A 57,671-nucleotide genomic window follows, 5' to 3' on the forward strand; every position below is an offset into this window, starting at 1 on the left:
GACGACGCAGGCGACACCCCGAAATCTGTTCGGGTTCAAGGACGGAACAGCCAACATCAAGGCAGAAGACCCGGACGCACTCGCCCAGCACGTCTGGGTTGATCCCACTGACGATCAGGCCTGGATGGCAGGCGGATCATTCCTCGTCGCCAGACGAATCCGCATGCTGATCGAGCAGTGGGATCGCGCAGTACTCAAGGAACAGGAAGCCGTGATCGGCCGCTCCAAACGCAGTGGAGCGCCACTCGGCGGCAAAGACGAGTTCGACGAACTCGATCTCGATTCCAAGATGGGACACGACTTCGTCATCCCGGAGGATTCACACGTGCGTCTGGCCTCTGCCGAGGAACTCGGTGGGATTCAGATCCTGCGCCGCGGATACAACTTCACCGACGGCTCCGACGGCTTCGGCCACCTGGACGCGGGACTGTTCTTCGTTGCGTACTGCCGGAATCCGGTCGAGCAGTTTGTTCCGATGCAGCAAAACCTTTCACGACACGACGCGCTGAACGAATACATCCAACACGTCGGTTCTGCCGTCTTCGCGTGCCCCGGTGGTCTTGCCGACGGCAAGGACTGGAGTTCCCAGCTGTTCACCTGATGCGCGTCACCGGTTTCAGTATCTCCACGAACGCACCAAATTGACCGGTGCCCGATTCCGCTCGGTCAGTGGATCGATTGCCTTGGTCGTGGTCGGCGGCAGCAACCCGGAGGTAGGCACCGGCGCGACAATCGCCGTTGTTTGGGTCAGCGGTGGTTCCGCCTGCGCAGGATCCGAGAACGGGCGCAGCACCGCCCACGCGAGGAAGCTGGTCAGTGCAACCAGCGAGAACCCAACGCCCACAAGGATTTGCATTCGCCCAAGCCCACCAGAAGGAAGCGAATCCGATTCCGTGTCTTCTTCGGTTTCACCGACACTGCGCACCACGGCCTGATCGGAAGACCGTTCTACCGCATCCGTTGCGATTTCAGAGTCAGAGACGCCCGAAACCGAGACTTCCGAAACCGCGACTTCCGAGCTGAGGTGCTCCTGATGTAAGACCTCGGCTATCAATGCTGCACCCTTGGCCGAGGCGAGCTCGGGCTCGGCCGGCCTGATCACCGGTACCGAAAACTCCCGCTCGAGCATCTTCTCCACCAGTGAAATTCGGGCGCCTCCTCCGACGAGAACCAAAGCGTCAGGGACACACCGGGCTCGTGCCGCAACTTCTCGGATCACCATCAGCGTGTCCTCGACTTCCCGCGTGACAACCGAATCGAAACGGATGCACATGGACTCGGGAACGGGCATCACCTGCGCACGACGGGAGCCACTGGCGAGGTATTCCTTGACTTCGCGGGCGTCGAACGCTGCATCAGCGTCGAGGGCTGCATCATCCGTGGTTGCGGAGAGTAACTCCGCGACTACCCCGTCGAGCCTGTCACCGGCGAGCGCCGTCGACCGCGTGGACGCGATCGTTGTCGCGGTTCCGATCTCGATCATCGAGACAGTCACCCCCGTTCGACCGATGTCGAGAACTGTCAGTAACCGAAAACCTTCGGCCGCACCCGAAGTCCGTACCAGCGCGACAACGGCCACCGCTTCCGACACCGTGACAACACCCTCGATACCTCGGGCACGCAGTTCCGATTCGAGCGCCACGTTCTGCCGCTCGTCAGGAACCGCGATGACCATCCGTGAAGTGTCCCCGCGAACCGCAGCAACTAGGTGAATCGCGGCTGTCCTCACCGGAGAGGCGTCGTGTGCGTCTACCGTCCGAGTCAGGAATCGACTGCTCGCGGATCCGGTTTCCGGCTGGGAGTCGGCCCGAACAATACGAACCGATGCAGCGCCCAACGACGCACCGAACACTGGATCCATCGCTGTACGCACCCCCATATCCAACTCTTGCACTGCTTATTCGTCGCAAAACATACTTGCGGTATGTTATCCGTAGCGGGAAGTTTACCGGATCCTCGGGAAACCGGAGAACTACGCGAAACTGGCAGGCTGAATCAATGTGTGGAGAGGTCCTTGAACAAGTCGATGGCCAACATGACAAGCGTGATGTCCGCACTACACGTCCCCCATCTCACCCCGCTGGAGACAACCCCTCGACACTTCCGCCACCGCCAGACACCGACCGGGATTCGCACGATTGACACTTGGATTCCAGGCCCAGGCGACAGGGCTCTGTTCGCCTCGATTCACCTGCCTTCGGATGCTGCCGTTCGCGGCGCCGTCGTCATATGTCCACCCCTTGCGAAGGAACACATCAGCGCTTACCGGGGACTGCGCCAACTCGCCCAAGAACTTGCCGAACACGGATTCCTCGCGCTTCGTTTCGACTATGCAGGACAGGGTGATTCATCCGGCTGTCAGGATGACCCGCTCGCAGTTGCGCAATGGCAAGCCAGCGTTGCGGCAGCCGTTGCGTACGCGCGGCGCGCGGGCATCGAGTCCATTGCCGTCACAGGTTTGCGCGCAGGGGCACTGATCGCGGCGGCCGCCGTCGATACGCTTGGCGACCTACGTGCGATGGTCTTGTGGGATCCGGTCATATCCGGTCGGTCCTACGTTCGCGAACTAACTTCGCTGTACCGCGTTTCGGTCGCCGACGACCCTCACCACGACGATTGCACGTCCATCGTCGGCGGCGTGCTTGATTCCGCTGCGGTGAAAGACCTTTCCGGACTCGACCTCAGCACCTTCGATCCGGATTCCTCGACGAAGGTCCTCGCCGCGATTCGCCCTGAATTCGCTGCTTCGCCCCGTACTGTTCGGATGCTCGAGCGATCCGGCGCAGAACGCATGTTCGTCGAACGCCAGAATCAGTTCGTATCCCCCAGCAGTTTCGTGCTCTCGGTGCCAACGCACGACATCAAACAGATTTCGAGTTGGGTGTCACGTCAATTCGGCGAGGACAAAACTTTCGTCGATCCAGAGATCACGTCGGCGGCGCATGTCTCGACGACTGACGACGGCGAAGAAGTCTGGGAAACCTTGGAAAGACGGTCCACCGGATCACTCTTTGCAATCTCCACCGCCTCCCGCACGACTACGAGTCACGCTGCCACTGCGGTCTTTCACAGCACCGCGAACGAACACCGGATCGGGCCGGCCAGACTGTGGGTCGAGTCCGCTCGAACTCTCGCAGCGCACGGCATCCGCTCGGTTCGCTTCGACAGGATGGGCACAGGAGACAGCGGAACTGTCCTCACCGACGAGAACACCCCCATCGTGTCTCCGGAAGCGCGCCGCAATGTGTTGGACCTGATTGACACTCTCGACGTACCGCCGTCGCGCCGGATGCACATCGGAATGTGTTCCGGCGCATGGATGGGTGCCTACGTGGCAAGCCAGCGCGGCGCACGGTCCGTGGTGCTTCTCAACATCGTGAATTGGTCGATCAACAATCGACGACCACCAGTGAAGAAAGCACATGTCGATGCAATGGAGTCTGACGTTGCAAACCGAATTTTCGTCGTGGCCAGAACAATTCGCAATGCCGGACGACGAGCCCAGCGGTACGTGCCTTACCCCGTGTGGCTCGGTCTCGGCTTCCTCGGACTGGTCAACGCCCCTGAGTCGATGCTTCGCACTTTGACCCGCCGCGGGACAAAGACCGCAGTGTCCCTCGCGCCTGAAGACGAAGCGTGGTTCGAGGCGAACAGAGGCAGACAAGGTGTCACGCGTCTTTCGAGCTCGAAGAATCCCCCGCACGTCTTGTTCTCAGGCTCCGGTGATCACAACCTGTTCCATCGCAGTTCGCGAGAACGCGTCGGCCGGTTGATAGTTGCCTCTGCACTCGATGCGTTCGGAGACCGAAGACGCGCCGTGTCGAAGCACGACAAGGAGGGAATCGGAGCATGATGCGCACGTCTACCCGGGACGGAATTCGAACGTCGTCCTACGTATTCGTAGTCGTTGCAGCGACAACCGCGGCGCTTCTGACCGGTTGCACTTCCGACACAGCGCCCGCAGAACCGGCTCCGACGTCCGCACCTCTTCCCTCGATCAGCGTCGACGCCGTCGCGGCCAGAGGCAAACTTGAAAGCACGTCCGCGTTCGACAACGTCGATCCACTGATAGTCGGCGTGGGCGCGACTGCCCACCAGATCACGTACCGATCAACTTCAGGCACGGACGGAAGCTCAACGATCGTCTCTGGAGTCGTCTTCGTTCCGGAAGGCGATCCACCACCCGGCGGGCGGTCTGTCGTCACCGTCGGTCACGGCACAACGGGAGTGACTGCGGAGTGCGGACCTTCTATGCACCCGGATCTCCTGGGCTACGCGAGTACGATCGTCCCTTTGATGAAACTGGGATTCGTCGCAGTCATGACCGACTACCAAGGGTTGGGTCCGGCAGGCGGCATCAACCCGTACCTCGATCCGAACACCAGCGCGTTCAACCTGATCGACGGAGTTCGCGCGGCGCGAGAAATGGTCCCGGACACGTCCGCGAAATGGGCAGGACTCGGCGTGTCGATCGGTGGGCAAGCTACATGGGCGGCGGCAGAGTTGTCCGGTTTCTACGCGCCCGAATTGGATTTTGTCGGATCGGTAGCGCTGGCTCCGGCCGCAGATCTTTCCAAGCTCGCCGACTTGGCCCAGTCGCAGTGGCTGACACATGAACAGCAGATCATGATGTCGTACGTCGTATCTGGGCTGACCATCGCTCGACCCGGCACAGATCCAGGCAACTACCTGCACGGCGCGCTGTCGAGTAACTCTGAGATGTGGTTGGCATGTGCGGGTCCGGCGTTGAAAGAACGCGGCGAACAAGCATCACGACTGAATCCCGCCGATACCCTGCCAAGCTCCGACGACGCCGTAGCAGTCTTGCGCAACTGGCTCACATCGATCGCACTTCCGCAGCGTCCGGCCGGAGGTCCACTCCTGGTGATCAACGGCGACGCTGATCAGACGATCCGCCCGCGGTGGGTGCAAGAGGCCGTCGACAATGCCTGCGCGTTCGGCGATTCGGTGCAGCACATCGTCAGGGCAGGCCAAACTCACAACAATCTGGATCCGGGGTCGGAGACCGCAGTTTGGCTCCAAGCGCGCTTCAGAGGCGAGCCACCTCCGTCGGACTGCTGACTATGGTCGAAAACTCGAATCGACCAGGTACTCCATGTTCTGAACCGCAGGAGTGGATGCGACGTCGGAATGTGCCTTCACCGAAGACACTTCCGTCCCGTTCCGAACCACGCTGACCGAGACGGCGCCGACTGCAGAGGGAACTGTGCAGATATCCATCCCTGAATCTGCGCTGCATGTGGTCGTCGTACCTCCGGCCGTAACTTTCACTTCGGCACCATCGACCAATAAGGTCAAAACCTCGATCGTGTCGCGAACCGGGGACGACTCCGCACGCAGAATCATCGGCGATACCGAGGGTAGTGTGGGTTGCGCAGACGACAACTGGTTCCGATAGGTGACGTACGCGACGTCACGTGTAATCGCCGGTGCCGTTCCAGTTTTGAACCAGTCGACAAAATATGCGTTCAGATCGAGCAGCGCACGACCGTGCCCCTCGCTCGGTGCAAACGCCGTACCTTCGCTGTAGTCGTTCCACGAAATTAGTTGCACCCATTCGCTATCCGATTCGCGCGCAATCTGCCAGGTATTTCGGAGATTCCCGGTGTTCTGCGCTTCGTCGAAAACCGATTGGCTGGGACGCGCATCCTGGAATGAGACCGACTGCATCCATATCTTGCCGAGAGCATGCGCTCGGTTCGCTTGATCCAGTGGCGAGCCTATCCCGGTGTCCGTCACTGGATTGAAGGAAGGGTTACGTCCACCCCACGTCGACATTCCGTAGCTTATCGACGCGAATGAATCCATATTTGTGGTGGAGTTCAGGAAGAGCGGAACGAAAGCTACCTCGATCCCGTAGCGGGCCTTCATGATTTCGAGAAACTGCGACCACCACGCCGGGTCGTGCTTCTCGGCAAGAAACGGCGAAATGACCACCCGGTTGTCCGTCAATCGAAAAACCGACGGCGCTGACGCATACTGCGACAACTCGCCTGCCAGATTCGCGGGGTCCAATGTGCCGAGTTCGCCGTTCATATCCGGCATCAGCATTATTTCGAACGCAGGATCAACCGCAGCCGAAGCGGCGAGAAGTTCGGACGGAACGGAAGAAGTCCACAACGAATTCGACGACTTCGTCAGAATGTCAACCGAGAAGCCACTGATTCCCGCGTCGATTGCCTGCCGCACTTCGTCTTCGAGATCTCGCTGCCTCCACTGTGGGTCCGCTGAAACGGGCCGTGGTTGTGGCCGGTCTCGCAGAAACCCTCCGAATGCGGCGTATGCGCCCAGTTCACCGTTCGGATTGAGATACTGAGTGGCGTAATAGTCTTCGCCCGACGGTAGGTTGTCGATCGAAAGGGGATACGGCGGGAAGTAGTGCGCAAAGACCACCTTTCCGATCGACTGTCCGTTGACCGGAAGCTCGACGGCGGGATGTGAAGACACCGCCTCGTCAACCCTCGCGTTTCGGTCCACTCCATCAGAGAGCCTGAGGCCGGCCGCTACGAGAAGCGCTGACGATACCAGCGCAATGCCGACGGCAACTGCACGAAATTTCCTGCCTCGCGAACCTTCGATACTCACCCCTGCCGCTCATCGGTCGACAACTTGTCGCTCGAGCGGTTTGCCTTCGGCACGACTTTCGTCCGGAGCATCGAGCGCGGGATTGCCACTGTGGGACTGTCAAGATCACTCCGCGTGTAGCGCTCTTCGGTCTCCGCCGGCTCCCATTCGTCGAAATCGATTCGCACATCGTCGGCAAAAGATTCACCCGAATCGGCCGAATCATGCTTGTTCACTTCATTCTTCCCCGTCGAACCCATATCAGGTTCCGTACGGACCAACTGCGCAGCGGCTCCCCGCTCGACGGGAGGCCACGCGCCGACTGGTTCATTCGACGTGTCCTTCACCGGAGGCTCGTTCACCGAAGGCTCGTCGACCACGATCACTCGGCTACGGCCCTTGACCGATCCACTACGTCCAGCACCCGCCAGCACCGCACCCAATAAGTTCGCGCCGGCAGCGCGCAGAGTCGTCACTGCCCCTTCAACCTCGTCCACCGACGAAATACTCTGTGTTGAAACAAGAACCACACCGTCGACGACTGAGCCGATCACAGCCGAATCGGAATAGAGCGACAAAGGTGGACCCACGATGATCGTGTATTCGAATTTCTCGGTGGCCTCTACCAACACCTGACGTGCTGAGGTCGACGCGATGGCGTCAGCGGAACCGGATCGTATCGAGCCGGCGGGCAGCAGAGTCAATGAGCGACCAGGTACCTGAACGAGCACGTCCACGAGCGGAATTGCGCCGGCAAGTACGTCGGAAAAGCCGGCTGCCGGCGTCATCCCCAGGTATGAATCCAAGCTCGGCGACCTCAAGTCACCGTCCACCAAAAGCACTCGACGTCCCGCTTCGGACAGGACGATCGCGAGATCGGCCGCAAGGCACCCCGCAGGCTCCGAGTACCGCGGCGAGGTGACGAGGACCGAACGGATCGCGTCGGCACTCGGGCCGGCGAACTCGATACCTGTCCTGAGCTTGCGTATCGACTCGGCATAGGCGGTCCCGCCGTCGGCGGGGAACGTCAACGCGTGAGATCCCCGCGAAGCCGATTCCGGAACTGTCGCCAAAATCGGTACGCCCGCAACGGCTGAGAGCATGGAAGCACTTCGAACGGAACGATCGAGCCGCCCAAGGAGCACCCGGACGCCGACGCCGACGACCAGGCCACCGACGAGGCCGAACAGGGACATCATCACGAGATTCGACCCCCCACTGGCATCTTCGGCGTTGGCCTCGGTGACCACCTGTACAGACGTATTCGGACGTCCACCACCGTTAGGGGTCTCCAACTGCCCGACATATTGTGCAAAATTCTTCGCATACGCATTGGCGATACCGGCCGATCCTTCGGCCGTCGAATCCGTGACAGAGACTTGCAAGAGCACGGTTTTCTCCACTGCTGCCGCCGAAACCTGCGAGGCCAACTCGTGTCCGCTCATTGGAAGACCCAGGTCGTCGATCACCTTGACTGCGAGATCGTCGCTCGAAAACAATTGGGCATAGGTCGCCGCTCGTTGTTGAGAAAACAGATCGCCCTGATAGGCGCCGGCCGAGTCGGCACTGATCGGCGAGCCAATGAAGAGCACAGTTGTCGACGTGTACGAAGACGGACTCGACATGGCCATGAATGCACCGAGGATCAAGCCGAACACCGCGAAAACAGGTATTGCCCACCCCCGCCTCAGGATTCGCGCGGCAGAGCTGAGTGCATTCATGTGTTCGCCTTTCTTGGAGACCGCTGTGTGCGTGTGTCTCCGTCGCGCCGGGGCGTGTGACTTGCCACCGAGTCAGTTGTGTCGGGCCGACCGCCGGGCAACACTGCCCCTCTCTGCCCTCGGCGTGTGGTGGCCAAGAGGACCGAACCTTCGATTTTCGCGCCTGCGATCTCCAGATCGTGAATCTTCGTCATCAACGCCTGCCTGCTCGTCGAATGAGATTGAACGACAAGGATTATCGAACGGCATACCTTGGCCAATCGGCTCGAATCAGCGTACTGCGTCCCGCCGGAGTCGAAGACAACCACAACATCGAACCTGGCACTCAGATCTCGCAACATGCGTCCGAACGACTCCGACTCGAAGACTCGCTCGGGACTTTCGGTCGGCGAACCGCTCCGGAGGAGAGTCGGCTGCAGTGGTGTCGAGATCAGAACATCGTCGAGGACGCTGTCCGACATGACGATGTCGGTGACCCCCAACTCGATATGTGCACGCGAGGATCGGAAGTTGCAGTCGACGAGAACCACCGAATACCCGAGAGCGCAAGCAGCATCGGCGATACCGCCACCTGCGAACCCACTGATCTCCCCCTTGTCGGCAGCGGTCACGAGCACAGGTGATGCAGGCGTGCCTGCCCCGATGAGATCTCGGTTGAACTGCAGTCGCTCGAAAGAACTCCTCACTGCCGACTGAGCACCTTCCTCGGCGGCAAATCCCCTGTCACCGACGTACGGGATGGACTCGAGCACGGGTAGACCCGTCCAGGCCGCCAATTGGTCGATACCTTGAACTGCTTTCGACCTTGCAGCAGCCAAGATCACACCAGTCATTCCAACCATCGATCCGACGACCAACCCCAGAAGAACGTTCGGAATCGTCTGCGGGCCAGACGGGCTCGTGGGTGCTGACGCCGTGACGACAGTCAGCGGCTGAACCGTCGGGATCAAAGTCCCACTCGGCGTCTCGAGCCGCCGGATCGTTTCGTTCATCTCATCCGAAGCCGCATTCGTCAGTTGCAGCGCCCGATCTGCACTGTCGGCGGTCCCGGAGATTTCGAGCAACACGGTGTCGGGCACAACGCGAACCGAAATGACTTCGATGTCACGAAGACCATTCTCGCCCAGGCGACTTGCGACACGGGCAGAGAAGTCGGCACCTTCCGCCAGACGCGTATATGTACCGGCTCGTTGCTGCGAGAACTCGTCACCTTGGAACGGGCTCGAATCGGCATTGCCCAGAGTGGTCGGTGTTCCCCAACCTGGTGTGGTGAGGAAGAGTTCGGTCGAGGACTTGAAAGTGGTCGGCGTGAGCAATGTCAACAGAACGCCTGCCAGCAGGCCGAGCACTGTCGAGATGCCCACGACAATCCACCTGTCACGAAGGACTTCGAAGAAGCCGGACGGGTTCATCGGAGAATTCCCCCATCGGGCGCGCCCTCGCGAATCACACCGGAGGTAGTCAGCGATTCCACCAGTTTCTGAGCAATCACAGCATTCCCCACTGCATTCGGGTGCACACCATCCTCGAATTTCAATGACGCGAGGTCGACGTCGGCGTACCAACCGTCGGCGACAGGATCGATCACGGTCGCCGCTACCGATTCCCCGTAACTTCGCAGCGCTGACACGAATTGCTCGTATCCTTCGTACGGCACTGGTGTGACGTAGGTCGGCACGATGATCACCAGACGCGCATCCGGCCATGCGTCCCGGACGGCATCGATGTACGACGTCATGACGGGAAACAAATCCATCGGAGTCATGTGCAGATCGTTTCGCCCACCGTCCACGAAGATGATGTCCGCTCGATACCGCTCGATCGACACTGGTAGGCGATTCGCGAATCGTGTTGTAGTTCCCTGATACTCCGGGGCGCCGTCGTTGGTGAAACCGGTGCTTCCCTGTGCATCGACATTGCAGTTCCACCCCATCCGGACGCAGATGATTCTCGGGTACGCCCCGAGCCCGATTCCGTTGATACCCGCAGTGAAGCTGTCGCCGAACCACATCGATGCCGGCGCCGTGTCCGGCTGCAACTGAGGAACCGTTGTCGCTGTAGTGAGGGCGGAACGGCCGTTTTCGGCAGCAGAATTCTGACGCACGGCCAGCGCTGTCGCACAGACGACCAATACCACCAGCAAAGCAAGACCCGTGATTTCCAGCGGGCGGCGACGGGCAGAGATTCTCGACGAGAATCGGCTCGTCCGAGTCATCGAGTCGCCTCCCGTCGTGAGACGAAGAATGCACAGCCGATGATGACGAGGAAGTACGACATCGCTTGCAGCAGTGACCCTCTGAGAAGAATGATCAGGTAGAAGGGCAGTATGCAGGCAAGAATCGTCGGCGCCCTGGACTGGTGCAGCGACATTTCGATTCTTCTGTCCTGAATCCCTGCGATCAAGCCCAGCGCGACCATTCCGGCAATCAACGCGATCCACCCACCGTTGACGAACAGCTCGGACCACAACGGCGCAGAAAGGTTCTTGACCGTGTAGTTGCGGCTCTCTGCGAGCAGGATGCCCGTGTCCGTAGCTTTGCCGGGCCAGATGGTCCGCGGAATCCAGAAAAGAACAACTCCGAGTGCCTGCTTGCCATCGGTAACCCCGTGCGTATTCACAAAGTTGACGGTGTTGTTGACCTGCGCAAATGCGTCGTAGTCCGGAGACGTGAGCGATTCGAGAGGCGAGCTTGTCTTGAACTGTGCCGACGTGCTGTATCTGAACGCATCGGCGAGCGGAAAGACCAGGACAAGTGCCGCCACGGCAAGCAGGGCAACCACACGGAATCGAACGCGGGTCGCGAAGAGTCCGAAAAGTGCCGCCACGGCGAGTGCTGCAGTACCGAACAGATACCTCGCACTCGAGATCGGATTGAACGTCAACAACAGCACGGCTCCGAGCACGATGGCGCAGAGAAGAAACAGACGATCCGATCCGGGATTCTGATCACGGTATTTGACCACCGCGATGAATGCGACGAGCAACGACATCATCGCGACGGCGCCGATGATGCTGGCGACCGTGGATTGCCCCAGCGACGCACTCGCCTGCTCCACCACCGCACTTCGGCTCGACAGAAGCGTCCCTACACCGAGTTTCTTGATGTAGTACGCGTTGGCGACCAGGGCGCAACCGGCAAGAATCAAAACCCGAACGGGATCCACACGCACACTTGTGGCGTTTCCCCATCGCGTGTCTCTGATTCGACGCCAGACCGCACCGGAGAACACCAATCCCACCAGGAAGCCGACGATCCCCAGAAGGACGATCGAGACCGCTGTCGAGTTGAGGGAGGGATCCACTCGCGGCGTCGTAGGAGGAATCTCCCGCAGGCGGAGCTGAGCAAGTGGGGCAAGACCCATGAAGACATAGGTGAAGACCCAGAACGACATCTCGACGAGCCGACGAAAGCCCTCGCCGACAATCCACGCGTAGCGCAATCCCGAAATCGTTGTGATGGCAAGTACCGCCATCCACACGCGCCCTGGCGGTGTCGGAGTGAACTCGACGACTGCGAAAGGCACGATGATCACCATGATCACCGCGGTCCAGGTCGCAATCAGCGGTGGCATCAACGAGTCTTTCCGACTGACGTCGAATTCCGCGAACTCGTGAGGCTTTGACCGCCCGCTGAAAAGTGTTTTCACGTGGTCGTCCCGGCCAGTGTGCCTGTACGTGCTCGGCGCATGTCGCCGGGTTCGGAACGATCGACAGTGGACGGCACGATCGCAGGGCCTTCACGGCCAGAGTGCTTCCGCTGGGCAGCAACCACCAGGCAGACTGCAACCAGGATGGACGAGAGCGCCAGTCCGATCGCGACTCCGACCGCGGTTCCAGTGAGGGCTGCAGCCGCACTGCAGATGACAATTGCCGTGAGACTCTGGACGATTCGCAGTTTGAGCAGTCGGCCACTGGCTCCTTGAGTGCGGTATAGATTGTAAACGCCCGCTATCCAGCAGATCGCCGCGTACTCGAGTCCGAGAAACGGCAGAACATGGCGGGCCTCGGCCCAGGAGTCTCCGAGAACGACCCGGCCGAGTGCATCCGGAAGGAAGGGAGCGGCGAATCCGATCGTTGCCGCCATCGCGGACGTGAGCCACGCTGCATAACGCAGTGTGCTCCACACCTGGCGCGCGGTATGGCCGGCCCGAACGGATTCGGGAATGACGATCAGTGGAAGCGAACTGATCAGCACGGCGAACGGACCAAGGACGGTCACTGCTCCGCGCAAAGACGCCGCAGCCACTGTTCCGATGAAGGCTGTGGACACCGCGACGATCACGATTGCCGCCAATTGGTCGATACCGCTCTCGAATCCGAACCGGACTCGATGAGTCCAGAACGACGCCCACCAGCGATACAGACCAGTCAGTCGCGGTAGCGTCTGTACGCGAATCATCAAGTAAACGAGTGCCAGCGCTCCGGAGAGGGACCACAGCCAGATCATCTCGGCGATCGAAAGTGCCTCTGGTCTAATCCAAGTCACGACAAGCACACCGAAGGCCGCACTCGCCCACAACGCGTCGCTGAAGAACGCGTGTTCCGGTTCTCCCATCGACATCGAGGTGAACCGCAACGCATCCTGCGTGAGAACAACCGGCGCGGCGACGGCGTATGCAATCCCCACCTGCGGTTCGTGTAGGAAAACAGAAACTCCGAGGGCAACGATCCCGACTACGACTCCGAAGAAGGCCGCACCCAAGATCGCGTGTCTGCTCTCGGTGCGAATCCTGTTGCGGCTGTATGCACTCATCAACAGCAGCGGAGTGCCAACTGCGCCTCGAACGAATCCGAGCGCAGCCGTGAGGATGGAGAAAACGAGGATCGCCAGGCCGAACTCACTCACCGACGACGGGCCGGCCATTGCGAACAGTATCAGCGCATTGCTGACGCTGGACAGTACCTGATCACCCGCGCTGAACAGCACGCGCAGTTTGAGACCCGCCACGTCTCTCACCTCCCCCTTGCGCTCGCTGCATTCCAAGACCTCGATGTTCCGCGACCGAGATTTCAAGACCGAGATCAATTTGAAACCATCGGTCGGCTCAGTTCACTCAAAACAGTCTATAGGATTGTTTACTGCGAAGTAGCCGAGGAGTACGAAGTGCCTGCAGACGCACCGTGGGACGCAGGTTTCCGCTATCGCTCGCCGAAGTGAAATCCTGTTTCCATCGTCACGTCGGCACCCGACAGGCCAGCGGCAGTTTTCACCGCCGCAATCAGTGAGGCCTTCGCGACATGTCCACCGGAATGACTGAACGTGCAATCGGAGACGTTTCCAGTCGCCCGAATGTTGATCGACATCGCGTTTGCGGCGTAGGTCTGCATGCCACCGGAGTACACGAGCCGACCATCACGCTTCGCATACGGCCGGTCGGCCGGGAGACGAAAACACGACATACTGGTGGTCAGAGGCTGTTCCGCGATCTCGCCACCTTCGCCGAATCCACCACCGGATCCGTGCCTGTAGTCAGCTGCGCGCGTGACCACCTCACCTACTGATCGACGGATCAGCGCCTCGCCCGACCGAATTCGCGACGACAGTTCGTGCGCCACGTCAGCAGGGTCGTCGACCGACCAGTCGGCTCGAAATGGTATGTGACTGAATGCATTCCCATCGGTGAGCCCGAGAACTGGGGAGTACGACCGAAGGTCCGCCACCACGTGATGACTCTCGTGCGCCCCACGTTCCAACGCGGCAAGTAGTGCGCAGTAGAAGTAGACCGACGGCAATTTGCGATCAGTCCTGCCTTCGAGCCGAGCGAAATACCACCACGCGCGTGAGTCCAATGCATGCATCCCCGACTCGTCCGGGCAAGCCACCGGGCGCGGAACCTCCTTCCGCATACCGACAATCTGACGTATCGCTCCGAAAGATGCTTTGGGGTGAGCGACGGACATCCGAAGTCCGCCCTCGACGATCCTCCGCGCAGTCAACGGCCGCCGGTCCTGCCGAACTGGCGCACAGTCAGGACTCAACCCACTCAATGCCAGAAAGAGTCGTTCCGACTTCGGCATGAACACCGTCTCGTCACCGAATCGGTGCGAGTAGATCAGTCCGAGCATTCCGGCACTTACGACCAACACGATTGTCGACGGGTCGACGAGGCGGCTGTTATGGAAGAAACTCACGAAGACCTTGTCGAATTCGTCGACATCGACTGTGTCGAACTCGTCGGGGAGATCGCCAGCCGCGTCGTCGAGCACCAGGTGCTCGGATTCGATTTCGGATTCATCGACTCGGCGCACCAACACGACGCGCACACGGACCTCGTCCTCGGGATCGAAAACACTGCTGATCCACACCGAAATCGCGTCGTCGACCACTGACGGTACAACTGTCGCAAACGCCTGCTGAGTATTGCAGCAGTAGATGTTCCCCCACGGATCAGACCTCATCATTTCCCCTCTGCCGCCGAATACACAACAAACCGCAAGACGGTCAAGGTGTGATCGAACATTCACGCAGACCATTGCGTGAGCACAGAATTGCACACGGTGCGAGAGCGCAGAATCCGGACCCGCCCGGACGCACACCACCCACCTCGACCCAACTATCACCAGAATCACATCCATCCAGTTATTTTTTGGCTAAATCGGTCGTTCAGGCGGTCGAATGCCGGGCATTCATCTGAGCGATTCGCCCATTTTGTCGAGTTTGGCCAGCCGACCGGGTTGATAAACCGCCCTACTGGGGCTTAAATAGCTTGAATAAAACCGTTTGACTGTTTCGCGCGCCATTTCCCAACCGGAGGTTCGTCATCAGTACACAGACCGACCAGATGCACGACTACCCTGGCGGCGCTTCGGCGATTCCCGAGTTACCGACAAGTGCCACCGTCGGCTCGCTGAACATCACAATCCTCGGAATCAACTACGCGCCGGAAACCACGGGGATAGCTCCGTACATGACGGACCTTGCCGAATCGCTCGGTGAGCGCGGGCACGAGGTGCACGTCGTCACCGGTTACCCGCACTATCCGGCATGGGAAATCGACACTTCGTATCAGGGGCGGTCGATAGACGAGATCGTGAACGGCGTTCACGTTCACCGACGCCGCCACTTCGTCCCGAACCCACCGAACGCGTTGGGACGAATCAAAATGGAGCTGAGTTTCGGCGCACGCGCAGCCAGTTCCGGGTGGAACACACCTGATGTGATCGTGTGTACCAGTCCGGCATTGCTGGCCACTGCGATGGTCCTCGGACGTGCTCGGCTGACGCCCAATCGCCCGGCAATCGGGGTCTGGGTCCACGACTTGTACGGACAAGGTGTCGTGGAGACCGGCGCGATGACAGGCCGCAGTGCCCGCGCAACGTCTCGGCTAGAGGCGGCTGTCGTGAAGTCCGCCGATGGAATCGCTGTCGTCCATGACCGTTTCGTCGACCACGTCGTCAACGAACTTCACGTCCCACGCGAACGAGTCACCGTCGTTCGGAACTGGACGCACGTAGCACCGATCGATGTCGAGGATCTTACCGCCGCACGCACCAGATTCGGGTGGTCGCCCGATGAAACCATAGTTCTGCACACCGGAAACATGGGTGTAAAGCAAGGTTTGGAGAATGTGGTCGAGGCGGCTCGACTCGCCGACGAGCAGAATCTACCGATCCGATTCGTTCTGGTCGGTGACGGCAATCAGCGACCGAACCTCGAAGCTGCGGCAATGGGAGTCAATCGAATCGACTTCGTGCGGCCACTCGACGACCAGGACTTCCGCACTGCCATGGCCGCCGCTGACGTTCTACTGGTCAACGAGGCACCCGGAATCGTCGGAATGGCAGTGCCGAGCAAGTTGACGTCGTACTTCAGCAGCGGTACCCCGATTGTCGCTGCGACCGACGTGGCATCCACGACTGCTGACGAAATCCGTGCTTCCGGTGCCGGCGTCGTCACTCGGAACGGTGATCCCGCCGGCCTGCTCACCGCAGCCCTGCAACTCGCGGGCGACGCAGAGACCTCCGCCAGACTTGGCGCAGCCGGGGTCCGTTACTGCGCTACCGCGGTCGGCAAAACCGCGTCCATCGACAAATGTGAACAGTGGATCCGCGAGCTGGTGGCCGGCCGCAATTAGTACGCGAGCCACTCGGAACAACACCTCACACATCTCGACACACACCTGGACTCGGATCCGAAGACGACGAACACAGACAAGGCAGCTGACGCTCGATGACCAAACGCGCACTCATCACAGGGATCACCGGACAGGACGGCTCCTACCTGGCAGAACTGTTGTTGGCCAAAGGCTACGAAGTACACGGATTGATCAGACGCGCATCAACTTTCAACACGTCGCGCATCGATCACCTCTATCAGGACCCTCATGAACAGGGCGCACGGCTGTTCTTGCACTACGGTGACCTGTCCGACGGCGCACGACTCGTCACGCTTCTGTCGAAGATCGCACCAGACGAGGTGTACAACCTCGCTGCGCAGTCGCACGTGCGGGTCAGCTTCGACGAGCCCGAACACACCGGCAACACAACCGGAATCGGGTCTATTCGTTTGCTCGAAGCAGTCCGCATGACGGGAGTGCAGTGCCGCTTCTACCAGGCTTCGAGTTCGGAAATGTTCGGAGCCAGTCCGCCTCCACAGAACGAGGACACCCCGTTCTATCCGCGGTCGCCGTACGGTGCTGCGAAGGTGTACTCGTACTGGGTCACCAGGAACTATCGCGAAGCGTACGGAATTCACGCGGTGAACGGGATCCTCTTCAATCACGAGTCACCCCGCCGCGGTGAAACATTCGTCACCAGAAAAATTACGCGTGCAGTCGCGCGGATTCAGGCCGGGATCGAAGATTCCCTGTACCTGGGCAATTTGGACGCGGTCAGAGACTGGGGCTACGCACCCGAGTATGTCGAGGGTATGTGGCGGATGCTTCAAGTCGACGAACCAGATGACTACGTGTTGGCCACCGGAGGGAACTTCACGGTCCAGGATTTTGTCGTGGCCTCCTTCGAACATGTTGGTCTCGACTGGCAGAAGTACGTCAAATTCGATCCTCGTTACCTTCGCCCGACAGAGGTGGACGCTCTGGTCGGCGACGCAGGCAAGGCCGAAGACGAACTGGGCTGGAAAGCAACAGTACAGACCCCAGAATTGGCTCGAATCATGATGGACGCCGACATCGCAGCATTGGCGAATGCCGGCACACCGTGGATCGACACGCCACATCTCCCTGATTGGAAGATCTCGCTCTCATGATCACAACGAAATCGATTGCACCTCTTGATCGCAGCGCCCCGACATACATCGCGGGCCACAAGGGACTAGTGGGTTCCGCGCTCTGGCGCAAGCTCGAACAGAGTGGCTTCACCGAGCTGATCGGCCGCACATCTGCCGAACTCGATCTGCGAAACCGTGCGGACGTGTTCGCCTTCTTCGAAGCAACCAAACCGTCGTGCGTTGTCTTGGCTGCCGCGAAGGTCGGGGGAATCGTCGCGAACAACACATATCCGGTCGACTTCATCTCCGACAATCTCCAGATCCAGACCAATGTGCTCGACGCAGCGTTGCGGCACGGCGTGCGTCGATTGCTGTTCCTCGGGTCCTCGTGCATCTACCCGCGCCTGGCACCACAGCCGATCACCGAAGATCAGTTACTGAACGGCCATCTCGAACCGACCAACGACGCGTATGCGATCGCCAAGATTGCGGGAATCATCCAAGTCCAGGCTGTTCGTCGGCAGTTCGGGTTGCCTTGGATCTCGGCGATGCCGACAAGCCTGTACGGCCCCGGCGACAACTTCACGGAGAATGTCTCGCACGTACTTCCTGCGATGATTCGCCGTCTCGACCAAGCCCAGAAGGATGGAATTGAATCCGTCACGAACTGGGGTTCGGGGAGCCCCCGTCGAGAATTCCTCCACGTGGACGACTTGGCCGACGCACTCCTTCACCTACTCGACACCTTCGACGAGTCCGGACATATCAACGTCGGTACCGGTCACGACGAAACCATCAAAGATCTCGCAAACATCGTGGCCGAAGCAGTGGGATATGAAGGCCGAATGGACTGGGACACAAGCAAGCCCGATGGTGCACCGCGCAAACTACTCGACGTGTCCACATTGATGGCCACCGGTTGGAAACCACAGATCTCAACACGCGAGGGCATCGAGTCGACCGTTGCATGGTATCGCGAGCACGTACGGGACTCGTCTGCAGCGGTCCGACTGTGAGCACAACACGCACTCTGTCCGGGTTCACCGGGGCAGGCTACGACAAGGGACGCGGCCTACTGGTTCAAATCTCCTGGCTTGTGATTTCCGGTGTGCTGCTTTCTCATTGGTGGTGCCCCAACGGAATACGCGTTGCAGTTCTCCGGCAGTTCGGCGCAGACATCGCCGACGGGGTCCTGATTCGACACCGTGTCCGTATCCACTGGCCGTGGAAGCTGACGGTCGGAGCAGACTCGTGGATCGGGGAGGGAACCTGGATACTCAATCTCGAACCCGTCACGATAGGGGCGAACACGGCTATCTCGCAGGATGTCCTCCTGTGTACGGGCAGTCATGATCACCGAAGTCCCACATTCGAGTTCGACAATGCCCCCATCGTTATCGGTGACCAGGCGTGGATCGCCGCCCGCGCGACGATACTCCGAGGTGTGACGATCGGGGACAACGCAATCGTCGGCGCGACGGCTTTGGTGACGTCCGATGTTTCCGCCGGAACCACAATGTTGGCGCCACGGGCCGGCGCCGCACGATGAAGATACTGCAAATCGTCACTCTCTTCTCACCGGACGCCGCATACGGAGGGCCTATCAGGGTCGCCCTCAATCAGTCGAAAGCATTGCAAGACAATGGTCATGACGTAACTATCGCCGCGGGTGAGCGTGGATACGCGGTGCCCCCGACACACGAGCAAGGTATCGCTCTGAAATTGTTTTCGGCGCGAACCGTGATCCCCAAGATCGGGTACGCGGGAATCGGCGCGCCGTCGATGCTTGTGTGGCTTCACAAGCACATCCGAGAATTCGATGTCGTGCACATTCATCTCGCTCGCGACCTGGTGACTCTTCCTGCCGCGAAGCTGGCTCTTGCATACGGCATTCCAGTTTTCGCTCAGACTCACGGGATGATCGACGAAACAGACAAGCTGCTGGCAAAACCGTTGGACGCTGCTCTCACGATCCCGGTCCTCAAACGAGCACGGACAGTGTTCTATCTGACCGAACGCGAACACGCAGACCTGCAGTCCGTTGTCGGAGACGGTCACCTAAACTTGGTGGAACTCAACAACGGGATTCCGGAGGCAGAAGACCTCGAGTCGCGGCCTTGCAACAGTTACGACCCGCCCGAGGTCCTCTACCTCGCACGCCTACAGGCAAGAAAGCGACCCCAGGTGTTCGTTGAAGCCGCAAAAGAGTTGTTGGACAGCGGACACACGGCGCGATTTTCGATAGTCGGGCCGGATGAGGGTGAAGCAGAAGCCGTCAACGGACTGATCGAACGCTCAGGGCATAGCACTTTCATCCGGTACGAAGGCCCACTTCCGTTCGACAAGTCTGCCGCGCGATTTCGTCAAGCGTCGGTATATGTCTTGCCCTCCGTGAACGAGCCGTTCCCAATGTCCGTACTCGAAGCGATGGCCGCTGGACTGCCCGTAGTCGTCACCGACACGTGTGGCCTCGCACCACTGATTCGAGACGGTCGGTGTGGCCTCGTGATCGACGACGCCACCGAGTCACTGACTGCGGCGATCTCGTCGCTCTTGAAGGACCCCGTCGCCGCAGCAGAGATGGGCGCCCGCGCTCGAAGTGTTGCTCGCGAACGCCTAGGAATGCCTGCCGTTCGTGCAGCGCTCGAGACCCAATACAGGCTCTGAGCGGCTCCCACATCTGCACTACAGGAAGTAATTGTGAAATCCACTCGCCCCAAGGTTCGTCGACGCATACTCGTTCTCAGTGGCATTGTCGGCGGACTTACTGCAATCACTGCTGCCGGCTGGCCGGTCTACGTCGATCCGGTGATCGACACACCCGAAATGGCCGACGCGATAGTCGTTCTGGGCGGTGATCACGACGGCAGAGAAGGGTACGGACTGTCCCTGGCTGAGCAGGGCTACGCGCCCCAGATCATCTTTTCGAATCCGTATCGCAGCAATGATCCGAAGATCAACGCAATATGCGAAGGAACCTACGACTTCGAGGTCAGCTGTTTCAAGCCAGATCCGTCGACCACGCGTGGCGAAGGACAGGAGATTCGGCGTCGCGCAGAGGCAGAGGGATGGAAGCGCGTCATCGTAGTGACCTTCGTTCCCCACGTCTCTCGCAGTCGTTACATCATCAACCGCTGCTGGGACGGTGACATCGACGTAGTCGCGGACCGCCGACCACTGCCCTTCTGGGTTTGGGCCGCAAACTACGTGTGGCAAACCGCGGGGTATGTTCGCGCCCAGTTCCAGGAATGCTGACCGGCTCTGGCCGATCAGTACGCTCCGTCGCTCCTGAGCACTGCAGATACGGTCTTGGTGATGATCGAGATGTTCTGCGCCGCAGACCAATTCTCCACATATGACGAGTCGAGACGAACAGATTCCTCCCAGGAGAGATCACTGCGACCACTTACCTGCCAGAGACCGGTGATGCCAGGTTTGACCAGCAAGCGCCGGGCAACCTCGTCGTCGTACATCTCGACCTCGCGACGCAACGGCGGCCGGGGGCCGACGACGCTCATCTCCCCGCGAATGACGTTGAAGAACTGTGGGAGCTCGTCGACGCTCAATCGACGAAGGATCTTGCCGACGGACGTGATTCGTGGATCCTCACGCATCTTGAACAACACGCCCCCAGCGCCTTCGTTGTCGCCCATCAGATCGACAACCTGTTGATCGGCACCTTCCACCATGGTACGAAACTTGAACATGGGGAACGGTTTCCCGTTGAGGCCGATGCGTTCCGCCTTGTAGAACACCGGGCCTTTCGACGTGAACTTGACTGCAGCGGCAGCGGCGACCATGACCGGCGCCAGGAGGAGGATCATCAGCATCGAAAACACCGCGTCGAAAACAGCGGGCGCAAGCCGGTTCGCCCCCTGATAGCGCGGCCGCGCAACGTGAATCAACGGGAGTCCCGCCGCAGGCCGAAACATCAAGCGAGCCTTCGACACATCGGCCACGACCGGTGAAACCACCATGTCTACGCCCTCTGCTTCGAGGTCCCACATCAGTTTGCGAATGCCCACCTGCCCGAGGTCTTCGGTCCCGGTGACGATGACGGTGTCTGCGCCACTTGCGCGCATCGCCTCGACCACCTCGAATTCATTGCCCAATACCGGGACTGCTGCGCCGTCGACAACGATGTGATCGTCCAACGCGGTCGCCCGACGCGGAATGCACGCTCCCACGACGTCGTAGCCGGCCGAGGAATCGCGCACGAAGGCACGCGTGGTGGCAACGACGGACGCGTGTCCACCGACCAACAGCACCGAGTTGCGGCAATCCCCGATCGCACGCTTCTTTCGAATGTCGCGTCGCCAGAGGTAGCGCCCGAGAAGCAGCGCAGCGAGTCCGACGGGCAGGGCGATCATGAGATAGCTTCGCGCAATTCCCACGCCGAGAATGATCCCGGCCAATGCACCTACCCCGAACACCTGGCCGGTAGCGAGCAGCACCTTCTCGTACTCGTCACTGCCTTCACCCAACATCGCCTGATGACGACTACGCCCCCGTGCGAGCGCGATCATCCACAACCCGCCCAGCGCTGCAGACGCGATCACCTTGAGTGGTGTCAGCCACTCGATGGGATGCGGCCACATGCTGCCGATCTGAGCGAGTGCGATCACGAACAGGACCGTGATCGAATCGCTCACGGCGATCCGCTTCCGGTATGCCCGACGCCAGTCGGTGCCGACATGAGCGGAATCTTGTAATGCTGCCGACCGGCTCTCCACCTCAGCATGAACGCTCATTTGCCATCAGTCCTTCTAGTCATTCGAACGGCTTCAGCGGATCGAACGACTTCGGCGGATCGCTGATCGGTAACCACTCCGAGCCTCCAGGTACGGCAACACCCCGCCGGTTGCCGTACCTCGCCGCTCGCAGTGCAGAAACGAACCGTCATCGGACCCCCCTACATAACTGCCGATCAAAGGCCACTTCGTGCGAGAAAACGACCCAGTGTTGCTCATTTCGTACGTAAACATACCTTAGGTTTGTTTCAACTGCACTCACCGAGCCCAAGCTATTTTCCGGTTGCCAGATGATTACCGGGCAATTACGTCAAAGTGGGCTAATCCTCCACGTTTTCGAGGCCACTAGCCTCACGTGTCCTTATGTCGGTCATCAGTCTGTCCAGAGCGCCGAGCAGTGCCGTGTCGGCGCGTCGGCATTGTTCGATCACGGCTTCGAGATCAGCCTCATCAGCGCTTTCGATCACACCGGCCTTGGCAGCCCGACTCAACACTTTTTCAGCCAGGAGCAACGGCGGCTGCGACCGTGCGATTCCGTCCATGGACGACGCGCGCGCCTTCTCGGCAGCCTTCAAAGCGTCCCACGCCCGCTCCTGCTCAGCGATGTCGACCACTCCGGAACTGACCAGGTGCGGGCTGCGGTGCACAAGTTTCGCGATCAATGCGCCGGCCACATCGTCTAATTCGAAAACGCCGTGAGATTGAGCGATCCGCGAGTGGAACAACACCTGGAGCAACAGATCGCCGAGTTCCTCACGGAGGTCGCTCTCGTCGTCGCTTCGAATCGCGTCGAGTACCTCGTAGGTCTCCTCGACGAGGTAAACCGAGAGGCTCTCGTGCGTCTGGGTCGACTCCCAACCACCACGATTCCACAACCGGTCCATGATCGACGCCGCTTCCACCAGTCGATCGCCGTGAATGGGTTCGGCGCGAATCACCTTTACCCCAGCGGCAGAAATCGCCTCGATCTTCGGCTCGTCGGTGTCCATCATCAGAGTGACCGAGGCGCCGGGTGTCGTCGCCGGCAGCGCGCCGCGTACCGAGTCGGGAACGTCCGGGTCGATATCGATCGCGCCGGACAAGAACGGGAGCGCCTCTATCGGAAAGACATGCGGCCGCAAAGGATCGAGCAGTACGACGACGGGCGATTCGTTCACTGTGCGCTCACGCCTCGACCAGGACGGCACCGGCGGCGCGCCCGTCTATCGCCAGGATGAAGTCCGCGATGTACTGGAGTAGTTCGACGTCCCGCAGACGATCCGAGCCGACTCCGCCGGTGCGAGGCAGCGGGAGTTGCACGAGCCCGGTCGTTGCCCGGTACTGCGCGCTCGGATAGATCCTCTTGAGCCTGATCTGTTTGGAATCGGGCAGTGACATAGGCGAGATCTTGAGCTGAGTTCCGGTGACGGCAACTTCCTCCAGTTGGTACTCGCGGCAGAGGAGTCGAAGCTTGGCCACCGAGATCAGCCGTCGAACCTCTTCGGGCAGTGGGCCGTAGCGATCGACCAGTTCTTCGACTACGGCAGCGATGCCGTCGGAATCGGTTGCCGCAGCGAGCTTGCGGTACCCCTCCAACCTGAGCCTGTCACTGGTGACGTAGTCGGGCGGGATGTGCGCGTCCACCGGTAGGTCGATCCGGACTTCCTTCGTGCCCTCGTCCATTGTGATCGGCTTGCCGTCGGCTGCAGCCCGGAAGGCTTCGACCGCCTCACCGACCAGCCTGACGTACAGATCGAACCCGACCCCCGCGACGTGGCCGGACTGCTCTGCGCCCAGAACGTTTCCGGCTCCACGGATTTCGAGGTCCTTCATCGCGACGGCCATACCCGCGCCGAGGTCCGAATTCTGCGAAATCGTTGCCAGCCGGTCGTATGCCGTTTCCGTCAAAGGCTTTTCGGCCGGATACAGGAAATAGGCGTATCCACGTTCGCGACTACGCCCGACGCGTCCGCGAAGCTGATGCAACTGAGAGAGGCCCAGCGAATCCGCACGTTCGACGATCAGCGTGTTGGCGTTCGAGATGTCCAGACCGGTTTCGATGATCGTGGTACACACCAACACGTCGAAGTCTCGTTCCCAGAATCCCTGCACGGTCTTTTCGAGAGTGTCCTCGTTCATCTGACCGTGCGCGACGACGACGCGAGCCTCCGGGACGAGTTCGCGGATCTTCTTGGCTGCCTTGTCGATCGAGCTGACGCGGTTGTGTACGTAGAAGACCTGGCCGTCGCGCAACAGTTCGCGCCGGATGGCCGCGGCGACCTGCTTGTCCGCATACGCGCCGACGTAGGTGAGGATCGGATGACGTTCTTCCGGCGGCGTGAGGATCGTGGACATCTCACGGATCCCGGCCATACTCATCTCGAGAGTACGAGGAATCGGGGTAGCCGACATCGTCAGGACATCCACATGGGTGCGCAGTGCCTTGATGTGTTCCTTGTGCTCGACTCCGAATCGCTGTTCCTCGTCGACGATCACAAGCCCGAGGTCCTTCCAGCGGATACCGGTCTGCAGCAACCGGTGAGTACCGACGACGATGTCGATCTCACCTTCCGCCATGCCTGCGATGATTTCCTTCGAGTCCTTGGCGTCGGTGAAACGGGACAGCCCTCGCACCTTCACCGGGAACGACGCCATTCGTTCGGTGAACGTCTGAAGATGTTGCTGTGCAAGCAGAGTCGTCGGAACCAGCACCGCTACCTGCTTGCCGTCCTGCACTGCCTTGAACGCGGCACGAACGGCGATCTCCGTCTTGCCGTACCCGACGTCACCGATCACCACCCGGTCCATCGGAACCGGCTTCTCCATGTCGGCCTTGACCTCACTGATGACGGTCAACTGGTCGATGGTCTCGGTGAACGCAAATGCGTCTTCGAGTTCCTTCTGCCACGGCGTGTCCGGGCCGAACGCATGCCCGGGAGCTGCCTGACGCGCAGCGTAGAGCTGAACCAACTCACCCGCGATCTCACGAACCGCCTTGCGGGCCTTACGCTTGGTGTTTGCCCAGTCGGATCCACCGAGCTTGCTCAGCGCAGGCAACTCTCCACCGACGTACCGGGAAAGTTGATCGAGCGATTCCATCGGGACGAACAGACGATCGCCCGGATGGCCACGCTTGCTCGGCGCGTACTCGATGACCAGGTATTCACGACGCGCCCCGCCGATGGTGCGTTCGACCATTTCGACGAACCGGCCGATACCGTGCTGATCGTGCACGACCATGTCCCCTGCCGACAGCGCGAGGGGATCAACCTGATTGCGGCGCTTGGCCGGCAAACGCTTTCCGTCGCCGACCGCCGCAACACGGTTGCCGGTCAGATCGGACTCGGTGACGATCACCATCCCTGGTGTCGAGTCATCGCCGGCGAGTACAAGTCCGTCGTGCAGAGAACCGCGGAGCACCGCGACCTGTCCACGGGCAGGGGTCGCTCCGGCATCGAGCATCTTGGCAGGCACTTCGGCTTCACCGAGTCGCTCCACGACGCGGCTTGCCGTTCCGGCACCTGCCACCACGATCGCCGCGCGACCGCCCGTGCTCACGTGTGCCCGCAGGCTGACGAACAGTTCGGCCAACAAGTCGTCGGAACCACGAACCTGCGGTGCTGCCTGAACCGGGAGTTCGAGTTCTTCACCATTCCCGGACGCCAGCGGGCTGACCGTCCACCACGGACGGCCGGCAGCTTCGGCAGATTCGCGAACATGACGGAGCGACCGATATGCGGAGGCGCCGAGATCGACTCCCCCGCCGTTGAGGATCGACGTGTCCAGCGGTGCAGCGCCGCCGATCGACGCCGCGGTCCACGACGCTTCCAAGAATTCCTGGCCGGTGCGCACCAGGTCGGTGGCGCGGGTGCGCACCTTCTCCGGATCACACAGAAGGATGTGCGCCCCCACGGGAAGGACATCGGAAAGTAGTTGCAGTTCACCCGGTTTGAGGACCGGGAGTAGAGCTTCCATCCCCTCGACGGGGATGCCTGCCGAGATCTTGTCCAGCATCTCGACCAACGACGCGTCGGCCTGATTCTCAGCAGCAAGTGCTGCAGCTCGGTCGCGAACATCAGCTGTCAGAATCAACTCACGACACGGCGGCGCGATCACGGAATCGACGTCGACGTCCGGTAGCGAGCGCTGATCGGCAACAGAGAAATACCGAAGTTCCGATACCTCGTCACCCCAGAATTCGATACGGACCGGATGATCCGCCGTCGGCGAGAACAGATCGAGAATGCCACCGCGGACCGCGAACTCACCGCGCTTTCCCACCATGTCGACGCGGCTGTACGCCATCTCCACCAGACGAACCAGAACGGAATCGAAATCGATCTCGGTGCCGACGCGCAACGTGATCGGCTCGATCTCGCCGAGCCCCGGCGCCATCGGCTGTACGAGAGAGCGCACCGTCGTGACGATCACCCGAAGAGGCGAGCCGTACGAGGCGTCGTCTGGTCTGGCGAGTCGGCGCAGTACCTCCACTCGCCGCCCGACGGTGTCCGCGCTCGGCGACAGTCGCTCGTGCGGCAATGTTTCCCACGACGGGAACTGCGCGACGCCTCCACCGAGCATCTCGGTGAGTTCTGACGTCAGATCGTCGGCTTCGCGACCGGTTGCCGTCACCAGCAGCACCGGCGTGCGGGCGGCAAGGGCAGCGGCGATGAATGGTCGAGCCGGCTTCGGCGCCACGATGTCCAGGGCGGCCGCACCGATGGAGTCGATCACTGGAGTGAACGCGGCGTCTGCGAGGGCGACCTCGGCGAGTCCAGCGAGCGCAGTCTGGGCAGAGGACAAGGAAGTCAACGAACGCGCTCCTGAACAGTGATGACGGGTTGCGGACGCACAGCCCGAGCGCAAGATCCCCACCGAGGCAGAGTTGTGCGCCGGTTCGATTCTATCGGTGCGCGATCTCGCAGCGCAGTCCGATCCGTTCAGTTTCCCGCAACGCTCGTCTTCTTCGTCGTCCGTTTGGTCGGTGAAGATCGGGTGGCCGGGACGCTCGGCGGTGTCACGGCCACGCTGGTGTGAGAGTTGAGCGCCCGAACCCGGCCGATTACCTTCGTTGCCTGGCCGGTTCTCCGCAGATGCACGGTCCTGCGACCGTTCGGCGCGAGGTGGAACCAGGAGTCTTCGGGCTCGAAGCCCTGCAGTTCGAGGGCAACGTATTGGGCGGCAGCATCGGTCGTGACGTCGACGACCCACTCGTCGTCACCGACAGTGCGCGCAGTAGCGACAAGTCCGACCGACCGCTCGAGGGGCCGTGCCGGACTCCCCAGGAGGTGCACCACTTCGTCCACCATCTCGCCGTCTTCGCCTTCGAGTGTGACGGTGACGGCGTCGTATGTCCGCGCCCCGAACCGAAAGACGTGAGTGAGGTCGGTGAAACGGCCGACAAGACTGTCCACCGACCAGGTCAGACTCGAATGCGCCTCCACCTTGACCGGTAACGCGACGTCGACCGGGACGACACCTGACCGACTGTGCGCTCGAAACCTGATCTCGCCGACGACAGGTTCGGCGGTCTCGTTGATCGCGTCGAGCCTCAATCCGTCCATACCGTCGTCCGTGACGAGGAGCGCGATCGGTTTGGCGCTCCTGCGGAGCACGAACCACGGAGCTTTGGGGTCGCCGTTCCAATCGAGGACCCCCCACCCCGGTCCGGGCTCCAGATCCCGCAGCGCAAGCGTCAAGGCGCCGTCGCACCGAGAGTCCGGTCGACGCCAGTAACCGAGAGTGGATGCGAACGCCTCACAGACAGCTGCGCGTCCGAGGTCGAGATAGCGTTCCGGGTCGGACCACCGGACTTCACGAGCATCTTCGCCGAAGAGCGCGTGGACGTAGTGGTCCCGTACATCCTCGAAATCCCACGACGATCCGTTGTCCCGCGGCACCGCGGCTTTCCACGCCGGATGGTGCCCCGCGACGGTGAGTGAACCGAATTCGTTCTCGATCACGGCATTCGACGGTGGAATCGAAAACGCCAGTGATTCGGTCGCAAAACGTACTCGCGCGCTGAGCACGTCGGCCAGTGGACGACGATAGGCACCCACCCCGAAGTAGTGAGCGACCCCGCTTCCGACATGCGTTGCCAATTGCTCTCCCCCGCGAGGCGCCGAGGGCGACGACGTCACGTATTCGAGTTCAGGTGCCACCGCCGAGATCAGCTCCGGCAGTCTCGAATGAATGAGCGGGATGTGTTGATCGACCAAGCCCAGCATGGTCGGCTGCTGTTCGGTCTCGCTGCCGCCGCAGAAGACTGCCAATGCGGGATTTCCACGCACTCTGGCTAAGAACGCGGTGACCTCGGTGGCGACGAGTTCGAAGAATTCGTCGGTGTCGGGCGGATCTAGCGTCGCCAACATCATGTCCTGCCACACGAGAATTCCCAGACGCGCGCATTCGACCCAGAAGTGGTCGCTCTCGTAGAACATCGTCCCCGGGATTCGAACCATGTTCAGGCCCGCCTCGGCCAGTTTCTCCAGCACACGGGTGGTGCCGGCGTCGCCTTTGAGCGAGATCGGGTCGGTCGGCACCCACACCGAACCACGGCAGTACACACCGATACCGTTGACACTCAACCGGAATCCACCATCGGATCTGTCAACTTCCACCGTCCGGAATCCAACGGAACCAAGATGCTCGGAGACTCCGTCCGTTTCCAACGTCACAGGATAGGTACACGGGGCGCCGTGCGTATGCGGCCACCACAATTGCGCGTCCGCCACTTCGACGACGCCGGACACGTCGTGGAATCCGTCGGGTCCGGCAATCGCAGCCAATCGTTGCGAGTGCTCGCCGACTCGCACGGTGACGTAGTCCAGCGAGGCCGGCAACCCGGTGAGCCGAGCGCTGATCGCAACGCGACCGGTTGTGCCGTGGACACTCGCCTGAGTGGACACCGAGGTTACGGCGGCAACCCTTTTGTCCAACAACCGGATACCTCGCCACGGACCCACCGGCACCGGCACGCCACTGAATACAGGGGCCATACCGAGCATCGTGGTTCGGATCCACCGAAGGCCCTGCTCGCGTACCATCGACGAGCGCCAACGTCCGCGTGGGCGGCGTGCCTTCAAAGTCGCGGCGAGCGAATGAAAATGAAGAGCCACCCGGACACGTTCACCCACTCCGACTCCGGCCGGAATGCTCACTTCCCCAGGTGCGAACATGGATTCACTGGACGCTACGAGGACGCCGTCGATCCAGACGTCCGCAAACGCCGTCAGACCGTCGAACTGGAGCAGCCACGACCCCTCACCGGTCGTAGCCACTGTGGTTACGAACCACCAATCCGACGATTCAACAGACGGCGATGCAAACGGTTTCGCGCGTCCGGCGTCCGATTGCGACTCACGCAACGCACCGACGACTGTTCCCGGCACGGACGCCGTCACCCAGTCGGTCACGGTGTCGAGAGCATCCGGATGAGTCACGGATCCGGGTTCGGTTGCAGCGCATCGCCATCTCGCGCCGGCCAACACGTCTGCCGACGATCTGGTCACGGCTAGACCAACCTCAGATGTCGATGCGAGTCGACGCCGACCGTGTCGGCCACGACTTCCATCGCCCTCTTCCACGACACCGCCATCTCGTCGAGTTGCTCACGTGGGTCCACGGCGCGGCCCCGGGCGGCGCGCGCCATCTGAAACTGCACGCTCTTGGCCCCGGACGCCACTTTGCGGAAATCCGCCGCAGCTTCGACCATCCCGGAAAAACCTGAGGTGTCCAGGAACTCACTGGCGTCGGCCGCGAGCTCCGCGCTGGCACCGCACTGACGAAGAAGCCCGAAGGACCAGAGGTGAAAGGCATCCATGCCTGCCCCCTGCACCCATTCGAGGTCGGCGATCACCTTGCGCCCCAGCTCGCGCACGGGATTACCCGCTGCTCGAACCGCGACGTTCCGCCGAGCCACTTCGGCGATGTTTCCGGCGTTGGTGGCATGGACCGGATTCAACCGAATCTGTTCGACGTAAGGAACAAACGACGGAAGTGAGGAACGATCGAGATCGAAGACACCGGAGAAGTCTTCCCCTCGCAACATGTAATACCCGCTGTTGTGGAAGTATTCGAGCTCGCCGGCAACCCTGTCGATCCGATTGGGCACGATCGTGGTCTTGGTGTGCCCCTCGTGATAATTCGTTCCGAGGGTGTCGGGAAGCCAATATCCGTCCACCTCGACCGTCGACAACATCCCAACCGCGAGATTGTCCTCGACATGTATCAGTGGCGCCCGCCAGACGTTCATCTCGGCGACTTCGATTCCGTACAGCGCGTAGATGTCTTCTGCCTTGAGTTTGAGAAACGTCCACTGATTTCCGTCGAAACGCGACGAGAAGGCACAGGCCAACGCCGGGACGGGATCCAATCCGAGCGAATGCAACACTTCGATCCACAGATCCGTGTAGCAGTTGGTCTGCGCCCATACCCGGTCGTCCTCGTGCAACGAGTGGGGCCGGTAGCGATCAGGTGAAATGTCGATGAGCCGGGACATCAGATGCCCATTCGTTCACGAACGGTAGTCGGCCACGCAGTCACATCGAGACCATGAGTCCGCAACAAGGACAAGGCAATTCGCTCCATCCCGAAGCCGACGCACGAGCTGTGTGCTACTTCGCCCGCTGCCGTTCGGATGTCGAAGTTGACACCGAAATGGTCGAGATGGTTGTTCGAGGACACGATTGCCGTGCCCTCGTCGAGATCTCCGTAGAGCCGAACCGTCAGTTCCGTCTTGAGATTCTCTTCACGCTGGTTGGCTGCAAGCATCTTTCCAGCGCGTCCGAAGAAAGGGTCATTGGCGATCACCGGGGTGGCGTCGAGTTGGAGCTGACCGAGCACCTCGAGTCCCCGCTCGATCCAGTGCTCGCGATGCGCTCGTGCTGCGGCGGCATCACCGATAGTCACGAACTCGTGCATCCGAAACGCTTGCATGCGAGCCGGATCGATCGCCGGTTCGTGCCGGAAGCAAAAACCGTAGATGTCCAGCAGCACCCCACCTTCGGGGAGCACTCCGGTGTATCGCGCATAGGCGGGATGGCACGCAGCGGACACGAGCATGGTCTCGGTCGGCTCGAGGTGGCGATCCCACGATTGCCCCTCGGCGCGATCGGCGAGCAGTCGTGCGTGATCTCGATTGGAACCGGCGAAGGTATTGATGGCGCCGGTCAGGTTGGGGAACGAAGCGATGTAGTCGGTGCGCTCGAAACTGCTGCGCGGGAACACCGGCGGAAACCGCAACCGCGTCGCGGCAGCGCCTGGTCCTGCCGCAACCACTACTCGGTCGATACCGTCGACGATGTCCTCGAACACGCCGGAACGCCCGTAGAGTCCCGGCACCTCCGTCTCGACGAGAAGTCCCTCGACGAGCAGTTCGCGCTGAAATGCGGCCCGCGCCAGATCCAGGTCGGTCTCGCCGGTCACAGTTTCGGTTGTCACAGTCTCGCTTGTCATATCGTTCCCCGGTATCCGATTGCCATGTGCGCTGAACCCGCCATGATTCGATCGTTGTTCACCATCACAGCTGCGCCGTGCGCGTCACGAAGGTGCCGGCCGAGCGAAAACTCGGTGTCCTCGCGATATCCGGAGATGCCGCAAATCAACATTGTCTGCCCGACGATTTCCACCACCGCAGTGGAGGTTGTGACTTTCAAGTTGTTCATCGCGAGCGAAAAGCCCACCGCGCCGGTCGCCTCGAAATCGGCGCTACCCTCTTCGGCCCGAACCGCCCGGTCGTACCTGCGTGCAGAAGCATCAACGAGATCGGCGAATTGTTGTGCGGAAGCAGCAACTTCGGCGAGACGCAGCGCCCCCGGCGAAGTGACTCCCGGCTGCTTACGGGCGGCGGCACGCACGTACTTGCGCGCCTTCTCGACCGCAGCGTCGGCGATTCCCAGCCACACCGAACTCCAGACGACGTGCGAGACCGGAAGCATCGTGTGGGTGGAGATATCGGAGTACGGAACGTCGGCGACCATCTCAGGCGTCGAGGTGGCCCGAAGAATGTAACCGAGACTACAAGTTCCCCTCAGTCCCAGCGTGTTCCATTCGGTGGTGCGTTCGAGCGTCAGGTCTGGGGTACGACACACCACGAGAACCTGGTCGTTCGGCTGACTCTCCGGTGTTCGCCGGGCCGTGACGACTATCGCGTCGGAATGCTCACCGTACGAAATGACGGGCGCATTCTTGATCAGTAGTAGATGCCCACCCAAATCTTCCACCGCACAGTAACTCCGGCTGACATCTCCGCCGATTCCCAGCTCGGTGGTTGCCGACGCCAACAGCAGTTGCTTGTCCGCCGTTTCTTCGATAAACCCACGTAGCGCTTCGGTGTTGCCATGCTTGACCAACGAGTAGATCTGTGTCTGATGCATGGCAAAAATCATTCCGCTTGCTGCACAGCGCGTTCCGATCACGCGAGCGATCTGCGACACCTCCCGCAGCGAGAGCCCTTCGCCCCCGAGTTCCCTCGGTACAGCCACGGACAGCAGCCGTTCGCTCCGCATGGCATCGACAGCTTCACGAGGAAACCTTGCCTCGGTATCGACTTCGTCGGCCCACACCGCTGCAACGTCGTCGGCCAACCGTGCGGCGCGCTCGAGGGCCGTCCCGGTGGAGCACTGCGATTGCGGAGCGTTCATGCAGCACCCAACTCCGCCAGCGCACCCTCGATCGCCTTGACGCTCGAGAAAGTACTCTTCCGCAACAACTCGTCAGGAAACTCGATGTCGAACGAATCCTCCAGCGCCAACATGACATTCACGCTCGCATGCGAAGTCAAACCCAACTCGTAAAGATCGGCCTCTCCGTCGATCGTGCTCACGTCGACTGCCAGCCGACCGTGCTCGACGAGCACTTTCCGAATTGCCTGATCAATCATCAGCGATGTCGTCCTTCTTTTCGATGCGAGTGCCCGAGCGAGTTGCGATCACCATTGCGATGGCAACGTCCGCTTCGTGCGAGATAGATACTTGAAAGTCGTGCAGATCCTGGGCCCGAGCCAGTTCCGCGGCATTACCGGACAGCGTCACCCCACAACCACCCCAGTCGGCCCGAGTGATTTCGATGGAATTCCACGGAACGGGAACGTCACCCGGTCGCAGCACCTTCACAACAGCCTCTTTGGCGGCGAAACGTGCAGCCAATCGCTGATCCCGCGCCGGACCGGCGCACGTCTGCAATTCGTGTGAAGTGAAGGTTCGATCGAGATACCTCCGCCCGAAGAGGTCGATACTTCGAGTGACATCCACGACGTTCACCACGTCACAGCCGATACGCGGGCCGATGTCGAGCATCGGCGTCGGTGCAGTGTCACCCATCTGTTGACTCCCCATCTGGGGTCGTACACGCCGGGCAGCCCCCTATGCTGCCCGGTGCGCCGACGCCGTCACCCTGCCCTGACAAACCCTCGTTATCAGCAATTATTCAGCTACCGGAAGAACATACCGCAATCCGTCGATAGTCGGCAAGATCAGACTTCCGGAATCCCATCGACACTGTAAACATACTCTCAGTTTGTTTCGAATGCAGAACAAAGAGAACAAGCTCCCTACCAGGACATTTCAAACAAACAAATCAAACGAGTCGCAAGGCGGGCTGCGATTTCAGTGGTCGCTGGCTAGACGCCGTGCCGCGAATTGTCTGAAGTACTCAACTTTCGATTCCGGGACCACGATCGGAAGTATCAGGTTCCACGATGCCTTCATGGAGTCCGAAAGCTCACGAACGGTCCCGGTCGCGGCTGCCATCAGCCGAACTCCGGACGCCACTTCCAACAAGAAACGAGCGATATCGGCAGAGTCCGCGTCCGAACGAAGATCACCTTCGTCGGCCGCGCGGCTGGCAAGTTCGCGGTAAATGTCGAGCCAGACGTCCAGAGTCGCCGGCCCGGAGCCCCGATAGTCGCCGATCTCGACCAACAAGCGGAACGTCGCTCTGACCATGGCGTCGTGCGCACCGATGTCGACGATGACCGACGAGATACCGATCAGCGACTCGAGCGCCGGAGTGCGACGGTCCAACCAGAGCTCACATTTTGCGTCGAACCGTGCCGAACCCTCGTCGATCACCGCCCGCGCGAGTTCTTCCTTCGACCCGAAATGGAAGTACAGGGCGCCTTTGGTCACCTGCGACTCGGCGATGATCTCACTCAAGCTGGCATTGGCATAGCCCAGGCGCAAGAACACACCCGCTGCTCCGCGCAGCACCGAATCACGGGTGGCTTCTGCCCGCTCTTGCCTCACCATCGATCCGGCCTCCAATCACCACACATCGAACGAATCCTTGGTCTTACCCGTTCACAGCGTCAAAATGGAAGGCACGGTTCGGCATTCAACCCACCCTGCAAACAAATGAGACATTTGCCCATCAAACGATCGTGATACAGCGAACACAGCTTAGACCGCGATCCATCTCTGCGTGGCAGGCGCGCCTGGTTAACCCTCCAATTGTGGGTCGGCTTCCAGATTCGTGAGGCCGTTCCAACACAAATTCACGAGGTGGGCGGCGACAACTTCCTTGGACGGAGTTCGTTCGTCGAGCCACCACGTAGCCGTCGTTGACACCATTCCGACAAGCGCCTGCGCGTACATCGTTGCTAGTCCGGGGTCGAAACCGCGTCTGGAGAAGTCTCCCGCCAGCAGGTAGCCCACCTGGCTGATCGCGTCGTTGAGGAGGCTCGAGTAGGTTCCGCTTGGCGCGACAACAGACGAATCGCGCACGAGGATCCGGAATCCGTCAGTGTGCTCTTCCACGTAGGTGAGCAAAGCCAACGCAACCCGCTCGACTCGAACTCTCGAGCGATTTTGCGAGAGGGAAGAAGTGATCATCTCGAGAAGGCGCGACATCTCCCGGTCCACTACGACGGCGTACAGCCCCTCCTTGCCACCGAAGTGCTCGTACACGACCGGCTTGGACACGTTCGCTCGCTGGGCGATCTCCTCGATCGAGGTCGCTTCGTATCCCCGTTCGGCGAAGAGTGCCCGCCCGATCTCGATCAGTTGTTGACGCCGTTGGGTACCGGTCATCCGGATTCGTGTCGCTCGTTCGGGAACTGGATCCCCGCCACCCGAACCGGACACCGTCGCCATTGTCTTCCTCTCGCCGACTCACAAATTGTTGCTGTGGACACTCAGCCTATCGGGACTTCGGGGGCCCAATCGGAGGAGCGGTTCGACCTACGGCGGGTCGGCGTGCGATTATTCTTTCGCGCGTTCGGCCGCAAGGCTCGGCAATGCGTGGCAATCCGCCGTGGTGTAATGGCAGCACCTCTGATTTTGGTTCAGATAGTTCAGGTTCGAGTCCTGGCGGCGGAGCTGGTGAACAACATGCATTTCCCGAGCGGAAATTCATGTCTTGATCGACAGCTTGATCGACAGAGGGAGCTCAAACCAGTGCAGACCGCCGTGATCGTTCTCGCAGCGGGTGCCGGTACACGAATGAAGTCGAAGACTCCCAAGGTCCTCCACACTCTCGCCGGACGCAGCATGCTGGCACATTCGCTTCACGCGGCAACCTCACTGAATCCCACGCACCTCGTGACCGTCGTCGGCCACGATCGTGAGCGTGTCACCGAGGCCGTCAACACAGTCGCCGGCGAGCTGGGTCGTCCCGTCACCGTCGCCGTTCAGGACGAACAGAAGGGCACCGGGCACGCCGTCAGCTGCGGGCTCGAGGGGCTGCCGGCCGACTTCGCCGGGACCGTACTCGTCACAGCCGCCGACGTGCCCCTGCTCGACGGCAAGACCATCGCGGATCTCCTCGCCCAGCACACGGCTGCTCCCGCTGCCGCGGTCACGGTGTTGACGTCGACGGCCGTCGACCCCACCGGCTACGGACGAATCCTTCGCACGACGGACGGCGAGGTCAACGCCATCGTCGAGGAGAAGGAAGCCACTGATTCGCAGCGCTCGATCACCGAGGTCAATTCAGGGGTGTACGCCTTCGACTTCGAAACTCTGCGCGACGCCCTGGCATCCCTCGACTCCAACAACGCACAGCACGAGTTCTATCTCACCGATGTGATCATGATCGCTCGACGCGCAGGAAAGCGTGTTCGTGCGCAACACATCGCGGATTCGGTTCTCGTCGCGGGCGCCAACGACCGAGTGCAGCTCTCGACGCTCGCCCGCGAGATGAATCGTCGAATCCTGGAGTCGTGGATGCGCGCCGGCGTCACCGTCGTCGACCCCGCGAGCACCTGGATAGATTGCGACGTGCACATCTCGCAGGACGTGACGCTCCTGCCCGGAGTTCAGCTGACCGGCACGACGTCGGTGGGCGAAGACGCCGTGATCGGCCCGGACACCACCTTGGACAACGTGACAGTCGGCGAGCGCGCAGTGGTCGTCCGCTCGCACGGGACCGACTCCGTTGTCGGCGCTGACGCAACTGTCGGCCCCTTCGCCTATCTCCGGCCGGGTACCCGCCTGGGTGCACACGGCAAGATCGGCGCTTACGTGGAAACCAAGAACGCGGATATCGGCGAGCATTCGAAGATTCCGCATCTTACCTACGTCGGCGACGCCACCATCGGCCATCACAGCAATATCGGAGCTTCGAGCGTCTTCGTCAATTACGACGGGGTGAACAAGAGCCGTACTGTGGTGGGGTCGCACGTCCGAACCGGCTCCGACACCATGTTCGTCGCCCCACTCACTGTTGGTGACGGCGCATACACCGGTGCGGGCACGGTCTTGAAGAACGACGTACCGCCTGGGGCGCTTGCCGTCTCGGGTGGGGCGCAGCGCAACATCGAGGGTTGGGTGCAGAAGAATCGACCCGGCACTCCTGCGGCCGACGCCGCTGCAGCGGCTGCACAACCTGACAGCCCTGCAACAACCTGACAGCACAGATCACCACCAGATCGACCGGCAAGTACAAAAGGATGGCATGAACCAGTGACTGCGAATTGGATCGACAACCAGAAGAACCTGATGTTGTTCTCGGGTCGCGCACATCCCGAGTTGGCGGAGCAGGTGGCGAAGGAACTCGACATCCGCGTCACCCCGCAGACCGCGCGCGACTTCGCGAACGGCGAGATCTTCGTTCGATTCGAAGAGTCCGTTCGCGGCTCCGACGCGTTTGTCCTGCAGAGTCATCCGGCACCGCTGAACACGTGGGTGATGGAGCAGCTCATCATGATCGACGCTCTCAAGCGTGGATCGGCAAAGCGCATCACTGCAGTGCTCCCGTTCTACCCGTACGCCCGCCAGGACAAGAAGCACCGCGGACGCGAGCCGATCTCCGCTCGCCTGATCGCGGACCTGCTCAAGACCGCCGGCGCCGATCGCATCATCACGGTCGACCTGCATACCGATCAGATCCAGGGCTTCTTCGACGGGCCCGTCGATCACATGCACGCACACAGCCAGTTGGCCAACCACATTCGCGCGGGCTACAACCTCGAGAACATCACGGTGGTCTCCCCCGACTCGGGCCGCGTTCGTGTCGCCGAGAAGTGGGCCGACTCGCTCGGCGGAGCACCGCTGGCATTCATTCACAAGACGCGCGATCCGTTGGTACCCAACCAGGTCAAGTCCAACCGCGTCGTCGGTGAGGTCGAAGGTCGCACCTGCATCCTGATCGACGACATGATCGACACCGGTGGAACCATCGCCGGTGCGGTCAAGGTCCTCAAGGAGGCCGGTGCGGGTGACGTCGTCATCGCCGCAACCCACGGCGTCTTGTCCGACCCTGCGGCCGAGCGTCTGTCGACGTGTGGCGCAAAGGAAGTTGTTGTCACCAATACACTTCCGATCGACGAGTCGAAGAAGTTCCCGACGCTGACGGTGCTGTCCATCGCACCGCTGCTGGCACGCACCATCAAGGAAGTTTTCGAGAACGGTTCTGTGACTTCGCTGTTCAACGGCAGCGCCTAGTCTCCCGCCGCACTACGGGCGCGTACCTGTGACTTCACGGTCACCGGTACGCGCCCGTAGTCATCTTCGCGAACCTCACAGAAACAGACCACCTGGTCATCATGAAACCACCTGTGGGACACACGAATACCACCAAAAGCGGCAATCAGCATGATCTTGATCACGCCCGCGTCGAGAAACCCAGGTCGATGTTGGGGCGGTGTTCACCGCGCCGCAATCTTCGCCTAGTGTGGCTCGTCGTGATCGACGCGCAAACCCTGGAATCCCGGCCCGAATCTCATTCCCTGAATTCATCAGTTCCGACGATCCGGCGGTGGCGCCCAGGATCTTGTGTCTGGTGCGGAGACGACAACTCCGTGGACATGTTTCGCAACGAACCCCGCTGCGGAAAATGCCGTGAAAACGAAGGCATCATCGACGACGCGAAGCGTTTCCTCGGCATGTACGGTCTGCGCCCGCTCGGCGGCACGCTGCAGTCCGACGACGACGAAGAGCGCGAGTACCGCGTCAACGCTCGCGAGGCACGCCGAGTCCTGAACGAGATCCGCATGGACGTCCTTCCCGATGCGGCCGCGGTTCGCAAGGCAATCCGGCCCCGCGCCGCAACGGTTGTCGCCGACACGTCGCCCGCACGCGCTTCCCGCCCCGCCAGCACGGGCACCGCGACGCGCGTTGCCGCTCCGGTCAAGACGGACACCGTGGACATCGACACGCTCCAGACGCGCGTCCTAGGGCTTCTCGATCAGCTCGGTTCGATCGACGAGCAGATCAAGGTCGCCGAACTCGCACAAGGGTTGCCGGCGCGCGCTCGACTGAGCGATCTCAACAAGCAGAAAGCCACGGTTCTTCGCACGCTGGCTGCTCTCGAGAAGGCCCGAATCGCCGCCTCCAACTAATTCCTTCGCGTCCGTCCCACGGCCCCGTCTCCTTGCGAGACGGGGCCGTTCTGTATGAGCAGGTACCTTTACGAATCGTGAATGACATCACCATCACCTTCGTCGTGCTTGCACTGGTAGTGGCGCTGTTCGTGATCGGCCGAATCCCGGTCGGCATCATCGCGATCGGCACTGCCCTGGCGCTGTACGCCACCGGTGTGATCACGATGGAGCAGGCGCTCGCCGGATTCGGCGATCCCACTGTGGTGTTCATCGCCGCGCTCTTCGTCGTCAGCGAAGCCCTCGACGCCACCGGCGTCACCACGTGGGCGGGCGAGAAACTGCTGGCGAAAGTCGGCGAATCCCGAGTCCGTCTCGTGAGTGCGATCATGTTGCTGGTTGCCGCGTTGACCGCACTGATCAGCGTCAACGGAGCCGTAGCCGCGTTGGTGCCGATGGTGGTGGTCTTGGCGGTGCGTCTCGGTAAGTCGACATCACAACTGCTTCTGCCGTTGGCATTTGCCGCCCATGCCGGGTCGATGCTCACCTTGACCGGAACGCCGGTCAACATCATCGTTTCCGAAGCCGCCGAGGAATCCGGGGCCGGTGCTTTCGGGTTCTTCAGTTTCACCTTGGTCGGTGCGCCCCTGGTGTTGGGAACGATCGCGATCGCCGTACTTCTCGGCCCTCGCGTCCTCCCCCATCGTGCGGGGACGTCCATGTCGCCTGATCTGAGCCGACACGCCAAGACCCTCGCGAAGCAGTATCAGCTGATGGGCAAGGATGCGCCGTCCGCAGAGCCCTTGATCACCAAGCACGACGGTGTGGTCGAGGTGATAATCCCGCCGCGCTCGGAAATGATCGGCGACAGGGCTTTTCCGGGCATGGTGACCGACAGCGGCGATCTGGTGATACTCGCAGTCCAGCGTGCCGGTGAGGACTGCGGCCCGAAGGGCGTCAAGTTGGCGGCAGGTGACACGCTCCTCCTGCAAGGCAGCTGGGACGATCTCGACACGCACACCGCGGTCGATCCGAATGTCCTCGTGGTGGACGCACCTGCCCAGATCCGTAAGCAGGCAGCGCCGTTGGGCACCCGCGCGGTCATCGCTCTCGTCGTCGTCGCAGCGATGGTCGTGTTGCTGACGTTCGGATTGGTGCCGTCGGCGATAGCCGGACTCCTCGCGGCGTGTGCGATGGTGCTGCTACGAGTCATCAGTGTCGAGCAGGCGCATCGGTCCATCTCGTGGACGACGTTGATTCTCGTCGGCGGAATGATCCCGCTGTCGACCGCGATCCAGCAGACCGGCGCAGCCGAGAAACTCGCGCATGCCTTCGTCGACGTCGTCGGTGGTGCAAGCCCGTATGTCGTCGTCGCCGGGCTCTTTGTCGTGACGGCGACTCTGGGCCAGCTGATCAGCAACACCGCGACCGCGTTGATCATCACGCCGATCGCCATCTCGGTCGCCATCGAACTCGACATCTCGGTGCTGCCCCTACTGATGACGGTCACCGTCGCTGCGGCGGCATCGTTCCTGACGCCCGTAGCCACGCCGGCGAACATGATGGTGATGGGGCCTGGCGGGTACAAGTTCGGTGATTACTGGAAGCTCGGACTCCCGATGTTGTTGTGGTTCCTGATAGTTGCAACCGTATTGATCCCAGTGATCTGGAGTTTCTGATGTGCTCACCGAAGGTTTTGTCGGAGGTCTACGAATCGATCGGACGCGAGAGCAGGAAGGTCAGCCGACGATCGATGTTCGCGGCGCTCGGCACTACTGCGCTCGGCGCGACCGTCGTGGCCGGCGCGGTGCAGCCCATAGCGTCGGCAGCGCCATCGGGTCGGACCATTGTCGATCTGACACACGTACTGACGCCGGATTTCCCGGTGTGGCCGGGCGCGCGCTCGTTCGAGATGAGGAACCTGGCGAAGATCGCCGACGCCGGCGGGTCTCTGGGCTCGCTCGGTTCCGCCGGGTCAGGTGGAAAGTTCTACCTCAACGAACTCCGCCTCGAGGAACACACGGGTACTCACATCGACGCGCCCGCACACGCCAGTGCGGACGGAATCACCGTCGAGAAGATTCCGGTTGCCGACCTCGTCGTACCGATTGCGATCGTCGACATCAGCGCCCGCACCGCCGCCGACCCTGACACATTGCTCACCCGCCAGGACATCCTCGATTGGGAAGCCGACCACGGGACGATCTCTCCCCGCAGCCTGGTGGCGATGAGCTCGGGTTGGGATACCCGGGCCGGTGCCGGTGGTGCCTTCACGAATCGAGATGCACTCGGCGTGCAGCACACACCCGGATTCGCCCCCGAGGCGATCGACTTTCTCGTCCGCGAGCGCGACATAGTCGCCGTGGGTTCGGACACCCTCAGCATCGACGCGGGCCGAAGCACGACCCACGGGGCTCACCGAAGCGCTTTGGGCTCAGGAAAGTACGCAGTCGAAGCCCTTGCAAACCTGTCCGCACTGCCAGCCGCCGGCGCCACGGTGATGGTGGGCGCGCCGACGCACGCGGGTGGTTCCGGTGGTCCGTGCCGGGTTATCGCCTGGTACTGAACGCTGACGTGTTGAGAGATCAGGGCGTGGGTGTCACCCGAAGCACCTTGTCCCCTGTTCCGTTGTCCGTGGTCACCAGAAGCGAACCGTCTGGCGTCGGAGTCACCGACCGCAAGCGACCGAACTGGTTCTCCAACCCGAAGGTCTGCGCGTCGACCGAGCGTCCGTCGGCACTCAGGCGGAGGAAGATCAGTTCCTTGCTCTTGAGACCACCCATTACGAGCGCACCGTCCCAGGCACCCCACGCAGCCCCACCGGTGAAGGCAGCGCTGGCAGTAGCCAACGTCGAGCTACCCGAACGCCACACCGCCGCAATCGCTCCCGGCACTCGCACGGGGTCGGTCATCGGCACGGATTCGTCGTACGTTCCGGGAAGTCGATCCGGGCGGTAGCCGTAATTTCCGCCGGGGGTAAGCAGGTTGACTTCGTCGTCGACGCTTGTGCCCTGCTCCACCGAGTAGACCCGGCCGGTTCCCGGTTGCACGGCCAAGCCTTGGACGTTGCGGTGCCCGAGCGTGTAGACCGGGCTGGAAGCATTCGGATTCCCCGCCGCCGGAGTTCCGTCGGCATTGATGTGCAAGACCTTGCCACCCAGCGAATTCGGATCCTGCGGCACGCTCGGTGTCGCGGTGTCACCCGTTCCGACGAACAGCGTTCCGTCCTGGGCCGCAAGAATTCGGCACCCACCATGACGCCCTGACGAGACCGGGATCCCGGGCAGTACGGTTCCGGTTCGCGTGAGTGCGGTCCATCCGGCGTCGACGGTCCACGAGATCACTCGAACGTCCGTGACTCCCCCGGCACTGAATCCCTGGCAGGTGTACAGGGTGCGCGACTGAGCGAAGTCGCGAGCAAGCGCGATGCCCATGAGTCCGGTTTCGGACTGCGCGTAGAGATCCGAAAGGTCAGCAGAGACTGGACCTGTCGTGTTGTCGCTTCGGCGAACGAAGAATCCGCCGGACCGTTGTCCGGTCAGGATCGCGCCGTCCGGGGCCGCCGCGACGTCCCAGGGGTGATCGAGTCCGTCGACCAGTGTGGTGACCGACAGCTGTGGGAGGGTGTTCTCGATGGGTATGTCCGGGTCGTCGCTCCCCAACGATCCGGTGCTTCCGTTGCCGAAACTGCCGGGGTCGAAGGGGAATGGTTGAGCCACACACTGCGCCACCGGCATCACCAGTACTGCAGTAAGGGCCACGGTCAATGCGGCGAGCTTCGGATGACGCACGCGTTCTCCTCGGGTCGGAAACCGTTCTGCGCCTCACTATAAACAGACAAACACCATTTTTCGGGCCGTCGCGCTATACCCGCAGGCCACAGGAGAAACGAAACCCCTTCAGAAGTCTGCAAACTCCGACAAAGCGTTCGCCAGCGGGGACGCGGTCCGTCTTGATGCAGATCGTGCCTTCCGCCAGGCAGGCACACTCCAGTCCAGAAGGTATTCAAGATCCGCTTCCACTCCCCTGTCTCGAAGCCCGAAACGTCGTTCCAGCGCATCGTCGCCCGTCAAATGCGGTCTCGCCGCGTCGGGCACTTTCACTTCGGGGTCACAAAACAGACCTACGGGCGCGGTAACCGTTCGTCGTCCTGAGGGATCTTTCCACTCCAGATGACCACCTCCGATTTGCTGCACTGTCCACCTGCCAAACGTCTTCAGTCGGTGATGTTTTCGACACAGACAGGCCAAGTTCCGTTCTGCAGTAGGTCCTCCCTGGGCCGGGTTGCCGTGATCGAATGGCACCGTGTGATCGATATCGCAACTATCGGAACGCACAACACAATTCGGAAAGCGGCACGTACCGTCTCGCGTCCTTACAATCTTCGCCAACGCCGCGGACGACTGGTACGTGCATTCACTGCGCCGCGAACCACTGTTCCTTCTCGAGCGATTGCCCCTTGTCGAGCGATTACCCCTTGTCACAGCGGGCAGTATCTCCGGTGAGCGCATCGACCGACCCACGCCGAGCACCGGTCCGACTGCCCCCGCAGTCGAACAATGTTGCACCTCGGACGGTGAAAGGGTGAGGACTCTCTGCCACGTGGCATCCGCGGCGATCGCGCGCGCAAGGTCGGCATCGATATGGCCGTGCCCCTGCAAATAGCCTGGCAGGTCGTCGAATCCGAGCAGGGTGGAAGCGTTGACACCCACAAGAATTGTCGAAATCGGGAGCGCGGAGGTCTTCGAATCGTCCCTGCTGGTGCAATCACCGTCGCACTGACAATCCAACAACGTCTTTCCTTCCGCCAATGCGATCAGTGCATCGGCACGACGTTGCCCGAAAGTTCTCGGATCTGAACCACACACCTGCATCGACATCGCACGGAGTCTGGTCGCCAAAGTCTGAGCGCCGACCGCTGGAAGCATTCCGTCCAGAGTCGACATGCCGTCGTGAGACGCGCACGTCCGAACGTCCCGATCCGCCTCCGCACGAACCCGCCTGGCACGCACCCCATCAGGGTCGTGCCGAGCAATGAGACCTCGTGCGCGCGCCTTCAACTTGTTACCGGTTGCACGGCAGGCACCGTCCACGAGGAGTCGCTCGATCTCATCGAGCGCGTGCTCGGAAACATTGGCGAGAGCTTCGGACAGTGCCGTCGCTTTGGCCAGATCGATGTCACCACAAGCAAAAGCGGCCGCCACCCGCGGGAGCCGCCAGCGCAGGTCACATCCCAGTGCAATCATTTTCTGCGCGGCATACTCCGTAATACTCAGTATCGACGCGATCTCCACGTGCGCGAATTGACCCTGAAAAGCCTCGTTGACTCCAACCGCGGCGTCCTCCTCACAACGGTCCAGGTACAGCGCAGTGACTGCGTCGATCTCGAGGAAGTGGGCGCGCGCGATTTCCGCATGCTGCCGAAACAGCGCATCCGCGGAAATCATTGATTCGAACATATGATCGATACTACGGGCACCTACCGACAAGTTTGCGGAATCCCGGGGAGTTCACCGATACCCAAGGCGGAGACAGCATCCTCTGACGTGCGCCCACTTCACGCCCGCTGCGCACACAACAGCGCAAAGCGCTGATCCTGATCCGTCCACACCTTCCGTACCCCGAAGCCTGCGGACGCGAGTTCCGCGGCAATCCCGTCCTCGGTGAACTTCGCCGAGATCTCGGTTCGCAGTTGCTCGCCCGCTGCGAAGGTGATTTCCAGATCCAGGTCGTCGATACGCACCGAGAGTTCTCGAATCGCTTCCAGTCGCATCTCGATCCACTCGTTCTCGGCGTCCCAGAGCGCGACGTGGCGGAAGTCCTCCAAGGGAAAGTTCGCTCCCAGTTGCTTGTTCAGGACCGCGAGAACATTGAGGTTGAACTGCGCCGTCACACCGGCAGCGTCGTCGTAGGCGGGTACGAGAACAGCCGGATCGATCACCAATCCGACGCCCAGGATCAGGTTTTCCCCCGGATAGAGCACCGCCGCGATCCCCGAGAGGAACTCGGCGCGCTCAGCCGGAACGAGATTTCCGAGAGTTCCGCCGAGAAACGCGACCGCCCGCCGTCCGCCACCGGGCAGATGATGCAGCGAGCCGGTGAAGTCGCTGACCACTCCGACCACGTCGATTCCGGGAAACTCGGCACCGACCTGCTGCGCAGCGCCTTCCAGTGCCGTCACCGAAACATCCTGCGGTACATACGTTCGCAGAGTTCCACGAGCGGTCATCGCGTCGAGGAGTATCCGCGTCTTCTCCGAGGAACCGGAACCCAGTTCGATCAAGATCTCGGGTTCGGTCAACGCCGCGATCTCGTCGGCGTACTGCGCGAGCAGGCCGCGCTCGGTACGGGTGGGGTAATACTCGGGTAAGGCCGTGATCTCCTCGAACAATTCACTTCCACGCGCGTCGTAGAACCATTTGGGCGAGAGCCATTTCGGCGTAGCGGTCAAGCCCTCCCTGGCCTCGGCTCGCAGTGCGTCGACCGATTCGGCCGGTGTCAGATAAACCTCGAGTGTAGGGGTTTTCATTGTTCTCCCATCGGAATCGGGGTGATGATCAAATGACCGGGACGCGCGCAGACGATGTGCCGGTCGGGCACCTGCTGCCAGTCCGGGAGTTGATCGAACGGTTCGGAAACGATCAGGGCCCGCGACTCGTCGACTCGCGTGTACAGCGTGTGGCCCCACGCTGTGGCCCACAGTTCCTGCCCGTCGCCGAACAGGAGGTTCAATCGTGAATCCGGTGCCACCGCAGCCACATCGTGAACGAGGCTCGTCACGGCGGCCTCCGCGGGCTTCGACTTCAACCGATGCCGTAGCACCGTCCACAACAAGGCAGCATCCGTCGGGGCGGGCATCTTCAGCAGTTCGACGGCGGGTACCTCCGCCGCCAAGTCGGCAAGTGAACCAGGCCAACCGGATACCGCTCCGTTGTGGCTGAAAGCGTAGGTTCCGTCGACGAACGGTGCACAGGCCCCGATCTCGACGGCCATCCCCTCCGTCGCGGAACGTACGGCAGCGAGAACGGATCCGGAATCGATGTGGGACAACGTCTCGTCGACAGTCGGGTCCGACCAGATCGGCCAGACACTGCGGTACCGTCCCTGCCTTCCACCGTTCCACCACGCCGCACCGAATCCGTCGGCATTGATGGTCCCGCCGCCACGCATCTCGCGAGGTGCCCACGACTGTCGCATCAGCGAGTTCTCGCCGTCGTGGAGGAGTTCACGAACCGAACGCGGCGGCCCGAGATACCCGAGGTGTCGACACATGTCAGGGTCTACCCGAAATCGTTCTGGCGCACCGAAAACCCGAGAAGATCTGGCGCCTGATCGGGTGGTCCCAGTTGCGGAACGTCCCGCGACAGGCAACGCTGTCGGTCCCGAACGATCCCCCTCGCAACACCTTGTAGTCGCCGCCGAAGAACACCTCCGAATACTCCCGATACGGGAAGGCCCGGAACCCCGGATACGGATGGAAACCCGAAGACGTCCACTCCCACACGTCGCCGATCAACTGCTCGACACCCGCTGCCGACGCCCCGGCCGGGTAGGAGCCGACGCCGGCGGGACCAAGATGGCGTTGACCGAGATTAGCGAGATTCTCGTCTGCGGGGACGTCCCCCCAGGGGAACCGTCGTGATCTTCCGGATTCCGGATCCCACCGCGCCGCCTTCTCCCATTCCGCCTCGGTGGGAAGCCGTTTGCCTGCCCAGTTGGCGTAGGCCTCGGCCTCGTAGAAGCTCACGTGCACTACCGGCTTGTCCGGTGGAACCGGAGCTTCGACGCCGAAAGTCTCGTGCCACCAACCCGAACTGTCGCGTTCCCAGAACAGGGGTGCACGAAGTTTCGCATCGACACGATGCCGCCAACCGTCGCGAGACCACAGTTCCGGGCGGGAATACCCACCGTCCTCTATGAATTCGACGAACTGCCCGTTGGTGACCGGAAATCTGTCGATCGCGAAGTCGGTGAGATATACCTGATGTGCGGTGCGCTCGTTGTCGAGTGCCCACGGTTCGTCGTCGGTTCCCATGATGAAGGGGCCGGCGGGAATCGTGATCTCGTCGAGTTCCGGCATGCGAGCCGCTTGCGGAGCGGGTGTCGCAACGAGTGCCGTTGGCCCCGAACGTAATTGGTGTGTCGCAAGCATGGTCTCGGCGTGTTGCTGTTCGTGCTGCGCGATCATCCCGAAGGCAAAACCGTCCATGTCGAGTTCTGTGCGCCCGAACGTGCTGGCTTCGAGCACATCCCAGACCTTCCCGCGAACAGTACGTACGTATTCGCGCGCCTCGGCCGGGTTGAGCAGGGGAAGTGTGGGTCTCGACGATCTCGAATGCTTGAAAGCGTCGTACAACTCGTCTATGTCGCTACGCACCGGATCGCGGCCACCGACGTCGCGCACCAGCCAGAGTTCCTCTTGATTGCCGATATGCGCCAGGTCCCACACGAGTGGACTCATCAACGGGGAATGCTGAGCGATCAATTCGGTATCGTCAACGCAGTCGGTGAGCAGCGTCGACCGCTCACGCGCCCGCAGAAGCACGGCCTCGACCGCTTCCTTGGTGACCTCCTCCGTCATGTGGTGCTCTCACCGGGCACGATGGCGCGACAACACCGTTCGGCAGCGGCATCGAGAAGGCGGACGAACTGCGGCTCCGGCGCATACGAGGCGGCAAGCGACATCAGAGATGTTGCCGCCGAACGTAGTTCGACGTCATCCAAGCCGTACTCCGCCGCGTCTCGCCACCGCCCGGCCGTTGACGCTGCAGCATCGCTCGCCTCACGCATCACAGCGGGCCCGGACAGTAACGCGTCGACCGCTGCTATCGGCACTCGCCACAGATCTCCCGGTTGTGCGTCGATGTAGCGAACCTCCAGGTGGCCGACAGCGCGAACCGGCGGGAACAGCGTGGACAGGTGATAGTCCAAGTCCGCCCAGACCGGGCGACGTCCGATCTCGGCATCCAATGCGCCGTCGATCCAGTCTCCGAAGGTGGCACCCCGCGGAGCCGTCCAATCGTCGCCCTCGTTCCTCACGCACATCAGCGGAACGTCGAGCGCCCAGCCTGCGTAGTCCTGCGCTTCCGGGACTGCACTTGTTCGCCATGAATCGAGTTCGAGCCACGTCCGCATGCGTTGGGAGGCCCAATCTCCTCTCGGAACCCCTTGCAGGCGCGGAGAACACGCAAACGCAGCGATGAGGGCCGGGCCCATGTCCCCGAGAAGTCGCCAACGCTGGGCGATGGACTCAGGACTGCTGCCGGCATCGACACTGACCTGTACTGCTGCGGTATTGCACATCATCAACGTGCCGTACGGGCCTATCCCGGCGAAGCGGGATTCCATTGCGCAGTAACGCGGCAGCCGGAGAATGCGGGAGGGTGGGCGGGCGACGTCGGCCGCGGCCGCATTGATTTCTATGGAGTACGACGCGAGGAGCGTTTCGAGAGTCCGACGGTCTTCGTCGAGACAGTCACACAGTTCGCGGGCGGACGTGCGCGGAGCTGAGGAGAGTTCGATCTGTCCGCCAGGTTCTACGGTGACGAGGCTGCCGCGTGGAAGCGGCGCCGCCGGTGAATCCGGGTCGATACTGGTGGGTGCGTGTCGCCCGAGTGCCTTTGCCAGAGTCGCGGCTGACGGCCGCTCTCCGCCGGGAACCTGGCTGGTCAGCCACTCGAGCTCAGCTCCGACCAAACGGGGTGGCCCCTGTTTGAAGCACACACCACCGACGTAGGCCTCGGCCGCAGGACGTGAATCCACCTGCGTGGTCTGTGCTGCTGTCAACGCTGCTGTCACCATTCGACTTCCCCTTCGGGCGGTCTTCGCGGTCGTTACCGACGATAGAACGCCAACGTCCGAGATGCACCCTTTGTGGTGTTACGTGTCGTTGAATTTCTTCAGTCGTATCCACCGGTACCCACAACCGGCGAGAACCACACCTGCCCCGGAAACAACCGCGATCCACGGAAGTGTGACCACCAGAACGACACAACCAGCCGCGCCGACGGCCTGCAACCACTTCGGATACAACCGGTCCACACCGCGTTGGCTGTACGCACTCACGTTCGCGACGAAGTAGTAGAGCAGCACTCCGAACGCCGAAAAGCCGATCACCCCACGAAGATCGGTTGTCGAGACCAAGACGATCACAACGGCACCGACCACAAGTTCAGCATGGTGGGGGACCCCGAACCGCGGATGGACGGCAGCGAGCGAAACGGGCAGATCGCGCTCGCGGGCCATGGCCATCGCCGTGCGGCTCACTCCGGCTATCAAAGCCAGCAGCGCCCCCGCCGACGCCGCCGCGGCACCGATCACCACTACGGGAACGGCCCAGTTCCACCCGGCTGCGCCCACTGCATCGGCGAGGGGCCGCGCCGAATTCGCCAGCCGATCAGGTCCCAGTGTCACCAGCAGTACCACCGCTACCAGTGCATAGAGGACAACCGCGACGGTGAGTGCAATCAGAATCGCCCGCGGAATCGTGCGGCGTGGATCGCGCACTTCCTCCCCCAGCGTCGCGATCCTGGCGTAACCGGCGAAGGCGAAGAACAGCAGTCCCGCCGATTGCAGAATCCCGTACCACGACCCGAACGCGAGATCCGGGAGCTCGCGCACCGCACCAGGGCCGACGACGGCAACCACCAGCGCTACACACAGTGCTGCCGTCGACACGGCGACGATCACCCTGGCCATGTGCGCCGTCCGTGTCACCCCGCGGTAGTTGACCGCAACCAGCGCCGCTACTACCAGCACCGCAACGGGAACACGCCAGGACGCCGGAACAACGTACGTCGCGAAGGTGAGAGCCATTGCCGCGCAACTCGCGGTCTTCCCGATCACGAACGACCAGCCGGCGGCAAACCCCCACCAGGGTCCAAGCCGCTCACGTCCGTAGACGTAGGTCCCACCTGACGTGGGGTATCTGGCTGCAAGCTGGGCCGACGACGTCGCGTTGCAGTAGGCGATGAACGCTGCGATCGCCAAGCCCACAAGCAAACCGGTACCGGCTACTGCGGCAGCAGGCGCGAACACCACGAAGACTCCGGCGCCGATCATCGCGCCGAGGCCGATAACTACGGCATCGGCCGTGCCCAGCCTTCGCTCCATCGGGACAGCTTCGTTCACAGGTAGTTTGAACCACACCGACATGAACGGAAGGTGCCATGTTCGATCTCGACACGATCCGCCGCGACACTCCTGGATGCCTGGACAAGGTGTTCCTCGACAGTGCAGGGTCCTCGCTCCCGCCCGAGCCGGTGCTGACCACGATGATCGAGCACCTGCGACGTGAAGCCGACGTCGGCGGATACGTCGCAGCTGCTCGTCAGAGCGGCGCCCTGGCCGCTGTTCCGCATTCGCTGGCCCGGGTCATCGGCGCTCAGGCAACCGATATCGCGTTGACGGACAGCGCAACCCGCGCGTGGAACGACTTCTTCGCCGCCGTTCCGCTCGGACCTGGCGATCGAATCCTCATCAGCGGAGTCGAATACGCGAGCAACGCCATCGCCGCTCTGGGTCGGGCGCGCTCCACCGGCGCCGGAGTCGAGATCATCCCGAGCGATCAAGACGGACGCATCGACCTCGACGCACTCGAGGCCATGCTCGACGATCGGGTTCGTCTCGTCTCCGTCGTACACGTCCCCACCAACGGCGGCCTGATCAACCCGGTCCGTGAGGTCGTCGAACTCGCCAGGGCCCACGGCTCTCTCGTTCTGCTCGACGCGTGCCAGTCCGTCGGCCAATTGCCCATCGACGTCGGCGAACTCGGCGTCGACGCACTCAGTGCCACCGGGCGCAAATGGCTTCGCGGGCCACGCGGGACCGGATTCCTGTACGTCCGCCCCGGACTCGTCGACGCGCTCGAACCCGCTGCGATGGACCTGCACGGAGCTGAATGGACCGGCGGGGACAGCTACGTCCCTGCGCCGGACGCAACACGATTCGAGCTCTGGGAAACGAGTGTCGCTGCGCGCCTGGGTCTCGGCGTCGCCGCCGATTATCTGCTCTCGATCGGCACCGACACGGCGTGGGCGCAGATCGAATCCCGAGCCGGCGCACTGAGGCAAGGTCTGGCCGCGATTCCCGGAGTCGAAGTCCGCGATCGAGGAACTCAGCTGAGCGGCATCGTCTCCTTCACCGTCGACGGCGTTTCCGAGCACCTCGTGCGGGATCAGCTTGCAGCACAGAACATCACCGTCACCGTCAGCGGTCGCGGCTCCACGCTCCTCGACATGGATGCCCGCGGGCTCGACGCCGTGGTTCGCGCATCGCCGCACTACTTCGTCGACGAATCGGACCTGGACGCATTTCTGGGAGCAGTCAGGAGACTGCAAACCTCCCGTTGACCGGGACCATGCCTGATCTGCGGAAGTCGAAACTGCAACTGTGGGGTGATCAGCAGTTTCGCCTTCCGAGAGGACTATTCGCATGGCCGACCCCACCGTCAGACCGATCTCCGCTGCCGACATCACCACCTGGGACTACGAGGCCGACGTCGTCGTCGCGGGATACGGCATCGCCGGCGTCACTGCTGCGATCGAAGCAGCGCGAGCCGGCGCCGAGGTTCTCGTCCTGGAGCGAACGGGCGGTTGGGGCGGAGCCGCGTCACTGGCGGGTGGATTCATCTACCTGGGCGGTGGAACGCCGCTACAGAAGGCGTGTGGGTTCGAGGATTCGGTCCAGAACATGAAGACGTTCATGAAGGCAGCGCTCGGACCCGGAACCGACGACGCAAAGATCGATGCCTACTGCGAGGGCAGCGTCGATCATTACAACTGGCTCGTCGACGCCGGCGTCCCGTTCAAGGAATCGTTCTGGGGTCAGCCCGGCTGGGAACCACCGTACGACGACGGCCTCATGTACTCGGGCGGTGAGAACGCTGCGCCGTTCAACGCGCTCGTCGATCCCGCGCCCCGCGGACACGTCCCGCAGATGACCGAGAAGAAGACCGGCGAGCAGGGCGGCGGCTACATGCTGATGAAGCCACTCGTCGAGACGGCCGAAAAGCTCGGTGTCCGAGCAGAATACGACCTGCGCGTCCAGACTCTGGTGGTCGACGGTGATCGGGTTGTCGGAGTACTCGCCAAGCGTTACGGCAAAGACGTCGCGATTCGTGCCCGCAAGGGTGTCGTGCTGGCGATGGGCAGCTTCGCGTACAACAACGAGATGGTGCGCTCGAACGCACCGCGCATCTTCGGCCACCCGGCGGCTTCCATCGAGGCTCACGACGGCCGCGCAATCCAGATCGGTCAGGCTCTCGGCGCCGACACCGCACACATGGACGCCACGGAGGTCGCGTTCTTCTGCGACCCACAATTGATGGTGCGCGGCATTCTTGTCAACGGCCGCGGTCAGCGATACATCCCCGAGGACACCTACCCGGGCCGCATCGGACAGGCAACACTGTTCCAGCAGGACAACCAGGCATTCCTCGTGATCGACGAAGCTGCGTACGAGGAAGGCATGAATGCCGAATCGTCCAGTGCGCAGTTGCGGGCGCAACCGACCTGGGTAGCGGAAACCGTCGAGGAACTCGAAGCCGAAATGGGGCTTCCCGCCGGATCGCTGCAATCGACCGTCGACCTCTACAACCGGCACGCGACTGAAGGGTCGGACCCAGTGCTGGGGAAGAAGCCGGAGTGGGTCAAGCCGATCGTCGGACCGTTCGCAGCGATCGATCTACGCGGCCGCACAGGCGGATTCACGCTCGGCGGGTTGAAGACCACCGTCGACTCCGAGGTTCTGCACGTCTCGGGTGCGCAGATCCCCGGGCTCTTCGCGGCAGGCCGTTGCACGTCTGGTGTCTGCGCAGGTGGCTACGCCAGCGGAACCAGCCTCGGCGACGGCAGCTTCTTCGGACGTCGTGCCGGAATCAGCGCGGCGCGTTAGGTCACCACAACCCGCACGCCGTCGGCAAAGCGGTACGGCTGAGTCTGCAGGACTGCGCCGAGGTGTTTCCTCAGTCTGGACACCTCGGCGCGCACTGCCACGACGTGCTCGCGATCGCCGAAGAGCACTTCGCTGAGGCCTGCGGCATCCACGCCCGCCGAACCGACGGCTGCCAGGGCCCGCAAGATCTGAGCGTGACGCGGCGAAAGCGCGCGCGTCCAGTTGGCATCACCACGCACCGTCACCTGCGGCGATGCACCGAGGGACAGCTCCAGTTCGATCACCGGTCCGCCGACGCCGGTGCGCAACAGCCAGCCGTCCCCGAGCGGCTCAGGCAGACACATCCCCAGACCGGGCACGATGACGGGCTTGCCCGCACTCGGTGCCGCCACGCGGTCTGGTGCGGCAATTCCGCTGGCGCCTGCCACCCAGCCGAACTCGTCCACCACCAGCGCCGGACCCGTCCCGGCCGCGAACAGCGGCGCCGCCCGCGAGCGCAGGCGCTCGAGCGTAGCCGCGTGCTCGCGCCACAGCGTCGCCTCCGCGAGGCGAACCGCGGTTCGGACCAACGCGACAGTGGTGGGATGCACCGAGGCTGCGGACCCACTGATGTCCACCACTCCCAGAATCTCGCCGGTCCGCGGATCATGAACCGGTGAGCCGGTGCACGACCAATTGTGATGCGTCGGCGCATAGTGCTCGGCCGAGAAGAGTTGCACCGCAGAATCTTCGATCAGCGCGGTGCCTATTGCATTGGTACCCACCGATTGCTCCGACCAGCGCGCGCCTTCGGCGAACCCGAGAGCGTCCGCCGCACGTTTGACGGTCTTCGCCCCTTCGCGCCAGAGCAGCACACCGTCGGCGTCGGCAACGACCACGATGAAGCCCGCGTCCTCGGCGACCTCGGTGAGCGTGGTTCGCAGTTCCGGCAGAACGCTGCGCAGCGCGGTACGCGCACGCCTCGACTCCAACTCGGAGAAGTCGGCGACAGCAGACGCACCGCAGTGATCCGGCGTGAGCCCGCCCGCGGCCACTCTCGACCACGATCGCGCCACGACGGTCCGCGGCTGCGCCGGTGGTTCCTGCCCGGAGAGAACTGCGTCGTGCACCCGACTGAGTAGGCGGGCATGCTGCGACAGGTCGGTACCCGGCACGACGGCACCGAGCCGACTGCCTTCGGGAGCGTTCCCCACGGTGGTCACTCCGTCAGGCTACCGCTTTCGATGTGACGCGAACCACGTCCACACGGCCAGGTCCCCACCACCTGCGATTAGCGGCGGGGAGCAAACTCCGGTAACGTATCCAAAGTTGTCTCGGCGAGGGTGAATCGCAGCAGTTCCACACGTTGCAGGTTTACCGTGATCGACGCGGCTACGGCTCAGCTCGAGCGTTTCGCTCCTGGCCGTGTGCGCGCCTGTCTCACTTGTCGCAGGCAAAACCACACGTCAGTAACCGAGCACGAACCCCGTGAGTTGTAGGAGCCGTTTCATCATGTCTGAAGAAAACAACCTCGTCGCCGTCGTCCGCACCGAATTCGGCAAGGGCGCAGCTCGCCGCGCACGTCGCGACGGCCAGGTCCCCACGGTTCTCTACGGCCACGGCGAAGATCCCCGCCACCTCAACGTGCCGGCACGCGACTTCGCCGCCATCCTCCGCGCACACGGCACCAACGCCATCCTCACCCTCGACATCGAGGGCACGGAGCAGGTTGCACTGACCAAGTCGGTCGTCGTGCACCCCATCCGCAACTACATCGAGCACGCTGACCTCCTCGTCATCAAGAAGGGCGAGAAGGTCACGATCGACGTGAACGTCATCGTCGTCGGTGACGCTGCTGCTGGCACCATGGTCGCGCAGGACGCATCCACGATCTCCATCGAGGCCGACGCGCTTCACATCCCCGAGCAGATCGAGGTTTCGGTCGAGGGTCTCGAGATCGGTACCCAGATCCTGGCAAGCCAGCTCGAACTGCCCAAGGGTTCGACCCTGCAGGCTGACGCCGACACCCTGATCGTCAACGTCGTTGCTGCACCCACCGAGGCAGACCTCGAAGAGGGCGCAGAAGCTCCCGCCGCCGACGAGGCTGCAGAAGAGGCCTGATCCTCTCGGTTCCTACAGAACTCACTGCGCGCGGCGCGTCATTCCGATTCGGAGTGACGCGCCGTTCGCGCGTAGCAGGAAAAAAGAACAAGCCAGAAAGTAGCGACCGTTGAGCACAGATACCGCACTCGTCATCGGCTTGGGTAATCCCGGCCCGCAGTACGAGAAGACTCGGCACAACGTCGGCTTCATGGTCGCCGGCACCCTTGCCGGGCGCATGGGCGGAAAGTTCAACGTACACAAGAAGAGTGGCGCCGAAATCGTCGAAGGTCGTCTCGCCGGCCGACGCGTGATTCTCGGAAAACCACGCTCGTACATGAATCTCTCGGGTGGCGCTGTCGCCGGTCTCGCGCGGTTCTTCTCGGTCGACGCGGCGAACATCATCGTCGTCCATGACGAACTGGATCTCGATTTCGGGACAATCCGACTCAAACTCGGCGGCGGCGAAGGCGGCCACAACGGCCTGCGGTCCATTTCGAGTTCGTTGACCACCAAGGACTACCTGCGCACGCGCGTCGGGATCGGTCGCCCGCCGGGCCGTATGGACCCGGCGGACTACGTTCTCAAGCCGTTCTCGTCCACGGAGCGAAAAGAACTCGATCTCGTGTGCGAAGAGGCCGCGGATGCCGTGGAACTACTGCTCGAACTCGGCCTGGAAGCCGCACAGAACCGCCTGCACTGACGGTCAGTTACCCAGCAGGGCAGCCGAATTGGCGCGTCGAAGCTTTCCCGACGACGTCTTCGGGATACTGCCGGGCCCCAGGACCGCAACGGCGCGAGGTCGGACACCGACGTCGGCAACCACGGCGTGGACCACTTCACGCTCGATACGCTTGACCTCTTCCGGATCCTCGAAAGCGTTGGTCTCGACGGCGACCGCAAAGCTCTCACGCTTCTGGCCGGCATCGAGACGGATTGCGACGGCATTTCCGGGACGCACACCGGCAACACTTCCGGCCGCTCGCTCGATGTCGGTCGGATACACGTTCCGGCCGCCCATGATGATGACGTCCTTGACTCGCCCGCACACCACGACCAGGCCTTCTTCGGTGAAATAGCCGACGTCACCGGTATCGAGCCAACCGTCGGCGTCCTGCGCCGGCTTGTGTCCGTCGACTGTGACATACCCCGGAGTGACTGCCTTGCCGCGAACCTCGATGATTCCGACGCCTCGGGCCGGGAGCACCTGGCCGTCACGATCGACGATGCGACCCTCGAGGTCAGGCACCATCTTTCCGAGTGTGGCGAGGGCACGAGCGTTGGGACGATTGGACGGCACCGCCCGAGACATCGACTCGAGAAAGTCTGGATCGACGTAGTCGAGAACCTGGCCTTGATCGGGATCCGGAATCGACACGGCCAGGGTGGTTTCCGCCATTCCGTACACGGGGGCCAGAGCAGTCGGGTTCAACCCGAAACGCGCGCCCGCCTCGGCGAGGGCATCCATCGTGTCAGGATCCACCGGCTCGGCACCGTTCCACATGTATCGGACGCTGGACAGATCGACTGCCCCGTCCTCTGCCTGTGCGAGTCGACGAGCCAAGAGGGAGTATGCGAAGTTCGGTGCGGCAGTGACAGTTCCGCCGTACTTGCCCATCAGTTCCGCCCACAGCACCGGGGTGCGGAGGAAGTCCATCGGCGTGATGCTGATGACCTCCGCGCCCACCTGCATCGGAACCGTCAAGAACCCGACCATGCCCATGTCGTGGAACAACGGAAGCCAGCTCACCATCACGTCGTCCTCGATGGAGAACTTGATGCGGTTGATCATCGCGTACGCATTTGTGTAGAAGTTCTCGTGCGTGATCTGGACGGCCTTGGGTGATCCGGTGGAACCGGACGTCAGCTGCTGGAGAGCGATATCCGATTCGGCCGTCTCCACAGGATCGATCGATGTTCCGCCACGAAGCTCGTCCACTGTCACGACGGTGATGCCACGCTCTTCGAGGAGCGGTTTGGCCGCGTCGAAGGGCGCACCCAGGATGACGGCTTTTGCCGAGATCATGTCGATCACCGTCTCGGTGTCCTGAGCCCAGACACCCAGATCCGTTCGGGGGGTCGGCTGATGCAGCATCGTCACCGACGCACCGCGCATCCACGTCGCCTGGCAGGCAGGTGCGATGTCGACGGGCTGTCCGGCGAGAATGCCGATCGCGACGCCGCGATCGATGCCGACGTCGGCCAGGCCGCCGGCCATGCGCCGAGCTTCCTGGTGGATGTCGCCCCAGGTCTGACGGAAAGCGTTGTCCGGCTCTCCCGTCACCAGGCCGCGGTCGGTGACTGCGGCGGTCGCATACATCTCTTCGGTGAACTTGCTCAACGCAACTCCTCGGTCAGTGCCACTCTTCGATCAGTGCAACTTTTCGCAGGACACAAATGGCTGTGTGTTCGAACACACACATACATGGATAATCAGCGATCGTTCGCCGAGTGTTACGCCGCAGTGGCTATTGCATTGTGGTCTGCGAGTATCCTTTCTCTGTTGTGCTGCCGCACTCTCCACCTGTCCGCGCACCGGCACGTCGCCGGCACCGACGCCCACTTCGAGAGGTTCTTCGTTGACTACCCCGTCCGACTCGACCGTCCCTACCGACTCGACTGTCCAGTCCGACATCGAAGGCCCCGAGTCCACCGAGAGCGGGTCGGTCGCGGTCACGACGACCACCAAGGGCTTGTCCGCAGAGGCGGAGCGTCGCCGCACCTTCGCCGTCATCTC

At 61.9% G+C, this 57,671-nt stretch carries 47 protein-coding genes and 1 tRNA gene (2 of these 48 cut by a window edge); 20 read left to right on the plus strand and 28 right to left on the minus strand.

What is annotated here, in order from left to right:
• Positions 1-601, plus strand: partial view of an iron uptake transporter deferrochelatase/peroxidase subunit gene (gene efeB, locus DBV08_RS08235; protein ID WP_095972161.1) — the 3' portion only. It extends 680 nt beyond the left edge of the window; the window shows 601 of its 1,281 coding nt (coding positions 681-1,281); the start codon falls outside the window, past its left edge; the stop codon is at positions 599-601.
• 15 nt (positions 602-616) lie between these two features.
• Here efeB and DBV08_RS08240 read toward each other — a convergent pair whose 3' ends face one another.
• Positions 617-1,879, minus strand: coding sequence for a hypothetical protein (locus DBV08_RS08240; protein ID WP_124567094.1), 1,263 nt, complete (start codon positions 1,877-1,879; stop codon positions 617-619).
• A 135-nt stretch (positions 1,880-2,014) separates the two neighbouring features.
• Between DBV08_RS08240 and DBV08_RS08245 the strand changes: the two genes are divergently transcribed.
• Positions 2,015-3,853, plus strand: coding sequence for a serine aminopeptidase domain-containing protein (locus tag DBV08_RS08245; RefSeq protein ID WP_185564520.1), 1,839 nt, complete (start codon positions 2,015-2,017; stop codon positions 3,851-3,853).
• Positions 3,850-5,082 (plus strand): lipase family protein, encoded by a 1,233-nt coding sequence (locus DBV08_RS08250; protein WP_095972158.1) that lies wholly within the window; start codon positions 3,850-3,852, stop codon positions 5,080-5,082. The genes DBV08_RS08245 and DBV08_RS08250 overlap by 4 nt, the downstream gene beginning before the upstream one ends.
• Here DBV08_RS08250 and DBV08_RS08255 read toward each other — a convergent pair whose 3' ends face one another.
• The 7 genes from DBV08_RS08255 to DBV08_RS08285 all read right to left on the minus strand — a co-directional run bounded on the left by DBV08_RS08255 (position 5,083) and on the right by DBV08_RS08285 (position 14,706).
• Positions 5,083-6,468: a glycoside hydrolase family 71 protein gene (locus tag DBV08_RS08255; RefSeq protein WP_260395385.1), complete on the minus strand. Its 1,386-nt coding sequence runs from the start codon at positions 6,466-6,468 to the stop codon at positions 5,083-5,085.
• A gap of 134 nt (positions 6,469-6,602) precedes the next feature.
• Positions 6,603-8,306: a polysaccharide biosynthesis tyrosine autokinase gene (locus DBV08_RS08260; protein ID WP_124567097.1), complete on the minus strand. Its 1,704-nt coding sequence runs from the start codon at positions 8,304-8,306 to the stop codon at positions 6,603-6,605.
• Complete coding sequence (locus tag DBV08_RS08265) at positions 8,303-9,718, minus strand: hypothetical protein (RefSeq protein ID WP_124567098.1); 1,416 nt, start codon at positions 9,716-9,718, stop codon at positions 8,303-8,305. Before DBV08_RS08265 ends, DBV08_RS08260 begins: the two co-directional genes overlap by 4 nt.
• Complete coding sequence (locus DBV08_RS08270) at positions 9,715-10,521, minus strand: SGNH/GDSL hydrolase family protein (RefSeq protein ID WP_095972154.1); 807 nt, start codon at positions 10,519-10,521, stop codon at positions 9,715-9,717. Before DBV08_RS08270 ends, DBV08_RS08265 begins: the two co-directional genes overlap by 4 nt.
• A complete protein-coding gene (locus DBV08_RS08275; RefSeq protein WP_206029762.1) occupies positions 10,518-11,879 on the minus strand; it encodes an oligosaccharide repeat unit polymerase in 1,362 nt (453 codons plus the stop codon). Before DBV08_RS08275 ends, DBV08_RS08270 begins: the two co-directional genes overlap by 4 nt.
• A 71-nt stretch (positions 11,880-11,950) precedes the next feature.
• Entirely contained in the window at positions 11,951-13,255 is a 1,305-nt protein-coding gene (locus DBV08_RS08280) for a hypothetical protein (RefSeq protein WP_124567100.1), read from the minus strand.
• Positions 13,256-13,446: 191 nt separating this feature from the next.
• The gene (locus tag DBV08_RS08285; protein ID WP_124567101.1) at positions 13,447-14,706 is read right to left on the minus strand and encodes a hypothetical protein; all 1,260 of its coding nucleotides are present in this window, start codon (positions 14,704-14,706) and stop codon (positions 13,447-13,449) included.
• 383 nt (positions 14,707-15,089) lie between these two features.
• On the opposite strand from DBV08_RS08285, the gene DBV08_RS08290 reads away from it, so the two are divergent.
• The 6 genes from DBV08_RS08290 to DBV08_RS08315 all read left to right on the plus strand — a co-directional run bounded on the left by DBV08_RS08290 (position 15,090) and on the right by DBV08_RS08315 (position 20,731).
• On the plus strand, positions 15,090-16,382 hold the full coding sequence (locus DBV08_RS08290) for a glycosyltransferase family 4 protein (RefSeq protein WP_124567102.1): 1,293 nt from the start codon (positions 15,090-15,092) through the stop codon (positions 16,380-16,382).
• 95 nt (positions 16,383-16,477) lie between these two features.
• Entirely contained in the window at positions 16,478-17,515 is a 1,038-nt protein-coding gene (gene gmd, locus DBV08_RS08295) for a GDP-mannose 4,6-dehydratase (protein WP_124567103.1), read from the plus strand.
• Positions 17,512-18,492: a GDP-L-fucose synthase gene (locus tag DBV08_RS08300; protein ID WP_095972242.1), complete on the plus strand. Its 981-nt coding sequence runs from the start codon at positions 17,512-17,514 to the stop codon at positions 18,490-18,492. The genes gmd and DBV08_RS08300 overlap by 4 nt, the downstream gene beginning before the upstream one ends.
• Complete coding sequence (locus tag DBV08_RS08305; RefSeq protein WP_095972148.1) at positions 18,489-19,025, plus strand: DapH/DapD/GlmU-related protein; 537 nt, start codon at positions 18,489-18,491, stop codon at positions 19,023-19,025. The genes DBV08_RS08300 and DBV08_RS08305 overlap by 4 nt, the downstream gene beginning before the upstream one ends.
• Positions 19,022-20,143: a glycosyltransferase gene (locus DBV08_RS08310; protein WP_124567104.1), complete on the plus strand. Its 1,122-nt coding sequence runs from the start codon at positions 19,022-19,024 to the stop codon at positions 20,141-20,143. Before DBV08_RS08305 ends, DBV08_RS08310 begins: the two co-directional genes overlap by 4 nt.
• A gap of 33 nt (positions 20,144-20,176) precedes the next feature.
• A complete protein-coding gene (locus DBV08_RS08315; RefSeq protein WP_124567105.1) occupies positions 20,177-20,731 on the plus strand; it encodes a YdcF family protein in 555 nt (184 codons plus the stop codon).
• 14 nt (positions 20,732-20,745) lie between these two features.
• Here DBV08_RS08315 and DBV08_RS08320 read toward each other — a convergent pair whose 3' ends face one another.
• From DBV08_RS08320 to DBV08_RS08370, 11 genes are all read right to left on the minus strand, one after another.
• The gene (locus DBV08_RS08320) at positions 20,746-22,227 is read right to left on the minus strand and encodes a sugar transferase (RefSeq protein WP_124567106.1); all 1,482 of its coding nucleotides are present in this window, start codon (positions 22,225-22,227) and stop codon (positions 20,746-20,748) included.
• A 320-nt stretch (positions 22,228-22,547) separates the two neighbouring features.
• Positions 22,548-23,384, minus strand: a complete 837-nt coding sequence (locus DBV08_RS08325; protein ID WP_124567107.1) for a MazG family protein — start codon at positions 23,382-23,384, stop codon at positions 22,548-22,550.
• 7 nt (positions 23,385-23,391) lie between these two features.
• Complete coding sequence (gene mfd, locus DBV08_RS08330) at positions 23,392-27,018, minus strand: transcription-repair coupling factor (protein WP_124567108.1); 3,627 nt, start codon at positions 27,016-27,018, stop codon at positions 23,392-23,394.
• Positions 27,019-27,146: 128 nt separating this feature from the next.
• Positions 27,147-29,717, minus strand: coding sequence for a glycosyl hydrolase 2 galactose-binding domain-containing protein (locus DBV08_RS08335; protein ID WP_124567109.1), 2,571 nt, complete (start codon positions 29,715-29,717; stop codon positions 27,147-27,149).
• Positions 29,718-29,719: 2 nt separating this feature from the next.
• A complete protein-coding gene (locus DBV08_RS08340; protein ID WP_124567110.1) occupies positions 29,720-30,706 on the minus strand; it encodes a DUF1839 family protein in 987 nt (328 codons plus the stop codon).
• A complete protein-coding gene (locus tag DBV08_RS08345; RefSeq protein WP_095972141.1) occupies positions 30,706-31,662 on the minus strand; it encodes an amino acid--[acyl-carrier-protein] ligase in 957 nt (318 codons plus the stop codon). Before DBV08_RS08345 ends, DBV08_RS08340 begins: the two co-directional genes overlap by 1 nt.
• On the minus strand, positions 31,659-32,849 hold the full coding sequence (locus DBV08_RS08350; protein ID WP_124567111.1) for an acyl-CoA dehydrogenase family protein: 1,191 nt from the start codon (positions 32,847-32,849) through the stop codon (positions 31,659-31,661). The genes DBV08_RS08345 and DBV08_RS08350 overlap by 4 nt, the downstream gene beginning before the upstream one ends.
• The gene (locus DBV08_RS08355) at positions 32,846-33,088 is read right to left on the minus strand and encodes an acyl carrier protein (RefSeq protein ID WP_095972139.1); all 243 of its coding nucleotides are present in this window, start codon (positions 33,086-33,088) and stop codon (positions 32,846-32,848) included. Before DBV08_RS08355 ends, DBV08_RS08350 begins: the two co-directional genes overlap by 4 nt.
• Entirely contained in the window at positions 33,081-33,527 is a 447-nt protein-coding gene (locus DBV08_RS08360; RefSeq protein ID WP_095972138.1) for a holo-ACP synthase, read from the minus strand. The genes DBV08_RS08355 and DBV08_RS08360 overlap by 8 nt, the downstream gene beginning before the upstream one ends.
• 285 nt (positions 33,528-33,812) lie before the next feature.
• Entirely contained in the window at positions 33,813-34,454 is a 642-nt protein-coding gene (locus DBV08_RS08365) for a ScbR family autoregulator-binding transcription factor (RefSeq protein ID WP_003946317.1), read from the minus strand.
• A gap of 189 nt (positions 34,455-34,643) precedes the next feature.
• Positions 34,644-35,297 (minus strand): TetR/AcrR family transcriptional regulator, encoded by a 654-nt coding sequence (locus DBV08_RS08370; RefSeq protein WP_095972137.1) that lies wholly within the window; start codon positions 35,295-35,297, stop codon positions 34,644-34,646.
• Between the two features lie 154 nt (positions 35,298-35,451).
• Here DBV08_RS08370 and DBV08_RS08375 point away from each other — a divergent pair.
• From DBV08_RS08375 to DBV08_RS08400, 6 genes are all read left to right on the plus strand, one after another.
• Positions 35,452-35,522: transfer RNA gene (locus DBV08_RS08375), tRNA-Gln, on the plus strand.
• A 78-nt stretch (positions 35,523-35,600) separates the two neighbouring features.
• A complete protein-coding gene (gene glmU / locus DBV08_RS08380) occupies positions 35,601-37,052 on the plus strand; it encodes a bifunctional UDP-N-acetylglucosamine diphosphorylase/glucosamine-1-phosphate N-acetyltransferase GlmU (RefSeq protein ID WP_124567112.1) in 1,452 nt (483 codons plus the stop codon).
• Between the two features lie 54 nt (positions 37,053-37,106).
• Positions 37,107-38,087 carry a ribose-phosphate diphosphokinase gene (locus DBV08_RS08385; protein ID WP_003946284.1) on the plus strand — a complete coding sequence of 327 codons (981 nt, stop codon included), beginning with the start codon at positions 37,107-37,109 and terminating at the stop codon, positions 38,085-38,087.
• A gap of 239 nt (positions 38,088-38,326) precedes the next feature.
• Positions 38,327-38,983 (plus strand): hypothetical protein, encoded by a 657-nt coding sequence (locus DBV08_RS08390; RefSeq protein ID WP_030536285.1) that lies wholly within the window; start codon positions 38,327-38,329, stop codon positions 38,981-38,983.
• Between the two features lie 77 nt (positions 38,984-39,060).
• Entirely contained in the window at positions 39,061-40,641 is a 1,581-nt protein-coding gene (locus DBV08_RS08395) for an SLC13 family permease (RefSeq protein ID WP_095972135.1), read from the plus strand.
• Complete coding sequence (locus DBV08_RS08400; protein WP_124567113.1) at positions 40,641-41,528, plus strand: cyclase family protein; 888 nt, start codon at positions 40,641-40,643, stop codon at positions 41,526-41,528. Before DBV08_RS08395 ends, DBV08_RS08400 begins: the two co-directional genes overlap by 1 nt.
• Positions 41,529-41,547: 19 nt before the next feature.
• Here DBV08_RS08400 and DBV08_RS08405 read toward each other — a convergent pair whose 3' ends face one another.
• From DBV08_RS08405 to DBV08_RS08435, 7 genes are all read right to left on the minus strand, one after another.
• Positions 41,548-42,753, minus strand: a complete 1,206-nt coding sequence (locus DBV08_RS08405) for a sorbosone dehydrogenase family protein (RefSeq protein ID WP_124567114.1) — start codon at positions 42,751-42,753, stop codon at positions 41,548-41,550.
• 108 nt (positions 42,754-42,861) lie between these two features.
• A complete protein-coding gene (locus DBV08_RS33235; protein ID WP_124567115.1) occupies positions 42,862-44,421 on the minus strand; it encodes an HNH endonuclease signature motif containing protein in 1,560 nt (519 codons plus the stop codon).
• A 98-nt stretch (positions 44,422-44,519) separates the two neighbouring features.
• Positions 44,520-45,491 (minus strand): L-histidine N(alpha)-methyltransferase, encoded by a 972-nt coding sequence (gene egtD / locus DBV08_RS08415; RefSeq protein ID WP_124567116.1) that lies wholly within the window; start codon positions 45,489-45,491, stop codon positions 44,520-44,522.
• Positions 45,488-46,234, minus strand: a complete 747-nt coding sequence (gene egtC / locus DBV08_RS08420; RefSeq protein WP_124567117.1) for an ergothioneine biosynthesis protein EgtC — start codon at positions 46,232-46,234, stop codon at positions 45,488-45,490. Before egtC ends, egtD begins: the two co-directional genes overlap by 4 nt.
• Position 46,235: 1 nt before the next feature.
• A complete protein-coding gene (gene egtB / locus DBV08_RS08425; RefSeq protein ID WP_124567118.1) occupies positions 46,236-47,543 on the minus strand; it encodes an ergothioneine biosynthesis protein EgtB in 1,308 nt (435 codons plus the stop codon).
• Positions 47,540-48,763: an ergothioneine biosynthesis glutamate--cysteine ligase EgtA gene (gene egtA / locus DBV08_RS08430; RefSeq protein WP_124567119.1), complete on the minus strand. Its 1,224-nt coding sequence runs from the start codon at positions 48,761-48,763 to the stop codon at positions 47,540-47,542. Before egtA ends, egtB begins: the two co-directional genes overlap by 4 nt.
• 78 nt (positions 48,764-48,841) lie before the next feature.
• Positions 48,842-50,116 carry an APC family permease gene (locus tag DBV08_RS08435; RefSeq protein WP_124567120.1) on the minus strand — a complete coding sequence of 425 codons (1,275 nt, stop codon included), beginning with the start codon at positions 50,114-50,116 and terminating at the stop codon, positions 48,842-48,844.
• A 14-nt stretch (positions 50,117-50,130) separates the two neighbouring features.
• On the opposite strand from DBV08_RS08435, the gene DBV08_RS08440 reads away from it, so the two are divergent.
• Together DBV08_RS08440 and DBV08_RS08445 are read left to right on the plus strand one after the other, a co-directional pair.
• Entirely contained in the window at positions 50,131-51,312 is a 1,182-nt protein-coding gene (locus tag DBV08_RS08440; protein ID WP_124567121.1) for an aminotransferase class V-fold PLP-dependent enzyme, read from the plus strand.
• 82 nt (positions 51,313-51,394) lie between these two features.
• Positions 51,395-52,855, plus strand: a complete 1,461-nt coding sequence (locus tag DBV08_RS08445; protein ID WP_124567122.1) for an FAD-dependent oxidoreductase — start codon at positions 51,395-51,397, stop codon at positions 52,853-52,855.
• Here the strand turns inward: DBV08_RS08445 and DBV08_RS08450 are convergent.
• Complete coding sequence (locus tag DBV08_RS08450; RefSeq protein WP_260395390.1) at positions 52,852-54,057, minus strand: GAF domain-containing protein; 1,206 nt, start codon at positions 54,055-54,057, stop codon at positions 52,852-52,854. The genes DBV08_RS08445 and DBV08_RS08450 overlap by 4 nt on opposite strands.
• A gap of 289 nt (positions 54,058-54,346) precedes the next feature.
• Between DBV08_RS08450 and DBV08_RS08460 the strand changes: the two genes are divergently transcribed.
• Positions 54,347-54,955, plus strand: a complete 609-nt coding sequence (locus DBV08_RS08460) for a 50S ribosomal protein L25/general stress protein Ctc (RefSeq protein WP_003946242.1) — start codon at positions 54,347-54,349, stop codon at positions 54,953-54,955.
• A 109-nt stretch (positions 54,956-55,064) separates the two neighbouring features.
• Positions 55,065-55,637: an aminoacyl-tRNA hydrolase gene (gene pth / locus DBV08_RS08465; RefSeq protein WP_003946229.1), complete on the plus strand. Its 573-nt coding sequence runs from the start codon at positions 55,065-55,067 to the stop codon at positions 55,635-55,637.
• Between the two features lie 3 nt (positions 55,638-55,640).
• Here pth and DBV08_RS08470 read toward each other — a convergent pair whose 3' ends face one another.
• Positions 55,641-57,275, minus strand: coding sequence for a fatty acyl-AMP ligase (locus tag DBV08_RS08470; protein WP_124567123.1), 1,635 nt, complete (start codon positions 57,273-57,275; stop codon positions 55,641-55,643).
• Positions 57,276-57,567: 292 nt separating this feature from the next.
• On the opposite strand from DBV08_RS08470, the gene DBV08_RS08475 reads away from it, so the two are divergent.
• On the plus strand, positions 57,568-57,671 hold the 5' portion of the coding sequence (locus DBV08_RS08475; protein WP_397487015.1) for a peptide chain release factor 3. It continues 1,561 nt past the right edge of the window; only the first 104 of its 1,665 coding nucleotides appear in the window; its start codon is at positions 57,568-57,570; the stop codon falls past the right edge of the window.

Origin of the sequence: Rhodococcus sp. KBW08 (assembly GCF_003852455.1) — a bacterium.
GTDB lineage: Bacteria > Actinomycetota > Actinomycetes > Mycobacteriales > Mycobacteriaceae > Rhodococcus_F > Rhodococcus_F baikonurensis.

Coding starts and splice junctions, on each gene's coding strand:
- DBV08_RS08400 (WP_124567113.1), top strand. CDS start 40,641: ATGTGCTCACCGAAGGTTTTGTCGGAGGTCTACGAATCGATCGGACGC.
- egtB (WP_124567118.1), bottom strand. CDS start 47,543: ATGACGGAGGAGGTCACCAAGGAAGCGGTCGAGGCCGTGCTTCTGCGG.
- DBV08_RS08300 (WP_095972242.1), top strand. CDS start 17,512: ATGATCACAACGAAATCGATTGCACCTCTTGATCGCAGCGCCCCGACA.
- DBV08_RS08240 (WP_124567094.1), bottom strand. CDS start 1,879: ATGGGGGTGCGTACAGCGATGGATCCAGTGTTCGGTGCGTCGTTGGGC.
- DBV08_RS08360 (WP_095972138.1), bottom strand. CDS start 33,527: ATGGGTGACACTGCACCGACGCCGATGCTCGACATCGGCCCGCGTATC.
- DBV08_RS33235 (WP_124567115.1), bottom strand. CDS start 44,421: ATGTTCGAATCAATGATTTCCGCGGATGCGCTGTTTCGGCAGCATGCG.
- DBV08_RS08310 (WP_124567104.1), top strand. CDS start 19,022: ATGAAGATACTGCAAATCGTCACTCTCTTCTCACCGGACGCCGCATAC.
- egtA (WP_124567119.1), bottom strand. CDS start 48,763: ATGGTGACAGCAGCGTTGACAGCAGCACAGACCACGCAGGTGGATTCA.
- DBV08_RS08265 (WP_124567098.1), bottom strand. CDS start 9,718: ATGAACCCGTCCGGCTTCTTCGAAGTCCTTCGTGACAGGTGGATTGTC.
- DBV08_RS08285 (WP_124567101.1), bottom strand. CDS start 14,706: ATGAGGTCTGATCCGTGGGGGAACATCTACTGCTGCAATACTCAGCAG.
- DBV08_RS08440 (WP_124567121.1), top strand. CDS start 50,131: ATGTTCGATCTCGACACGATCCGCCGCGACACTCCTGGATGCCTGGAC.
- DBV08_RS08275 (WP_206029762.1), bottom strand. CDS start 11,879: ATGCCACCGCTGATTGCGACCTGGACCGCGGTGATCATGGTGATCATC.
- DBV08_RS08365 (WP_003946317.1), bottom strand. CDS start 34,454: ATGGTGAGGCAAGAGCGGGCAGAAGCCACCCGTGATTCGGTGCTGCGC.
- DBV08_RS08350 (WP_124567111.1), bottom strand. CDS start 32,849: ATGAACGCTCCGCAATCGCAGTGCTCCACCGGGACGGCCCTCGAGCGC.
- DBV08_RS08250 (WP_095972158.1), top strand. CDS start 3,850: ATGATGCGCACGTCTACCCGGGACGGAATTCGAACGTCGTCCTACGTA.
- DBV08_RS08460 (WP_003946242.1), top strand. CDS start 54,347: ATGTCTGAAGAAAACAACCTCGTCGCCGTCGTCCGCACCGAATTCGGC.
- gmd (WP_124567103.1), top strand. CDS start 16,478: ATGACCAAACGCGCACTCATCACAGGGATCACCGGACAGGACGGCTCC.
- egtC (WP_124567117.1), bottom strand. CDS start 46,234: ATGTGTCGACACCTCGGGTATCTCGGGCCGCCGCGTTCGGTTCGTGAA.
- DBV08_RS08435 (WP_124567120.1), bottom strand. CDS start 50,116: ATGTCGGTGTGGTTCAAACTACCTGTGAACGAAGCTGTCCCGATGGAG.
- DBV08_RS08340 (WP_124567110.1), bottom strand. CDS start 30,706: ATGTCCCGGCTCATCGACATTTCACCTGATCGCTACCGGCCCCACTCG.
- DBV08_RS08320 (WP_124567106.1), bottom strand. CDS start 22,227: ATGAGCGTTCATGCTGAGGTGGAGAGCCGGTCGGCAGCATTACAAGAT.
- DBV08_RS08355 (WP_095972139.1), bottom strand. CDS start 33,088: ATGATTGATCAGGCAATTCGGAAAGTGCTCGTCGAGCACGGTCGGCTG.
- DBV08_RS08290 (WP_124567102.1), top strand. CDS start 15,090: ATGCACGACTACCCTGGCGGCGCTTCGGCGATTCCCGAGTTACCGACA.
- DBV08_RS08260 (WP_124567097.1), bottom strand. CDS start 8,306: ATGAATGCACTCAGCTCTGCCGCGCGAATCCTGAGGCGGGGGTGGGCA.
- DBV08_RS08445 (WP_124567122.1), top strand. CDS start 51,395: ATGGCCGACCCCACCGTCAGACCGATCTCCGCTGCCGACATCACCACC.
- DBV08_RS08270 (WP_095972154.1), bottom strand. CDS start 10,521: ATGACTCGGACGAGCCGATTCTCGTCGAGAATCTCTGCCCGTCGCCGC.
- DBV08_RS08370 (WP_095972137.1), bottom strand. CDS start 35,297: ATGGCGACGGTGTCCGGTTCGGGTGGCGGGGATCCAGTTCCCGAACGA.
- egtD (WP_124567116.1), bottom strand. CDS start 45,491: ATGAAAACCCCTACACTCGAGGTTTATCTGACACCGGCCGAATCGGTC.
- DBV08_RS08345 (WP_095972141.1), bottom strand. CDS start 31,662: ATGACAAGCGAGACTGTGACAACCGAAACTGTGACCGGCGAGACCGAC.